The sequence below is a fragment of the Pseudomonas serboccidentalis genome, from assembly GCF_028830055.1.
GTDB lineage: Bacteria > Pseudomonadota > Gammaproteobacteria > Pseudomonadales > Pseudomonadaceae > Aquipseudomonas > Aquipseudomonas serboccidentalis.
Genome location: NZ_CP101655.1, coordinates 1,573,533 through 1,618,779 on the forward strand (window position 1 = coordinate 1,573,533; position 45,247 = coordinate 1,618,779).

Sequence of the window (45,247 nt, forward strand, 5' to 3'; positions counted from 1 at the left end):
CGATGGCCGGTGTGGTCGGCGCGGGTGGTCTGGGTGACCTGGCGATCCGTTTCGGCTACCAGCGCTTCCAGACTGACGTGATGATCGTCACCGTGGTGTTGTTGCTGATTCTGGTGCAAGTGCTGCAAATGGTGGGCGACCGACTGGTCGTGCATTTCTCGCGCAAATAACCGGTTTTGTATTCAAGAATGAGCCGGCCATTCGCTGGCAGGCGCCAGACGGGCGCCTCAAAAGGAGTTAGCTGAATGAAAAAACTGATCGCTGCTTTCGCTGCCGTAGCCGCTTTTTCGGCCCAGGCTGAAACCCTGACCGTTGCCGCCTCCCCGGTGCCGCACGCGGAAATCCTCGAATTCGTGAAGCCGGCACTGGCCAAGGAAGGCGTGGATCTGAAGGTCAAGGTGTTCACCGACTACGTTCAGCCAAACGTACAGGTTGCCGAAAAGCGTCTGGACGCCAACTTCTTCCAGCACCAGCCGTACCTTGATGAGTTCAACAAGGCCAAAAGCACCAATCTGGTGGCCGTGACCGGTGTGCACCTGGAGCCGCTGGGCGCCTACTCGAGCAAGCTCAAGGATCTGAAGGACCTGCCAAGCGGCGCCAACGTGGTGATTCCGAACGACGCCACCAACGGCGGCCGTGCGCTGTTGCTGCTGGACAAGGCGGGCGTGATCAAGCTGAAGGATTCGAAGAACATTCTGTCGACCGTCAAAGACATCGCCGAGAACCCGAAAGACCTGAAGATCCGTGAACTGGAAGCCGCGACCATCCCGCGCGTGCTGACCCAGGTCGATCTGGCGCTGATCAACACCAACTACGCGCTGGAAGCCAAGCTCGATCCGTCCAAGGATGCGCTGGTGATCGAAGGCAACGACTCGCCGTACGTGAACATCCTGGTGTCCCGTGCGGACAACAAGGACAGCGACGCGATGAAGAAACTGGCTGCTGCCCTGCACAGCCCGGAAGTGAAGCAGTTCATCACTGACAAGTACAAAGGCGCGGTACTGCCGGCGTTCTGATACCGGACGGGACAGGCGCAATAAAAAAGGCGATCCCTCGGGATCGCCTTTTTTTGTGCGGCAAATTCCCCTGTAGGAGCTGTCGAGTGAAACGAGGCTGCGATCTTTTGATCTTGCTTTTGAAGATCACGAGCAAAAGATCGCAGCCTTCGGCAGCTCCTACAGAGGAATGCATACCCCCCTGTAGGAGCTGACTTATTTGCGGTTAAGCATCACCGGCAGTTGTGCGACCAGTTTGGCATTGTTCAACGGCGCACGGATAAAGCCACGCTGCGTCCCGTCCGGCCCGATCACCGCCAGATTGCCGCTATGGTCGACGGTGTAATTCGGTTTGCTGGTGTCGGCCGGAATGAACGGGATGCTCACCGCATTAGCGACCTTCTGCAGCTCTTCGATCGACTTCGGCGTCAGGCCGATGAACTGCGGATCGAAGTAGCCCAGGTACTGCTTCAACTGCTGCGGGTTATCGCGGTTGGGGTCGACGCTGACCAGTACGATCTGCAACTTGTCCACAGCGTCTTTGGGCAACTCGCTCTTGATCTGGCGCAGTTGGGCGAGGGTGGTCGGGCAGATGTCCGGGCAGAAGGTGTAGCCGAAGAACAGCAGGCTCCACTTGCCTTTCAACTCGTCGATGGCCACCGGTTGACCATCCTGATTGGTCATCGTCACGCCCGGCAGGGTGCGGCTCTGCGGCAGCAGGATGATGCCGGCGTCGATCAGCGCGGTGGGGTCGCCCTGGCCCTTGCCACTCAGCACTTTATTGACGGTAAGTCCCAGGATCAGCGCGATCACGGCGACGAGGATGAAGACGGTTTTCTGGGTTCGAGTCATAGGTTCAACAGTAAGTAGTGGTCTACGAGCAGGGCGATGAACAACAGGAACAAGTAATAAATAGAGTACTTGAAGGTGTTGATCGCCGCGTGCGGCCGAGTGCCACGGTACAGCACCACGGCCCATTGCAGAAACCTTGCGCCCAGCGCGAGGGCGCAGAGCAGATACAGCACGCCGCTCATGTGGATCACGTACGGCAGCAGACTGACCGCCAGCAGGGCGAAGGTGTACAGCAGAATGTGCACCTTGGTGTAGTGCTCACCGTGGGTGACCGGCAGCATCGGGATGTCGGCCTTGGCGTATTCCTCCTTGCGATGGATCGCCAGCGCCCAGAAGTGCGGCGGGGTCCAGGCGAAGATGATCAGCACCAGCAGCAATGGCTCGGCGCTGACATGGCCGGTGGCGGCGGTCCAGCCGAGCAGTGGGGGTGCCGCGCCGGCGAGACCGCCGATGACGATGTTCTGTGGCGTCGCACGCTTGAGGAAACCGGTATAGATCACCGCGTAGCCGAGCAGGGAGGCGAGGGTCAGCCAGGCGGTCAGCGGATTGGTAAAAGTCAGCAGCAAGGCCTGGCCGAGCAGCGCCAATACCAGCGCAAAGGTCAGAGCCGCGGCAGGCGACACCCGACCTTCAGCCAATGGCCGTTTGTGAGTGCGCGCCATCACCGCATCGATGCGGCGGTCGACCACATGGTTGACCGCCGCCGCACCGCCGGCACACAGCGCAATACCCAAATTACCGAACACCAGCACTGTCCACGGCACCCCGGCGCGGGTCGCGAGGAACATGCCGACCAGCGAGGTGATGAGCATCAGCACCACCACTTTCGGCTTGGTCAGCTCCAGATAGTCACGCCACAGCGCTTGCGCGGGACGTTCGCCGATCAGAAGCGCCATGGCGTTTCTCCTTTTATTGTTATGGGCGCGGCCACGGGTTTACGCGGACTCAGGCGCCAGCGTGCGAGCACCGGCTGTTTGACCCGAACCAGACTGGTCCGCGCGTGGTAATTGACCAGCACCATGGTCAGCAGCAGCGCGGCGCCGCCGGCGTTGTGCGCTACCGCCACCGGCAACGGCAGATGCAACAGCACGTTGCTGATGCCGAGGGTGATTTGTGCGCCGAGGGCGACCAGCACCAGCCCGGCGAGCCGGGTCATGCCGACAGCCCTGAGTTGCCAGGCCAGCCCCAGCAGCACCAACGTCACCAGCAGCGCGCCGATGCGGTGAGTCAGGTGAATCGCTGTGCGCGCATCGCTGTCGAGCTGGCCGCCGAGGTAATTCGGGCCGATGTGCTGGGTCAGGTGAAAGCCGTTGGCAAAATCAGCGGGCGGCAGCCATTGGCCGTGGCAGGTCGGGAAGTCGATGCAGGCCACCGCCGCGTAGTTGGAACTGACCCAGCCACCCAGGGCGATCTGGCCGATCACCAGCAACAGTCCGGCAGTCGCCCAATACTGCAAGCGCTTGGGCACCATGAGCGCCGGTAGCACGCCGGACAATCTCAAGGTCAGCAGGAACAGCAGGCTCAATGTCGCAAAGCCGCCGAGCAAATGCCCGGTGACCACTTGCGGCCAGAGCTTGAGCGTCACCGTCCACATGCCGAACGCCGCTTGCGCAAACACCACCGCCAGGAGAAACAGTGGCAGCTTCAACGGTTGCCCCGGATGACGCCGGTTGACCCACGCACGCCCGGCCAGAATCGAAATCAGCAGGCCGAGGGTCCCGGCGAAGTAGCGGTGAATCATCTCGTTCCAGCCCTTGTGCGCCACCACCGGCGAGTCGGGGTAATGCAGTTCGGCATGGGCCAGTTGGGCTTCGCTGTTCGGCACGCTGATAAAGCCGTAGCAGCCCGGCCAGTCCGGACAGCCGAGGCCGGCGTGAGTCAGGCGGGTGTAGGCGCCGAGCAGCACGACGATCAGTGCCAGCAGGGTGGCAAACAGCGCGAGGCGAAATCCAGGTTTGGCCATGACGATGCCCTTATCCGATGTTCGACAGTTTCAGCAGATGGCGCAGGTCGTTGAGCAAGTCCTTGCCCTTCACGCTCGGGTCGTAGCGCAGCACGAGGTTGCCGTGCGGGTCGATGATCCACAGCTGCGGCGTGGCCTTGTCGCCCGTGGCCTTGCTGAAGGTTGCGGCGTCCAGCGGGTAGCGTTGCAGCTGCGGGTATTCGCGGTTCAGCTTGGCTTCGTAGTCGGCGCTCAGCGGTTGCGCGGCGGCGAGGGCGTGGCTGGCGCGTCCGGCATCGCGGCCCAGGCCGATCTGGATCTGCCGGGCGAGGTACACCAGTTGCTGGCAATCGACGGCGCAGTCCTTGGGCGCGGTCACCAGCATCTGCCAGCGCTGTTCGTCGGCCTGTACACCAAGGTCGACGCGGGACTGGCCGTTGCCGATCAGTTCGCCGTGGTAGCTGCGGCCTTCCGGCACCCAGAACTGCAATTTGTACATGCCGGTGGCGAGGATCATCGGGCCGACCACGCCGAGCAGAATCAGCAGCAGCTGGATCCGTCCGCGACGACGGCTGGCCGGGGTTTTTGCCTCAGACATGCTGGGTGGATTCATGGCCGTTCCCATGGTGGTTCTCCTTTGCGTTGTGCAATCCAAGGTAGAGGTAGAGGCCGAGCAGGGCGGTAGCCATGGCGAACCACTGCACGGCGTAACCAAGGTGTTTTTCCGGGCCCATGGCAACGACCGGCCAGTCGGCCTCATAGCTGGCGGGGCCGGGTTCGGCGCGCAGTTCGTAAGCGAAACCGTCGCGGTCGAGGGTTTTCCACAGCCTGGCCGGCTCAACGGCGGTGATGGTTTGCGGCCACATGCTGCTGGCCGGGTCGGCGTGCAGCTGGAAGGTGGCGCCGGGGGCGACGTAGACCCAGGCGTCGATACTCAGCGCATCGGTCGGGGTGGTGAATTGCGGTGTAACGCGGCGGTCCGGCCACGGCAGCCAGCCGCGATTGACCAGCAGCCACAGGCCGGTGGCTCGATCCTGAAACGGTTGTAGCAGCTCGATGCCGACCTTGCCGTTGCGCTGACGGTTATCGAGCAGCAGGCTGTGGGCGCCATCGAACCGGCCGTAGAGATGCACCCGGCGATAGGCCGGGTCGGTACTGTGCAGCAATTCGCTGCTGGCCATCGGTTCGGCGGCGCGACGTTCGGCGTAACTGGCGAGCAGGGCGGTTTTTTCCGCGCCCCGGCCCAGTTGCCAGAAGCCCAGCGACACCAGCAGCGGCAATAACAGCGCCACCACCACGGTCGGTATCACGCCCGGGCGAAAGCGCTTCATGGCCGCACCACAAAGTCAGTCGTCGCGATCGCTATACTCAACTGCATCGCCTGTCCCCCGGAGTCTTCCCATGCTCAAAGCAGCCATTGTCGTGCTGCTGATTGCCACGGTGATCAGCCTGTTCAGCGGCCTGTTTTTCCTGGTCAAGGACGACAGCAGCTCCAATCGCCTGGTCATCGCCTTGAGTGTTCGGGTGGCGCTGGCCGCTGCCACCGTCGGCTTGATCGCCTGGGGCTTCTACAGCGGCCAACTGGTGTCCCACGTGACGTGGTAGCTGCAAGCTTCTAGCTTTGAGCTGCAAGCTTGGAGCTCGCGGCTTGCCGCGGTTGTTAAAGCACATAAACGAAGATGAACAAGCCGATCCACACCACATCGACGAAGTGCCAATACCAGCTCGCCGCCTCGAAACCGAACTGATGCTCGGCATCGAAGTGGCCCTTCATGATCCGCATCAGCATCACGAACAGAATGATCGTGCCGATGGTCACGTGGGCGCCGTGGAAACCGGTGAGCATGAAGAACGTCGCGCCGTAGATACCCGAACCGAGGGTCAGGCCCAGTTCGTGGTAGGCGTGCATGTATTCCTCAGCCTGGAAGCCGAGGAACGCGCAGCCCAGCAGCACGGTGATCGCCAGCCAGATTTTCAGCGCGCCGCGATGGCCCTTCTTCAAGGCATGGTGGGCGATGGTGATGGTCACACTGGAGCTGACCAGCAGGATCGTGTTGATCAGCGGCAGGCCCCACGGGCTGATGACTTCCTTGGGCGGCGGGAACAGTGTCGGGTCAGGCGTGTGCAGCAGCGGCCAGGTGAACTGGAAGTTCGGCCAGAGCATGTGCGCGATGCCTTTCGGGCCTTCGCCACCCAGCGCCGGGCCGGAGATGTGCCGCACGTAGAACAGCGCGCCGAAGAAGGCGATGAAGAACATCACCTCGGAGAAGATGAACCAACTCATGCCCCAGCGAAACGAGCGATCCAGCTGCGGGCTGTACAGCCCCGCGCGACTTTCCTTGATCACTGCGCCGAACCAGCCGAACAGCATGTACGCCAGCAACAATCCACCGACGAAAAAGATGTACGGGCCGTGGGATTCCGGGCGCGCGGCCTTCAGATCGTTGAACCAGGTCGCCAGGCCGTACACGGTGATGACCATGCCGAACGTGGCGATGATCGGCCATTTGCTCTGGGCCGGGACGTAATAGTGCTCATGAGTTGCCATTTATTGTTCTCCTTATCGGGCACGCTTAACCGCCAGTGTTTGCAGCCACCGGAGGATGTCGGGCGGTGATATCGAACAGCGTGTAGGACAGCGTCAGGTGCTTCACGTCCTTGGGCATGTCGCGGTCAACGATGAAACGCACCGGCATCTCGATCTGCTGACCGGGCTGCAGCACCTGCTGGGTAAAGCAAAAGCATTCGGTCTTGTGGAAATACGCCGCCGCGTTGCTGGGCGCGATACTCGGCACGGCTTGGGCGCTCATCGGTTTGTCGGTGGGGTTGCGCGCGATGAAAATCATCTCGTTGACCGCGCCGGGGTTGGCGGTCAACTCGTCGTGCTTGGGATAGAACTCCCACGGCATGTCGATGTTGTTGGTCGACAGAAACTGCACGCGCACCTGGCGCGAGCTGTCCACCACCTGCTCGCCCTCGTATTGCCCGGCGGTCTTGCCGTTGATGCCGAAGGCCTTGCACATCACGTCGTAGATCGGCACCAGGGCAAAGCCGAAGACAAACATTGCCACGACGACTCCGAGCAGGCGGGTGACCAGTTTCTTCAGCGAGATCGAGTCAGCCATGGTGCATGCCCTCTACACGACGAGCCCCTGTAGGAATGAGTACCTGTGGCGAGGGAGCTTGCTCCCGCTCGGCTGCGTAGCAGACGCGAAGCTCTTGGGGCCGCTTCGCGCCCCAGCGGGAGCAAGCTCCCTCGCCACAATGGCTCGCACCCACAGGGAGATCGGTGTTCATTTCACTTCCGGCGGCGTAGTAAAGGTGTGATACGGCGCCGGTGACGGCACGCTCCACTCCAGGCCTTCGGCGCCATCCCACGGTTTGGCCGGGGCCGGGGCGCCACCGCGAATGGTCTTGATCACGATGAACAGGAAGAAGATCTGCGTGGCACCGAACATGAATGCGCCGATTGACGAGACCATGTTGAAGTCGGCGAACTGCAGGTTGTAGTCCGGGATCCGCCGTGGCATCCCCGCCAGCCCCACGAAGTGCATCGGGAAGAAGGTCAGGTTCATGCCGACGAACGACAGCCAGAAGTGCAGCTTGCCGAGGGTTTCGTCGTACATGTGCCCGGTCCACTTCGGCAGCCAGTAATAGGCTGAGGCGAAGATCCCGAAGATCGCCCCCGGCACCAGCACGTAGTGGAAGTGCGCGACCACGAAGTAGGTGTCCTGGTACTGGAAGTCCGCCGGCGCGATGGCCAGCATCAGCCCGGAGAAACCGCCGATCGAGAACAGGATCACGAAGGCCACGGCAAACAGCATCGGTGTCTCGAAGGTGATCGAGCCTTGCCACATGGTGCTGGCCCAGTTGAACACCTTCACCCCGGTCGGCACGGCGATGAGCATCGTTGCGTACATGAAGAACAGCTCGCCCACCAGCGGGATGCCGACCACGAACATGTGGTGCGCCCAGACGATGAACGACAGGAACGCGATGCTCGCCGTCGCGTAAACCATCGAGGTGTAGCCGAACAGCGGCTTGCGCGAGAAGGTCGGGATGATCTGGCTGACGGCACCGAAGGCCGGCAGGATCATGATGTACACCTCGGGGTGGCCGAAGAACCAGAACACATGCTGGAACAGCACCGGATCACCACCACCGGCGGCACTGAAGAAACTGGTGCCGAAGTGGATGTCCATCAGCATCATCGTCACGCACCCGGCCAGCACCGGCATCACCGCGATGAGCAGAAACGCGGTGATCAGCCAGGTCCAGACGAACAGCGGCATTTTCATCAATGTCATGCCGGGGGCGCGCAGGTTGAGGATGGTCGCGATCACGTTGATCGCGCCCATGATCGAACTGATCCCCATCAAGTGGATGGCGAAGATGAAGAACGTCACGCTCTCCGGTGCATAGGTGGTGGACAGTGGCGCGTAGAACGTCCAGCCGAAGTTCGGTCCGCCACCGGCGGTGAACAGGGTCGAGACCAGCAGCAGGAACGCCGCCGGCAGCAGCCAGAAGCTGAAGTTGTTCATTCGTGGCAGGGCCATGTCCGGCGCGCCGATCATCAACGGGATCATCCAGTTGGCGAGGCCGACAAACGCCGGCATCACTGCACCGAACACCATCACCAGACCATGCATGGTGGTCATCTGGTTGAAGAACGCCGGCTCGACGATCTGCAGGCCGGGCTGGAACAGCTCGGCGCGGATCACCATGGCGAACGAGCCGCCGAGCAGGAACATGCAGAACGCAAACCACAGGTACAGCGTGCCGATGTCCTTGTGGTTGGTGGTCAGCACCCAGCGCATCAGGCCTTTGGCGGGGCCGTGAGCGTGGTCGGCATGACCGTGGTCATCGATTACAGCGCTCATGGCCGCTCTCCTTTACGTGAGTGGACGGGGCTGACCGGGGCGTGCTGCCCCGGCCGGTTCACGAGGTACGCGATGGACCGGCTCATTTGCTTTCCGCCTGTTTGAGCTCAAGCACTTCTTTTGGCGTGACCATGTCGCCCTTGTTGTTGCCCCAGGCGTTACGTTCGTAGGTCACGACCGCTGCGATATCGACTTCCGACAACTGCTTGCCGAACGCCGCCATGGCGGTGCCGGGCTTGCCGAAGTACACGCGGTGCAGGTGGTCGGCTTTGGGCCCGGTGGCAATCGGCGAGCCTTTGAGCGCCGGGAACATCGGTGGCAGGCCCTGACCTTCGGCCTGGTGACAGGCTACGCAGGTGGTGTGATACACCTTGTCGCCCCGTTCCTTGAGTTCGTCGAGGGTCCATTCCTTGCTGGTCAGCTCTTTAAGCTGCGCCGCTTCGGCTTTGCGGTCGGCCAGCCACTTGTCGTAGTCGGCCTTCTCTTTGACGTCGACCACAATCGGCATGAAGCCGTGATCCTTGCCGCACAGCTCGGCGCACTGACCACGGTAGATGCCCGGCTTGTCGATCCGCGTCCAGGCTTCGTTGACGAACCCCGGGATCGCATCGCGCTTGACCGCGAAGGCCGGCACCCACCACGAGTGAATCACGTCGGCGGAGGTCACGAGAAAGCGCACCTTGGCGCCGATCGGCAGCACCAGCGGCTTGTCGACTTCGAGCAGGTAGTGCTCGCCCTTGGCTTCCTTGTTGTGGATCTGTTCGGCGGGGGTGGCCAGGTTGCTGAAGAACTCGACGTCCTGGCCCAGGTATTTGTAGTGCCATTTCCACTGGTAACCGGTGATCTGGATATCGATATCCGGCTCACTGGTGTCGTACATGCGGATCAGGGTGGCAGTCGCCGGAACGGCCATCGCCACCAGAATCAGCAGCGGCACGACGGTCCAGAGAATTTCGACGGTGGTGCTTTCGTGGAATTTTGCGGCGACCTGCCCGGTCGAGCGGCGATGCACGATCATCGACCAGAACATGGCGCCGAAGACGATGATCCCGATCACCACACAGATCCAGAAAATGGTCATGTGCAGGTCGAATACTGCGTGACTGATTTCAGTCGCTCCAGGCGCCATATTCACAGTCCAGGCCGCATTGGCCGGGCTGAAAATCGACCACAACAGGAGGCCCATCCAGACGTGTGGATGTCGCATCATTGCGGGTTCCCCTTATCGTTCTTGTTATCCCGCCGGCTTTCGCCTGCGGCAAGGGAGCGGCTGCATCAGACTACGAACTTGAATCGCCGGGCCTTGCTGCGGGTGCAGTCGGGCGTCATCAGCTAACTCCATTCAATGGCGAGTATAGACAGCGAGGGAGAATTGCAACGCGATCGCGTAAATCATCTGAAACAGCTTGTACTTGCGTTCCAGACCACGAATGGAGAAGGATGCAGACGAGTGGTGGCAAACCGATATAACGCCGCTGCATCAAGGATGAAATAATTATGACAAATGCGTCTTAGCATTTTTCGTAAGCCAGCTAAGTTATGTCTTCCCTATTTCATTGCCTTGTTCCCTGGAGTTTTCATGAACACCGCCGCATTGCGCGAGCAGATCCAAAAAGCCCAACAGCACGAGAAAGAAACCGGCCTGCTGACCCGTCAGCTGGAAAGCAAGCTGCCTCATTTACATCCGGCGATCCAGTTGCCGGAAGCCGACGCCAATGGCGTGCTGACGCGTTTTGTCGCCGCCTACATCGATGAAGTGCCAGACCTGCTGGATGCAGCCAATGAAGTTGCCAGGGAAGCGGGAATCGAATCGCAGATCAAACCGGTGCTGACAATCGCCGAGCAGTATTTCCTCCAGCCGCCGGCCATCATGGCCGGGCACGTTGGTCTGGACAGCCTGCTGGACGAAGCCTATCTGGCGCACCGCTTTGTCGAAGAGGTCAACGACCTGTACATCAAGCATTTCGGCCAGCCACTGATCCCCTTGGACATGACGGTCGCCAATCTGATTGCTCATCAATTGATCGGTGAGGAATTTGCCAACCAACTGGACGAAGCCGTGCATCACGCCATCGACGAGATGCTCAACGACGAGAGTTTTGCGCTGGAGTCGGTAGAGGCCTACCGCGACAAACTGAGCAGCCCGGACACCGGTGCGGCCTGGAAGCGCTGGCCGTGCATGGGCCGCCGCCTCGGCGTGGGCCTGGAGCTGGATCAGCCTGCTGCCTGAGTTACACACAATAGAATGTAGGAGTGAGCCTGCTCGCGATGGCGGTGGGTCAGTCAACAGAGATGTTGATTGATCGCCATCGCGAGCAGGCTCACTCCTACAGGGTTAAGTTCAACCCGGAGATTTAACCGGCCGCACCGATCCCGGTATTGGTCCGAACCCTGCCCTCAAGCCGTCGTTTCAACCCGCGCGACTCGATCACCAGCTTCGACCCCTTCGCCGCATTCGCCCGGCCCCACTCTTCCAGCAACTCCAGACACGAATGGTCGATGTAGCTCAGGTTGTTGAGCGGCACGTGCACCGTCGTACCCGCTGGAATGCTGCCCAGCACCTGGGTCAGCGCCGGCACTTTGAGGAAGGTCGCCGCACCCACCAGACGCAACTCCATCTCACCGTCTTGCGGCAGATCGATCAGGCTGATTTTCAGTCGCGAAGCCTTGAGCGCCAGTTTCACCAGGGTCAGACCGAAGCCAATCAGCACACCGGTCAGCAGGTCGGTGAAGATGATCGCCAGCGCTGTCGCCGCATAGGTGAACATCGGCATCCGCCCATAACGGCTCAGACCGCGAAACGCTTTGAGATCGACCAGTTTGAACCCGGTGTACACCAGCACCCCCGCCAGACTCGCCACTGGAATGCTTTGCAGCACGCTCGACAGCAACAGCACGAACGCCAGCAGCCACAGACCATGGAAGATTGTCGAATAACGGGTGGTTGCACCGGCCTGGACGTTGGCCGAACTGCGCACAATCACCCCGGTCATCGGCAGCGCGCCGACCAGACCGCAGAGCATATTGCCGACGCCTTGTGCCGACAGCTCACGGTCGAAGTCCGAACGCACACCGCTGTGCATGCGATCCACCGCCGCTGCAGACAGCAGGGTTTCGGCGCTGGCAATGAATGCCACGGCGAAGGCGGCGATCAGCAGGGTTGGGTCGGCCAGGCTCAACAAGTCCGCCGGTTTCAGCCAGTCGATGGCTTCGGCCAGATTCTCCGGTACCTCGACCCGTTTCACCTGCAACGCCAGCAGCAGGCTGGCGCCGGTGGCCAGACCAACGCCGAGCAGCGCACCGGGAATAAACCGCAGCGAGTGCGGACGAAATTTTTCCCACAGCCACATCACCGCAATGGTCGCCAGCCCGAGCAACCCGGCCTGCCAGCCGAACGACGGCAACGCTTGCGCCACCGCGCCGGGGAAAGCCGTGAGGTTATCCAGCCCGGAGGGCTGTGGTTTGGCATCGAGCATCACATGCACTTGCGAGAGTACGATCAGCACACCGATCCCCGCGAGCATGCCGTACACCACCGCGGGCGCCGTGACCCGAAACCAGCAACCGAGCTTCAAGCGCCCGGCCACCAGTTGCAGGAATCCGGCGAGCAACAGAATCGGCCCGAGCATCTCGATACCGTGCTGGCGCACCAGCTCGAATACCAACACCGCCAACCCTGCCGCCGGCCCGCTGACCTGCAACGGCGAACCCGCCAGCCACCCCACTACCAGACCGCCGATGATCCCGGTGATCAGGCCTTTGGCCGGCGGCAACCCTGAAGCAATCGCAATACCCATGCACAACGGCAGGGCGACCAGGAACACAACCACCGAAGCCAGCAGCTCCCGTGGCAGAACCGCTTTCAATTGAGCAGCACGCATGGTGACTCTCCCGAAGTTTTCTTCAGGCATGGCTTCGCCGAACCGCTGAAACAGCGGCCGGCGTCAAACCACACAGATGTTTAGGAAGATTTAGAAGCGCGCTTTGGGCGTCGCCACCGGAATCGGATGGCTGCCGTCGAGCGGCAGGAAGCGTCCCTGATCGGCGTCGTAAGCTTTGATTTCACTGGTTTCGATGTTGTAGACCCAGCCATGGATGAACAGATGACCGTTCGCCATGCGTGAGGCTACCGAAGGATGGGTACGCAAGTGCTGCAGTTGGGCGATGACGTTCTCCTCGGTGAGGATCGGCATGCGTTCTTTTTCGTCGGTGCAGTTGCAGTTGTCATGCACCATGGTCTTCGCCACTTCCGCATGACGCAGCCAGGCTTTGACTGTCGGCATTTTTTCCAGGCTGTCCGGATTGAGCACTGCGCGCATGGCGCCGCAATCGGAGTGGCCGCAGATGATGATGTGCTGCACGCCCAGCGCCAGTACCGCGTATTCGATGGCAGTGGAAACGCCACCGTTCATCTGGCCGTAAGGCGGCACGACGTTGCCGACGTTACGGGTCACGAACAGATCGCCCGGCGAACTCTGGGTGATCAGCTCGGGCACGATGCGCGAGTCGGCACAGGTAATGAACATCGCCCGTGGCGATTGCGCCGTGGCGAGTTTCTTGAAGAGCTCTTCCTGCTGGGGGAAGACCTCATGATGAAAATGCAAAAAGCCGTCAATGATCGTTCTCAGCGCTGCATCGGCGGATTCCGCCCCAGGGGCGGCTTGCGCCGACGCAGCCAACGGCTGTTTATCCTTGTCACTCATGATTCATCCTCTTTGGCGGATTCGGGGAGTCGTTCCCGTGTATTCCGGTATGAAGCCAGTGGCTGTTTAAAACATCCGGGTCATCCCGACCCGTCAGTCACTCGATGAACAAGGTAGCCGTCGAAACTTAACTCAAACTGAATCAAGCGCTCTAGAACGTGTGTTCCAGGTCACAAAAAACGTGACTGGTACATTTCGACGGTAGGATTCCAACCCATCAACCATAGCTAATTGTCGCTAAATCAACGACATCTGGCGACCCGGCGGACAGAAGGCGGTGCAGTCGAGGTTATAGCCCTCGCGGTGATTGAGTCCGAGCCGTTTGATCGCTTTGGCGAAACGTTGCGCCAGCAGGTCGGCGAACGGTCCCTCGCCGCGCATCCGGGCGCCGAAACGGCTGTCGTAGAGTTCGCCGCCGCGGCTCTGACGCACCAGGCTCAGCACATGGGCGGCCCGCTGCGGGTAATGCGCCTGCAGCCATTCTTCGAACAGCGGCGCCACCTCCAGCGGCAGACGCAGCATCATGTACGCGGCGCTTTGCGCACCGGCAGCATGCGCTTCGGTCAGCAGGCTTTCGATTTCGCTGTCGTTGATCATCGGAATCATCGGCGAACACAGCACCCCCACTGGAATGCCCGCTTCGCGCATCACCCGAATCGCCCGCAACCGGGCCTTGGGCGCCGCTGCGCGGGGTTCGAGGATGCGTTTGAGTTCGTCGTCCAGCGTGGTCAGGCTGATCATCACCGCCACCAGCCGTTGTTGCGCCAATTCGGTGAGCAGGTCGAGGTCACGCAAAATCAGCGAACCCTTGGTAACGATGGTCACCGGGTGCCGGTAACGCAGCAGCACTTCGAGGGTCTGGCGGGTGATTTTGTGTTCACGTTCGATGGGCTGATAGGGATCGGTATTGGAGCCGAGGTTGATCGGCGCGCACTGGTAGCCGCGTTTGCTCAACTGTTCTTCCAGCACCTGGGCGGCGTTGGTCTTGGCGATCAGCCGGGTTTCGAAATCCAGCCCCGGCGACATGTCCCAATAGGCGTGGCTGGGTCGCGCGTAGCAATAGATGCAGCCGTGCTCGCAGCCGCGATAGGGATTGATCGAGCGATCGAAGGGCAAGTCCGGCGAAGTGTTGCGGGTAATGATGGTTTTCGCGGTCTCGATCATCACCTCGGTGTTCTGCGTCTCGGGTACTTCCTGATACCAGCCGTCATCCTCGGCCACCGAACGATTCGGCGCGAAACGGTTGTGCGGGTTGGTCGCGGTGCCGCGGCCGCGTGGTGGCAATGGAGTAGACATGAAAACGCCCCGATACTGTATATGCACACAGTATCGGGGCGCGGTTCATCTGGCTAGTGCCGTCGGGCGACTGGTCAGTTGTGTTGCGTGACCTGACCGAGGTCGTCGCCGGAGGTGTGTTTCATATCCTCCTTGCGCAACTCGGCGACGTCGGCGGCTTTCACTGGCGCACCTTGGTTACCCCAACTGCCACGGATAAAGCTCACCACGTTCGCCACTTCCTGATCCGACAGGCGCCAGGCGAAGCCCGGCATGGTGAAGGTCGATGGCGCCGTGTGCGTGGCCGGCAGGGTGCCGCCCTTGAGCACGATGTGAATCAGCGACGTCGGGTCTTCCGATTGCAGCACCGGATTGCCTGCCAGGGCCGGGAACACTCGGGTATAGCCGTGGCCGTCGGTACGGTGGCAGGCCGCGCAGTTGTCGATGTACACCGCCGCGCCGCGTTGGCTGTCGTCGCCGTTCCACAAGGCCTTGGCGGCTTTTTCGTCGTACTGGTGCGGCTGATCGTTCGGATCAGTTGCGGGCAGGGACTTGAGGTAACGAGCAATCGCGGTCAGGTCGGCGTCGGTCATGTATTGCATGCTGTGGGTGACCACATCGCTCATGCCGCCGAACACCGCGCTACGGTCGCTGCGCCCGGTTTTGAGGAACTGCACCAGTTGCGCTTCGCTCCAGCCGCCGAGACCGTCCTTGTGATCACCGCGCAGGCTCTTGGCGATCCAGCCTTCCAGCGGCGCACTGCCGGCGAGGAAGTTTTTGCCATCAGTGGCGCTCAGGGATTTTTCCTGCATGGTCAGGGCACGCGGCGTATGGCAGGCGCCGCAATGGCCGAGGCCTTCGACCAGATAGGCGCCGCGATCGATCACTGGATCGTCCGAGGTTGCCTGGTAGTCCTCGACCTTCGGCGCAAACATCCAGCGCCAGCCCATCAGCGGCCAGCGCATGCTCAGCGGCCATGGAATGTCGCTGGCCTTGTTCTCTTGCGCGACCGGTTCGACGCCGTGCATGAAGTAGGCGTAAAGCGCCTGCATGTCGCCTGAGCTGACCCGGGCGTAGGACGGATACGGCATTGCCGGGTACAACGTACTGCCGTTTTTCGCGACGCCGTGGCGCACCGCTTTGTCGAAGTCCTCGAAGCTGTATTCACCGACGCCGGTTTTGTCCGGGGTGATGTTGGTCGAGTAGATCGTGCCGATCGGGGTTTCCATCGGCAGGCCGCCGGCGAACGGCTTGCCGCCCTTGGCGGTGTGGCAGGCCACACAGTCGCCAGCGCGGGCGAGGTATTCGCCTTGTTTGATCAACGCTTGGTCGACGTCAGCGGCGTGCACAGCAGCGCTGCCGAGCAGGGCCAGGGTGGCGATAACGAGATTGTTCATGGTCACCGCTCCTTATGCCTGAACCAGTGGGCCGGGGTTTTTCAGGTATTGCTCGCGGATCGCCTTGGCCGACCAGTAGGTCAGCGCCGCGACCAGCCCGGTCGGGTTGTAACCCAGGCCTTGCGGGAATGCCGACGCGCCCGGAACAAATACGTTGTGCACATCCCAGCTTTGCAAGTAGCGGTTCAGGGCGCTCTTCTTCGGATCGGTGCCCATGATTGCGCCGCCGTTGAGGTGGGTGGTCTGGTAGGCCGCCGTATTGAAGTGATCGCCGACCTGCTTGCCGATCACCGCAATGGCTTTCGGGCCCATGGCTTGGGCGACCTTGCCCATTTTCTCGACCATGAAGCGGTTCATCTTGATGTCGTTTTCCTGCCAGTCGAAGGTCATCCGCAGCAGCGGCAAACCGTAGGCATCGCGGTACACCGGGTCCAGATCGAGGTAGTTGCCTCGGTAGGACTGATGCGCGCCGTGGGCGTCCATCGACACCTGGTGGGTGTAGTAATCGGCGGTCGCGCGTTTCCATGCGCTGCCCCAGGCTGGAGTGCCCGGCGGGTTCGATGTCCCGGCAATAGGCCGACTGCCGGCCTGGTTGACCCACATCGGTGAGCCGCCGACGAAGCCGTGCGGGCCGTGGTCGAAGTTGTCGGCGTTGAAGTCATCCAGCGCGACGCCGTTGCCGCCGGCACCGATGAAGTTGTTGGTGTGGGTGTCCTTGTCGAAGAACGCCTTGATGGTCGCCATGTTTTGGTAGGCGAAGTTACGCCCGACCACGCCTTCACCGCTGATCGGGTCGTACGGCTTGCCGATGCCCGAGAGAAGCATCAGGCGCACGTTGTGCAGCTGGAAGGCGCCGAGGATCACCAGATCCGCCGGTTGCTCGATCTCGCGACCCTGGCCGTCGATGTAAGTCACGCCGGTGGCTTTGGATTTGCTGCTGTCGAGGTTGACCCGCAGCACATGCGAATTGGGCCGCAGCTCGAAATTCGGCAGCGGCTTGAGCGCCGGCAGAATGTTCACGTTCGGCGATGCCTTGGAATACATGTAGCAAACGTAGCCGCTGCAGAATCCGCAGAAGTTGCACGGGCCCATCTGCGCGCCGTAGGGATTGGTGTACGGCCCTGAAGTATTCGCCGATGGCAGGTTGTAGGGTTTGTAACCGACTTCTGTCGCCGCTTTGCCAAACAGCTGTGCGGAAACGGTGTTCTTCTGCGCCTCCAGCGGGAACGGATTCGAGCGATCCGGCGCGTAAGGGTTGCCGCCCTTGCCCTGACCGACCAGTTGGCCCTTCACGGTCCAGGCCTGGCCGGAGGTGCCGAAGACTTTTTCGGCGAAATCGAAGAACGGCTCCAGCTCTTCGTAGCTGACGCCGAAGTCCTGGATGGTCATGTCCTTGGGGATAAAGCTTTTGCCGTAGCGCTCTTCGTAGTGGCTGCGCATGCGCAACTCGATCGGATCGACGCGAAAGTGCACACCCGACCAGTGCAAACCGGCGCCGCCCACGCCATTACCCGGCAGGAACGCACCCAACTGGCGGTTCGGCAGGGCGATGTCGTTGACGCTGTGGCGGATGGTGACGGTTTCTTTCGAAATGTCCTGAAAGAGTTTTTTCCGCACGCTGTAGGTGAGTTCGTCGATCACCTGCGGATAGTTGCCGTCGGGGTAGGTGTCCTGCATCGGCCCGCGCTCCAGCGCCAGCACGTTGAGCCCGGCTTCGGTCAGCTCTTTGGCCATGATCGCGCCGGTCCAGCCAAAACCGACGATCACTGCGTCGACCTTCTTCATTACGGTTGCCATGCTCAAGCCCTCTCGCCGCGAATCGAAACTGCCGGGAAGGGGTATTGCTCGTTGCGTTCCACCCAATCCATGAAATCGGCGCGGGCGCCGGGGAAGCCGATCATGGTCCAGCCGACCATGCCTTTATTGCCGCCGTGGATCGGGTCGCAGAAGAACCCTTCCTTGGTGTTTTGCAGCAGCAGGTTGAAGAAAATCTTCGCCGGAACGGCATCGAACTGCGGTTTTCCAGCCTCGAGTTGCTTGAGCAAATCGTCTCGGGTAGCGCTGTCTTGCTCGGCAAATGTTTTACCGTTGAGTGATTTTGCCCACTGATCCGCGGCGGCGATGCCCAGGCGATAGATCTCTTTGGGCACCAGTTTGCTCTGCCAGCCCATCTCCGGCGCTGCATCGGCGTTGAACGGACCCTGCATGTACCACAGGGCACCGGCGGCATACGGAGTGTTCATCTGGCGGTCGATGTATTCCGGCACGCCGGCTTCCAGAGCGCCCGGACCCTGGTCGTCGTTGGGGATCAACTGCGCCACGGCGGCATTGATGAAGGCCCATTCCTCGGCGGTGAAATAGCTCGGCTGGTAAGCGCCGGCCTCGGTCTTCGACGCAGTTGCGGCGGGCGCCGCCGGGGTGGCTTCAGGCGCCGCTTGCAAGACGCTGCTGCCCAGACCGGTACCGGCGAGGGTGACCACGGGAATCAGGGTCAGGGATTTGCGCAAGAACTCACGCCGCGGGTTGTCTCGATCTGCATCAGACATGGGGTGCACCTCATCAGGCATTGATGGTTGTCCGTTTCTGCGAACGGCTTGAGCATTTTTTCGTCGCGGCGCGTGGCCCGTTTGACCGGGAAAAGGGGGACGCCTGCAACATCGTGTGACAAATGGTAGCAGGCTAATCATCTAGTTGAACCGATTCAGCGGAAAAAGCCGCGGTTTTTTTACGCGGCGCTCAATGAAATCGCGCGGATTCACGATTCTTTGACAAGTGCCTCACAGGGCTTTGACCGCCAGACGTAGAAGCTGCGGGACCTTTCATTGATGAATCCCGATACGGTCAACCCAGCATGTCCCGAGTGCGCCTTTTCCCTGCTTTGTGTTTGTCGCTTGTCGCCCTGCTGCACTTGATACCGGCCCAGGCTGACGCCGCTGCAACATCGCGTCCCCCGGAATGGGCGCAACCGGTTGAAGTGCAGTACAACCTGTTTCAGATGTCGCCAACGTTGTACCGCAGTGCCTTGCCGGACGGCGGCGCGGTGCCGTTGCTGAAGAACCTCAAAGTGGCGACGGTGATCAACTTCCTGCCGGAAGCCGACAGCAGCTGGCTGTCCGAGCCGAGCATCAATCAAGTGCAACTGCCTTATCGCACCAACCATGTCGATGACGCTGATGTGCTCAAGACCCTGCGCGCGATTCAGGCCGCCGAAGCCAATGGCCCGGTGTTGATGCATTGCAAGCATGGTTCCGACCGCACCGGCCTGATGGCGGCGATGTACCGGATCGTGGTGCAGGGCTGGAGCAAGGAAGACGCGCTGAATGAAATGACTCAGGGCGGTTTTGGTGAAAGCGGCCATTTCAAGGATGGCGTGCGCTATGTGATGCAGGCCGATGTCGACAAACTGCGCACTGCTCTGGCCAATGGCGATTGCAGCACCAGCGCATTTGCCACCTGCTCGATGAAGAGCTGGTTCCAGTCGGTCAACCTCAAATAAGCGGAACCCTCCACGGTGTTGCACCGTGGAGGGTTATTCGCCGGCTCAGTCTTCGGACTTTTTCTTCAGTTTCGGATTCGGGAAAAACTGCACGGCCTGGACGTTCTTGTCCGGCGCCGGCTTGAGCGCGCTGGTATTGACCCGCGTGCCCAGCTCCTTGGGAACCGACAACCCCTGCTCGTTCAGCGTATCCGAGTAACCGCAAGCCACGCATTCGCGGTGCGGCACGCTGTCCTCGTTCCACATCATCAGCTTGTCCGGCTCGCTGCATGCCGGGCAGACCGCCCCGGCGATAAAGCGTTTCTTGGTAATCACAGGTGCCTCACTCATGCTGCTGCGTCCTCACTCAGGCCGCTGTGGCGCAAGAGTGCGTCAATCGATGGCTCGCGGCCACGGAAGTCGACGAACAGCACCATCGGCGCCTGCGAACCGCCACGCGCCAGAATCGCTTCGCGGAAGGCGCGACCGGTGTCGGCATTGAGCACGCCGTCTTCTTCGAACTTGGAGAAGGCATCCGCCGACAGTACTTCCGCCCACTTGTAGCTGTAGTAACCCGCCGCGTAACCGCCGGCGAAGATGTGCGCGAAGCTGTTGGGGAAGCGGTTGTACGCCGGTGGACGCATCACCGAAACCTCGTCACGCACGCCTTCCAGCACCTGGGCAACGCTGCGACCGTCACCGTGGGTGGCGTGCAGTTCGAAGTCAAACAGCGAGAACTCCAGCTGACGGACCATCATCAGGCCGGACTGGAAGTTCTTCGCCGCAAGCATTTTTTCCAGCAGGTCCTGTGGCAGCGGCTCGCCGGTTTCGTAGTGACCGGAAATCAGCGCCAGGCCTTCCGGCTCCCAGCACCAGTTTTCCATGAACTGGCTCGGCAGCTCGACCGCATCCCACGCCACGCCGTTGATTCCGGAGACCCCGGCGTGATCAACACGGGTCAGCAGGTGATGCAGGCCATGACCGAATTCATGGAACAGGGTGGTCACTTCATCGTGGGTCAGCAGCGCGGGCTTGCCGCTGTCGGCCGGGGTGAAGTTGCACACCAGGTTGGCCACCGGGCTTTGCAGCACGCCGTCGACGGTGCGTCGACGGTCGCGGGCGCCGTCCATCCAGGCGCCGCCACGCTTGTTGGCGCGGGCGTAGAGGTCGAAGAAGAAGCGGCCGACGTGCTGGCCGTTTTCCTTGATCTCGAACAGGCGCACGTCCGGGTGCCAGGTGTCGAAGCCTTTCAGCTCGGCGATTTCGATGCCGTACAGACGCTGGACGATAGCGAACAGACCGCCGAGGACTTTATCGATCGGGAAGTAGGCACGCAGGGTTTCCTGAGCGACGCTGTAGCGTTGCTCGCGGAGTTTTTCCCCGTAGAAACCGCTGTCCCAGCTTTGCAGATCGGCGCAGCCCTGTTCGGCGGCGTAAGCGCGCAGCTGTTGCAGGTCCTGCGCGGCGAACGGCTTGCTGCGCTTGGCCAGGTCGCGCAGGAAACTCAGCACCTGGTCGCTGGACTCGGCCATTTTGGTCGCCAGGCTCAGCTCGGAGAAGCTGGCGAAGCCCAACAATTTGGCCAGTTCCTGACGCAGATCGAGGATCTCTTCCATCACCGGGCCGTTGTCGTTCTGCCCGGCATTCGGGCCTTGGTCCGACGCACGGGTGCAGTAGGCGGCGTAAACTTCTTCGCGCAAGGCACGGTCCTGGGCGTAGGTCATCACCGCGTAGTAGCTCGGGAATTCCAGGGTGATCAGCCAGCCATCGAGGTCTTTGGCTTGCGCAGCGGCAGCCATTTGCGCCTTGGCCGAGTCGGTCAGGCCGGCGAGGGCGGCTTCGTCGGTGATGTGCTTGGTCCACGCCTGAGTGGCGTCGAGCAGTTGATTGGAGAAGCGGCTGCCCAGCTCGGACAATTTGCTCTGCACTTCGGCGTAGCGCTTTTGTTCGGCTTCCGGCAGGTCGATACCCGACAGACGGAAATCGCGCAAGGCGTGTTCCAGGATGGTTTTTTGCGCCACATCGAACCCGGCGGCTTCCGGGCTGTTGGCCAGCGCTTCATAAGCCTGGAACAGTTCGCGGTTCTGGCCCATCTCGGTGGAATAGGCGCTCAGGGCCGGCAGGCACGACTCGTAGGCTTCGCGCAGCTCGGCGCTGTTGCACACGGCGTTGAGGTGGCTGACCGGGCTCCACGCGGCACCGAGGCGATCGTTGAGCTCGTCCATCGCCAATACCAGGCCGGCCCAGGTCGGGTTCTCGACTTGAGTCTTGAGGATCTCGGCGATGGCGGCGCGGTTGTCGGCCAGGATGGTTTCAATGGCGGGCAGCACGTGTTCGGCACGGATCGTGGAGAACGGCGGCAGGTCGTAGGACTGCAGAAGAGGGTTGTTCACGCTCACGGTTGGCACCTTGGCTGGAAGAAACATGCATTTAGGAACATAGCCACATCTTAATTACAATCGGCACCCACCGCAGCTATCGGCGACAGAGAGAGAAATTATCGTGTCCGTTCGCAAGTACCAGAATCACACCCCGCAGCTCCGCAAAGGCGCGTTTGTCGACGGCTCGGCGGTGGTGATCGGCGACGTCGAAATCGGTGAAGACAGCTCGGTCTGGCCGCTGACCGTGATCCGTGGCGACATGCATCGCATCCGTATCGGCGCGCGCACCAGCGTGCAGGACGGCTGCGTGCTGCACATCACCCACGCCGGGCCGTTCAACCCGGAGGGCTTCCCGCTGCTGATCGGTGATGACGTGACCATCGCCCACAAGGTCATGCTGCATGGCTGCAGCGTCGGCAGCCGCGTGTTGATCGGCATGGGCAGCATCGTCATGGACGGCGCGGTGGTCGAGGATGACGTGATCATCGGCGCCGGCAGCCTGGTGCCACCGGGCAAGCGCCTGGAGAGCGGCTTCCTGTACGTGGGCAGCCCGGTGAAACAGATCCGCCCGCTGACCGACAAGGAACGCGCCTTCTTCACCTACAGCGCAGCGAACTACGTGAAGCTCAAGGATCTGCATCTGGCCGAAGGCTACGATCAGCTCTGAATCGCCTTACACCTGCTCAGGATTTCTCATGCGTTACCAGACCGTACTGTTCGACCTCGATGGCACCCTGACCGACCCGCGTGAGGGCATCACCCGTTCCATCCAGTTCGCCCTCGCCAAGCTCGGCATCGATGAGCCGGACCTGACCAAACTGGAACACTTCATCGGCCCGCCGTTGTTGCAGGCGTTCATGCAGTTCTATGACTTCGACGAGGCCAAAGCCTGGGAAGCGGTGAATTTCTATCGCGAGCGCTTCAAGGTCACTGGCCTCTACGAAAACCGCGTGTTCGACGGCGTCACGTCATTGCTCGAAACCCTGAGCGGCCAAGGCCGACAGCTGTATATCGCGACGTCCAAGCCATGGGTGTTCGCCCGCGAGATTGCCCGGCACTTTGACTTCGCCAAACACTTCAAGGTGATCTACGGCAGTGAACTGGATGGCACGCGGACCAACAAGGTCGAGCTGATTGCGCATCTGCTGGCCGAAGAAGGGCTGGATCCGGCCAACACGCTGATGATCGGCGACCGCAAACATGACCTGATCGGCGCGCGCAGCAACGGGCTGGACGCGGCAGCGGTGGGCTATGGGTTTGGCAGCTTTGAAGAGTTGAGTGCCGAGGCGCCGGCGTATCATTTTGAAACGCTGGCCGAGTTGCATCAGGCGTTTTTACAGCGCTGATCAGATGGCTATCGCGAGCAGGCTCACTCCTGCATTTGGAGCGCCTTCCCCTTTAGGAGTGAGCCTGCTCGCGATGACGTCCACCCAATCAACTCAACTGTTTGTATCTGCCAATATTCTCAAAGCCACCTTACGCTCAGCCAGCGGCAGCTCACCCAACCTCTCGACCTCGGCATAAAACCTCACCCAATCCCCCCCAACCTGCCTGAACAGCGCCGCAAATGCCGGCACCCACTGGTCATACAGGCCGAACGGTAAAAGCCGCGCATTGTTCAGCGGCATATTCACCCACGCGTCATAGCGTTTGTCCCCGGCCCACTGGCTGTCGCGCATCAATCGATATGCGCGACGGAACTGCTCGAACGCCGCCGCTTTACGCTCGCGCATCTGCTCGGCCGGCAGCGACCGGGCGTAGAGTTTTTCCAGCCGTGACCGCGTTTCCAGCACCAACTCGATGAACTGATCGCGCTGCTTGAGCCGCACATCGGTGTCCGGCGGCAGACCACGAAACGCCCGCCACTGTCGGGTGCCTTGCTGTTCGACAAACGTGGCGAAGGACTCGTTGAACTCGGTGTCGTCCTTCACGTAGAAGCGCTGATGCGCCAGCTCATGAAAGATCAGCGTGGCCAGACGTTCGTCGCCCCAGCCCATCATCGAATTGAGAATCGGGTCATTGAACCAGCCGAGGGTCGAATAGGCTTCGACGCCGCCAATCGCCACGTCCATGCCTTGCAGGCGCTGGATCGCCGCTGCGCCACGGGCAGCGCTCTGGCTGTAGTAGCCGCGATAGGCCACGCAACCGGCGATCGGGAAGCAATGGTTCTGCGGGGTCAGGGAAAACTCCGGGGTGGCGAACACGTTCCACACCACGTACGGCCGGCCAATGTCGGCGTACAGGCGATAGCTTTGGTTGTCCGGCAGGTGCAGCTGTTCGCTGGCGAAGGCCCGGGCTTTTTGCGACTGAGTCAGATGAGCGCGCAGCGAAGCGTCGTGGCTGGGGTCGGCGATCACCTTGGTCACTGGCTCGCGCGCCCGCAACAACTGCAACTGGCCGCTGGCCAACTGACTGTAATAGCTGACGCTGGCGCAACCGTTGAGCAACAAAAACATCACCCCCGGAAACAAAATCCGAAAAACGCGATCAAGTAACCCATGGCTTGGAAGCGGCCTGCTCAAAATAAAAATCCTTTGGAAAGTCTGCCCGCAAGACTATCCCGCCATTTGGAGCTTCGCTATGCGCATGTTGTTGCTGACAGGAGGCCTGCTGACACTGGCCGGTTGTGCCGGATTCGGAATGCCCGACCCTGACCCCTCGCAAGCCTGGATCGATCTCGATGCCCGGCAACAGGACACGGCGCTGCAAGCGCTGCAAGTGGATAGCCGAACCACGGTCGACAAACGTTATTTCGAGGTGCAGCCCGGCAGTCATGAGCTGAAGGTGCGTTATCAGTTTCCGGTCGAAGCCACCAACATTGGCCCCGACGCCGAGCCACTGTGGCGCGACTGCCAGTTGAATGTGAAATTCAAGGACTTCAACGCCGGTCAGCGCTATCAGCTGCAGGCCGGCAGCATCGGTTTCCGGCCATGGGCGAAGCTCTACGACGAGCAGCGCAAGGTTGTCGGCCAAGGCACACCGGCAGGCTGCCAGCGCACTTGATCGGCGCTATGCTGGAGATCTGAATCCTTGGACGTCCATCATGCGCAAGTTGATGCTGTTGCTCGCGGTCGGCGTAATCGCCGGCTGCCAGACCCCGCTGCCCCCGGTCGATCCGAACATGGCCTGGGTCGATTTCTCGACCCCGACCCCGGGTGGCGAACTGCTCATGGCCGAGCGCCTGGATAACGTTCGCCTGACTGATGGCAGGTTTTTCCAGGTCACACCCGGCAGCCATGAGCTGCGGGTGCGTTTTGACTTTGAAGTATTTGGCGGCGGCGGCAGCCTGATGACCGGCCCGGTCGAACGTCTGTGCTATCTGTACATCCGCTACGACCATTTCGAAGCCGGCCAGCGTTACCTGCTGGAAGGGCGTTCGCTGGGCTTCACGCCGAGTGCCCGGTTGTACAACGCCAAACGCGAGATCGTCGCCGAGGATCGTGACATGGTCTGCCTTACCTGAGGTGAATCAGTTGCTGTTCTTCTGATAAATGATCGCTTTGGTGCCGTTGTCGCAAGTGCCGACGACCATGGCCACGTCGTGTTTCTCGGCCTCTTCCTTGCTGACGATTTCCAGCGTGTAGGAGGGCACGGCGTTAGCCTGGATCTTGACCTCGATCTCGTTTTTCAATTCTTCACAGTCTTTCGGTGCGGCAAGAACCGTTGTGGCCAGTGCACTGCAGAGAATCGCCAAGCCAATACGTTTCATATTTGAAGCTCCCTGGTGCAGCGCGCACGGGTGTGCGCTGAAGCTGCTGTCACTTATTCGACCATATTTTTGCAGAGTGGGTTCTGACTTCGCTCACATCTTCAGGCACTGCGGTGATTTCAGGATCGCTTTCGCCAGCAGGCTCGCTCTCACATTGGACGTGTTCACAACACAATCCCCTGAGGGAGCGAGCCTGCTCGCGAATGGGTCAGTCAGCGCCGACTTAGCTGACCAGCGAAGCCTCAAGGGTAATCTTCGCATTCAACACCTTGGACACCGGGCACCCTTCCTTGGCCTTGGTGCTCAGTTCTTCAAACTGCGCCTGCGTCGCCCCCGGGATCTTCGCCTTGAGAATCAGTTTGACCGCAGTGATGGCAAAACCGCCGTCCACCTGGTCCAGCGTGACCTCTGCCTGAGTGTCGATGCTGTCAGCCTTAAGGCCTGCATCGCCGAGAATCATCGAAAACGCCATGGAAAAACAGCCGGCATGGGCGGCGCCGATCAGTTCTTCCGGGTTGGTGCCCTTGCCGCCTTCGAAGCGGGCCTTGAAGCCGTAAGGCGCTTCTCTGAGGACGCCGGTTTCGGTAGAGATCGAGCCAATGCCGGTTTTCAGATCGCCTGCCCAATGCGCGGATGCTTTCTTCACGATAGCCATGTTTGCCTCCTCAAGATCTGGCGCGGAACGCCGCGCCGTCGTGGTTTTGCTTGCAAGGCTTCTGAGGATAGACGCCGGAACAAAGTTCAGCCCAGGTGAATCGTTGACTTTTTTAGTAGGATTTTTCCCTCAGCTATTGAAACTCGGGTATATGCCCTCATTGCACAGAACACGCTTATGAATTCGGCAGGTTTTCGTTCGCAAGAAAAACCTGCCTCCTCACTCGGAGACGCAGGTTTATGAAGCAACTGTCCGACGTAAAGTTTTCCACCCTCGATCTGGTGCCCGTGCGCGAGAACGGCAGCCCGGCGCAATCGCTGCGCAACTCGCTGGACCTGGCGCAGCATGTCGAGAAGTTCGGCTACACCCGATTCTGGGTCGCCGAGCACCACAACATGGACGGCATCGCCAGTTCCGCCACCTCGGTGTTGCTGGGGTATCTGGCCGGCGGCACCTCGACGATTCGTGTCGGCTCCGGCGGGGTGATGCTGCCCAACCATGCGCCGCTGGTGATCGCCGAGCAGTTCGGCACCCTTGAGAGCCTGTATCCGGGGCGCATCGACCTCGGGCTGGGCCGTGCGCCGGGTTCCGACCAGATGACCGCCCGCGCCCTGCGCCGCGAGCGCTCCGGCAGTGCCGATGATTTCCCGGAAGATGTTGCCGAACTGGCGCGTTTCCTCGGCCCGCGCACCCCGGATCAACGGGTGATCGCCATGCCCGGCACCGGCACCAATGTGCCGATCTGGTTGCTCGGCTCCAGCCTGTTCAGTGCGCAACTGGCCGGTGAGCGCGGTTTGCCCTACGCCTTCGCCTCGCACTTCGCCCCGCGCTTCATGCACGAGGCGATCCGCGTCTATCGCAACCACTTCAAGCCCTCGGCGGTGCTCGACAAGCCGTACGTGATGCTCGGTGTGCCACTGGTGGCGGCGGATACCGATGAGCAGGCCGACTACCTGGCGACCTCGGTGTATCAGCGCATTCTCGCGTTGATGCGTGGGCAGAGTCTGGTGCAGCGTCCGCCGGTGAAAAGCATGGACGGCCTGTGGCTGCCTCATGAACGTGAGGCGGTGGGGGATTTCCTCGGTCTGGCGATGGTCGGCAGCCCGCAGAAGATCCGCGCGAAGCTGGAGGTGCTGGTCGAGCAGACCCAGGCCGATGAGCTGATCTTCACCTGCGACCTGTATGAGCATGCTGATCGCCTGCATTCCTATGAGTTGCTGGCGCAGGTCATGAAGGGCTGACTACAACCCCTGTACGAGTGAGCCCGCTCGCGATGACGGCGTGTCAGCCACCCCATCCGTTGACTTAAACACCGCTATCGCGAGCAGGCTCACTCCTGCAATGGAAAATCGTTGCCCACAAAAAAGCCGACGCATTGGCGTCGGCTTTTGCATTTCAGAGGCGATCAACCGCGTTTGTAGACGATTTCCTTGGCGCCACCTTCGCAGGTGCCAACGACTGTGCCGTCACTGGCTGCACCCTTGTCGACAATCTCCAGCGAATACCCGGAAACGCCCTTGGCGTCCAGTTTCGCGGCAATCTCGCTTTTCAACTCTTCACAAGGCTTGCCAGCAGCAAACGCGCCACCCGCAAGGCTCAACAAACCTACTGCCAATATGAACTTCTTCATCGGTCGCACTCCCTGGTCGGATTAAAAGAGGCGGGCATCGGGCATCCCGATGCGCTCACCTTGTAGCGCTTTGCCATTCCTATGGCACTCGGCCAGCGCGCAAGTTCAGAAGCGTAGCCCAAACTCAGCTGCTGGCAATCCGGAAGCCGACCTTGAGCGTGACCTGGAAATGCGCAGCCTTGCCGTCCTTGATGTGGCCACGGGTGTCGACCACTTCAAACCACTCCAGATGCTTGATGCTCTTGTTCGCTTCGGCCAGTGCGTTGTTGATGGCGTCTTCGATGCTGCTGGTGGACGAGCCGACCAGCTCGACTTTCTTGTACGTGTGATGGTCACTCATGGCGATCTCCTTGGCGTGTGGAATTGACGTGTGGAATTGAGACTAGCAGTGAATCTGCACTGTTGATTTCGGTGGCCCTGCGCAAGCGAAGTTCAGATTTTCTGCACTTTCTCAAACCGCTGAAGTCCCAACCAACACACGCCACTCATCACCAATGCAGGAGAGCCACCATGGCCAACACCTCTTTACGTAAAGCCTCGTTGCAAAGCATGGAAGCCGAGATCGAGAGTCTGCTCAAATCGTTGGAAAGCCTGAAGGATGACGCTTCGGACGAGTCGCGCAAGACACTCAAGGCGCTCAAGGGCAACGCCGAAAGCGCGCTGAAACATTCGCGCAGCCTGCTCAGCGATGCCTACGAAGAAGTCAAAGTGAAAACCCGTGAGACCGGGATCGCCACCCGCGATTACGCTCAGGAACACCCTTGGACCACCGCCGGTGTAGCCGTGGGTGCGTTGGGTCTGCTGGCTGCTTACTTGTTGTTCAAGCGCGGCGAGTGATCCGTCTGGCGCAGCTCGTTCTTGAGCCATTGCGCCAGTTGCCGGGCGCGTCCGTCTGCGGCGCGCTTGGGTAGCCACAACGCCAGTTGCGCCGGGGTTTCGCAGAAGCCCCACGGCGCAACCAGGCGACCGGCTTTCAAATCTTCGGCCACCAGCGGCTCTGGCGCGATCGCCACGCCAAGTCCGGCCACCGCTGCTTCCAGCAAATAATACAAATGCTCAAAACCTTGCCCGAGCTTCAACGCTTTGGCGTCGAGGTGGTTTTGCTGTGCCCAGCTCGGCCAGGCTTGCGGGCGGGAGGTGGTGTGCAGCAGCGGTTCGCTGAGCAAGGCAGACGCGGGGGCTGCTTGCAGGCGCTGATAACCGCTGAACAGCGGGCTCATCACCGGCCCGATGCGTTCTGCCGCCAGCTCATACACCTGCATGTCTGCCGGCCATGGCGGCTCGGCGAACAGCAGCAAGGCGTCGAGTCCGGGGCGTCGTGGATCGAGATCGCCTTCACCGGCCGACAGGTGCAGACGCAAGTCGGGCAGGTCGGCATTGAGCCGGCCCAGGCGTGGAATGAACCAGCGCGCCAACAGGCTACCGGAGCAACCGAGCACGAACGGCGCGTCGGCGGTGCTTTGCGTCAGCTCGGCACACACGCTGCGCAACCGATCGAACGCCTCGCCGCTGGCGTCTCGCAGACGAACCCCGGCATCTGTGAGTTTCAAGCCGCGCCCATCCTTGACGAACAGGCTGACGCCAAGATGCTCTTCGAGCACTTTGAGCTGGCGGCTGACCGCGCCGTGGGTGACGTGCAGCTGTTCGGCTGCCTGACTGACGCTGTTCAGCCGGGCCGTGGCTTCAAAGGCGCGCAAGGCGTTCAGCGGCGGAAGATCATGGCTCATGGTATCTGTGAGATTTCCTGACAGGTTGTGGCGATCTTATCGGTTTTCAGTCTGGAAGGTCAGGGGTAGAGTGGCGTCATTGTCTTTCGACCCGAATTCACCTGGAGCACACCATGACCCAGACTTCGAACACTTCCAATCTGCGCAGCGGCCCTGACGATAACGGCCTGTTCGGCGCGTTCGGTGGCCGCTATGTGGCCGAAACCCTGATGCCGTTGATCCTTGATCTGGCCCGTGAATACGAAGCGGCCAAGGAAGATCCGGCATTCAAGGAAGAACTGGCCTACTTCCAGCGTGACTACGTTGGACGTCCAAGTCCGCTGTATTTCGCCGAGCGTCTGACTGAGTTCTGCGGTGGCGCCAAGATCTACCTCAAGCGCGAAGAGCTCAACCACACCGGCGCGCACAAGATCAACAATTGCATCGGCCAGATCCTGTTGGCGCGGCGCATGGGCAAAAAACGCATCATCGCCGAGACCGGCGCCGGCATGCACGGTGTGGCGACCGCCACAGTGGCCGCCCGCTTCGGTCTGGACTGCGTGATCTACATGGGCACCACTGACATCGAGCGTCAGCAGGCCAACGTGTTCCGCATGAAGCTGCTGGGCGCTGAAGTGATCCCGGTGGTGGCCGGCACCGGCACCCTGAAGGACGCGATGAACGAAGCGCTGCGTGACTGGGTGACCAACGTCGACAGCACCTTCTACCTGATCGGCACTGTGGCCGGCCCGCACCCTTATCCAGCGATGGTTCGTGATTTCCAGGCCGTGATCGGCAAGGAAACCCGCGAGCAGCTGCAAGCTCAGGAAGGTCGTCTGCCGGACAGCCTGGTGGCGTGCATCGGCGGCGGTTCCAACGCCATGGGCCTGTTCCACCCGTTCCTCGACGACAAGAGCGTCGAGATCATCGGTGTCGAAGCGGCCGGTTACGGCATCGAAACCGGCAAGCACGCGGCGAGCCTCAATGGCGGCGTACCGGGCGTGTTGCACGGCAACCGCACCTTCCTGCTGCAGGACGACGATGGTCAGATCATCGACGCCCACTCGATTTCCGCTGGCCTGGACTATCCGGGCATCGGCCCGGAACACGCCTGGTTGCATGACATCGGCCGCGTCCAGTACACCTCGGTGACCGACGACGAAGCCCTTGAAGCGTTCCACAAATGCTGCCGTCTGGAAGGGATCATCCCGGCACTGGAAAGCGCTCATGCGTTGGCTGAAGTGTTCAAGCGCGCACCGAAACTGCCGAAGGATCACCTGATGGTGGTCAACCTGTCGGGCCGTGGCGACAAAGACATGCAGACCGTCATGCATCACATGGAACAGTCTAAGCAGGAGAAACACTGATGAGCCGCCTGCAAACCCGCTTTGCCGAACTCAAGCAACAGAACCGCGCTGCACTGGTGACCTTCGTCACCGCCGGTGACCCGGACTACGCCACTTCGCTGGCGATCCTCAAAGGCTTGCCGGGTGCTGGCGCCGACGTGATCGAACTGGGCATGCCGTTCACTGACCCGATGGCCGACGGCCCGGCGATTCAACTGGCGAACATCCGTGCGTTGGGCGCCAAACAGAATCTGGCGAAAACCCTGCAGATGGTCCGCGAGTTCCGCGAAGGCAACAGCGATACGCCGCTGGTGCTGATGGGCTACTTCAACCCGATCCACATGTATGGCGTGCCGCGCTTCATTGCCGATGCCAAGGAAGCGGGCGTCGACGGCCTGATCGTGGTCGACATGCCGCCGGAGCACAACACCGAGCTGTGCGACCCGGCCCAGGCTGCCGGTCTGGACTTCATCCGCCTGACCACGCCGACCACTGACGATGCGCGTCTGCCGAAGGTGCTCAACGGCAGCTCCGGCTTCGTTTACTACGTGTCGGTGGCCGGTGTGACCGGTGCCGGCGCTGCGACTCTGGAGCACGTCGAAGAAGCGGTGACGCGTCTGCGTCGGCATACCGACCTGCCGATCAGCATCGGTTTCGGTATCCGCACACCGGAGCAGGCTGCGTCCATCGCACGCTTGGCGGACGGTGTGGTGGTGGGCTCGGCCCTGATCGACCACATCGCCAACGCGACCACGCCGGACCAGGCCATCGACGGTGTGCTGAGCCTGTGCTCGGCACTGTCCGAAGGCGTGCGTCAGGCCCGCGTCAGCTGAAGGTAAAGTTCCTGATACAGAGGAATTAGCGCCTCACGACGCAGCCTAATTGAGCAAGACCGAGGGATTCAGAACCGCGTTCTGAATCCCTTTTTGCTGTGGTGCAGTGAGGAAAGACCCGATGAAAATGCCGAAACGTCTGATTGCCGGACTGGGTGTGCTGATGTTCAGCGCGACACCGCTGCTGGCCAGCGCCGATCCACGCGATGATCATGACCACGGCGGCCCGCAACCGGGCCATTACGAGAACCACGGCGACGATCACCGTGGCCCGCAAAACGACCACCGTGGCGGCCCGCCGCGGGACTTCGGTCCGGTGCGGCAGACCATTCGCGATAATCACGGCTACTTCGTACGCGGTGCGCCGCCACCGCCGGGTATTCGTCTGGAGCGCGGTCGGCCGTTGCCGCGCGGTTATTACGGCGAGCGGCTGGACGGTCGGGCGCTGAGTCGTCTGCCGGTGTATCCGGGCTATGAGTGGCGCCGGGCCGGGGGCGATATCGTGCTGATCGCGGTGGGCACCGGGATCGTCTACGAAATTCTGGACGGTGTTTTGAATTAATCGCCAGGCAATAAAAAGATCGCAGCCTGCGGCAGCTCCTACATGGATTGTGTAGGAGCTGCCGCAGGCTGCGATCTTTCGTTTTTTTAAGGCAATTCCAGCCCGCCGGCTGCCTTGTGCAGTTTGCGCAGGTGTTCGCCGATCTGCTTCACGTTGGCTTCGCTGGCAGCAATCTCGGCCGCTCGCTTGGGTTCCAGCAACTTGCGCACTTCCTTGTCCAGATCGCCGCTCAGCGCCAGCAGTTGTTTCTGGCGTTGGCTGCTTTCGTCTTGCAGACGCTTGAACTCACTCGGTTGCGGCAGACCGTAGCCGCGGCTGTCGAGCAGTTCCGCCGGACGACTGAGGAAGCCGCTGTTGGCGAGAATTTCCTGCAGGGTGGCGTTGGCTTTGTCCATGCCACCGTTTTCCAGTTCACGGGCGCCGAGGTAGCGCTGCTTGACCTCATCCTGGGCCAGCAGCAACTGCCGGCGATAGCTCGCCTGTTCCAGCAGTAGTAACGCGGCACTGGTGCGCAGGTCCGCCCGTTCGAACCATTGCCGGCGTTCTTCGGCCGACAACGATAGCCAGTCCTCAACCGTGGTCTGCTGGATCGGCAACTGCTTCTTCAATACATCGAACATCGCCTGATAGCGATCGCGGAACGAGTCGAAGCGATAGCCCAGGCGCAGTGCTTCCTTGGGGTTGTCCAGCACACTGGTGTCGGCCAGCCCGCGACCCTTCATCACTTCCAGCAAACCGTTGGGCATGATGCTGTCGAGGCCGACGAGTTGCTTGTTATTGCTGCCGCTGCGCAACAGCTTGAGGCTTTCCACGGCGCAGTTGTTGGACAGGAAGAAGTAGTTGCCGTCGTAGCTCCAGTGCATCTCGGCGGCGTGTTCGACCACCTCTTCAATCTCGGTACGCGAGAGGTTCAGTGGCACCGAAGCGAGGCTGCGCAGTTCGGTCTTGGTGTACTCGTCGATCACCTGCGCCAGCGGCAGCACGAACAGCCGCGACGGGTACTTGCCGACCAGCCCGTCCCAGCTCGACAGCTGCACGTCACCGACGAAGGCGCGGTAGGACAGCACCAGATGCTGATCCAGGTCGAGTCGGCAATCCGGGCCACGTGGTCGGCCCGGCGCACAGATCACCAGGCGCAACATGCTGTGGCCCCAGCGGCTGACCCAGTTCTGGTTGGCTTCGGCCAGCAGGTAGTCGACGGCATACACCCGTTCCGGATCGACCTGCCCCAAGGGCTGTTTGGCGAAGTCGTTGCCGGCGTTGAGAAAGGCGAAGGTGTTGCTGCAGGTGTCCTTGGCCGGCGGTGCCCAGCCGAAGCGTTCCTTGTAGTAGCGATAGAGTGCCGGACGCCGACAGGCATAGCTCGGGTCGAGGAGGAAATACTCCATGTTGACCGCGACAAACTCTTTCGGACTGGAGATCTCGTACAGATCCGGGCTGCGGGCCACCTGACGGTTGTGCTGTTCACGCTCGCCGCGGCGCCCGACGTATTGTTGCCAACCGGCAAGGTCAAGCAGGCGCGGGTCATCGCTGAGGGTGAAGCGCCGCTCAGTCTGGCCACGGCAATCATCGGGAATGCCGATCAGCCCGGCACTGTTGTTGCGGCGGGTGCAGCGCTGGATCAGCGTGCGCTCGGCGGCGGGCCACAGGCGCGCGCGGTCATAAATGTGGGTGAGTTCGTGCAGCACTGTCGCCAGCAGTTCCTGACGCACCGTGCCGTGGGGGCGGTTGGTTTTCTCGTTGGCCGCGCTGCCGTCGGTGAGGCCGGCAAGCAGTTTGCGGTTCAGGTCGAGTTCGGCAACCAGGGTCGCCTGGCCGTAGGCGTTGCCCGGCATGTCGTCGGTCCAGCCGACGTCGATGCGGCGGTCCAGCTGTTCGACGAAGCTGGGCGGCAGTTTTTGCATCGCTTCATCGAGCAGCGCCTGGCTGGCCTGCTGCTGAGCGGGGTTCAGGCCGTCGGTCTTGAGCCGCAATTGCAGGCTGGCGTGGGCGCTGTTGCCAACCAGCAACAACGCCCCGGCCAGCAGCCAGGCACCGAATGACTTCACAGTGCGAGGATGGCTTCGGCGAGCACCTGATCACTGGCGTCGCGGGCTTCCGGCACGCGCGTGCGCAAGGTATTGAGGGCGGCTTCCAGGTGCGCACCGCGGATATCGCCGTTGGTGGCAACGAAGCTGGCCGCATCGTCGTGAGCTTCGCGGATGATTTTCGAATCGCGAATCGACGTGGTGGTATCGGAGGTGAAATCGATAGTGCGCTGGGAGGCACGAACGATGATGTTACTGGTGGCTACCAGGGTGTGCGCCTGGGCCACGTCGGCCAACAAAAACAGGCCAAGGGCGGCAGCAATCAGCGGGCTACGCATGGAACGACTCCGGAGGGGCAATGATAACGAAGGTCTGGGATAACTATTGGACGAGAATTGCCTGTGCCAGTTCAAGGTCGCTGACATGAAGTTTTGCTCGGGATTTGCGCAGGTAATGCAGCGCGGATTCGAGCTGCGCTCCTCGCAATTCACCATCACTGGCAACAAACGCTGCCGCGTCATCGTGAGCGGCGATCAACAGTTTACGGTCGAATGGCGCGGAAGACACCATTCCGGTGGCCCACACCGTCACCACGGTGTTCTGCGTGGAGACATCAAAGGCATCGACCGAAGTCGCCCAGCAGGCGCTGATCAAGGCAGAAGGGATAAGCAGGTTGGTCAGAAAACGCATGGGACTCGATAACGGTTAGCGAGTCTCAAGGCTAGCGTAATGCCCGGGCCAGAGCCAGCGGTGAAACATCGGGACACGACTGGCGTGTCCCTTGCTGCAATGACGGATCAGATCGCCAGAATGGCTTGCGCCAGCTGTGCGTCGGTCGCGTTCAATTGCGGTGCCTGATGGCGGATAAGGTCCAGGGCACTTTCCAGTTTCACACCGCGGATCTGGCCTTGGCTGGCAACGAAGCTGGCAGCGTCGTCACGGGCAGCGATTACGACTTTGTTGTCACGCAGCGAGGAGCTGACGTCGGAAGTGGCATCCGAAGAAGACTTCAGCGCGCCAACCACGGCGTCGGTGGTCACGATGAAGCTGGAGGCGCTGGCGTTGGCTGCCACGGCCAGCAAGGCGGCAGCGCTGAGCAGGCGAAGTCGGGACATGGTGTATCTCCTGAAAGTAAACCGTATTGAGAGGTGGCTTGTGTCTGATGAGTCAGACGCGGGTTACAGAAGATTCGCCACGTTCTGTCATGGATATTAGGCCTGCGCGCGAGGTTCGGACAGTGGGCAGAGTGCTAGCGCCAGAAAGGTTTCTCCAATTCGTTGAGCCGATCGGCGTGACTGAGCCCCATGTCCGCGAGGTCGCGCTGATCAAGCTGAGCCAGCAGGCGCCGCGTTCTGGCGCGCTCAAGCCCTTGCCACAAGCCACGCAGCAGGCGTCGCAGCGGGTGCACGCGAACGAGCGGTTGAATCGAAATTGTTGAAACATTCTGTAAGTCTTTCATGGCGTATTCCTTAAGCCGAGAGGGGCTAAGGACATGCTGCGCCGGATGCAGGGTGGGGGAGCAGATACACCGATGTAAAATTGTACTGGTTCAGATTTTTGTTTTTATAAACTGTACCTGTTCCTTCTGTGGGTGGCTGTGTGGGCGTTTTTCAAACCCTGAAACGACAAAACCCGTCGCGGTTTCCCGCGACGGGTTTTGTTTGTTCAATTCGGGTTGCTGGCGGTGGGTCTAACGACCAGAGCCAGCGACGCTACTTAGCGCCAGAACGGCTTGCTCAGCTCTTCGTAGCGTTGTGCTTCGCTGATACCGGCGTCAGCCAGCAGACGCGAATCCAGGCGAGCCAGTTGGTGGCGGCTGGAGATGCGGCGCTGCCACAACATCAGGTTGGCGATAACGCGCAGAGGCAGGGAAGCCTGGTTTTTTGCAGCTTTGTCTTCGAAGAACAGTTCGGAACTGAGTGTACGTTCCATGGTTGACATCCTTCCGCTTGTGGCGGGATCAGGTAGTGGTTTAACTGGTGCCCATGATCCTCTCGTTTGCCTAGTCTCTCTAGATACAGTTCAACTGTATTGTGAGTGACCAGTTAACTGTTTATAGGGGGTGTACGGGTCAAAATTGAGCAAACTGTACCTGTCCGCACTTATGTGGTGCATTTTTGCTCATTTCGAGGGGAGGGGTGGGTAAAAGCTGCAGGAAAACACCGGTACAGTAGTACAGTTTTTTGTCGTATGAGATGGAGAGACAAATCCGCTGACACAAACTGTGTTTGCATCAGCGGTTTGCTTGTGTGGTTACACCGCGAGCATGCGTCCGGTTTCTTCCAGGTTGATGTGCCAGCTCAGGGCTTCACGCAGGATATGCGGGGTATGACCACCGATGGCGCAGGCGGCGGTGAAGTAATCATTCAGCGCTTGGCGGTAATCGGGGTGCACGCAGTTGTCGATGATCACCCGGGCGCGCTCGCGCGGGGCCAGGCCGCGCAGGTCGGCCAGACCGACTTCGGTCACCAGGATGTCGACGTCATGCTCGGTGTGGTCGACGTGGCTGACCATCGGCACCACGCTGGAAATAGCCCCGCCCTTGGCGATCGACTTGGTCACGAACACCGCCAGGTGCGCGTTGCGCGCGAAGTCACCCGAACCACCAATACCATTCATCATCCGCGTGCCACAGACGTGGGTGGAGTTGACGTTGCCGTAGATGTCGAACTCCAGCGCCGTGTTGATGCCGATGATGCCGAGACGGCGCACTACTTCCGGATGGTTGGAGATCTCCTGCGGACGCAGTACCAGTTTGTCCTTGTACTTCTCCAGATTGCCGAACACGTCGCTATTGCGCCGCTCCGACAGGGTGATCGAGCTGCCCGAGGCAAAGCTCAGCTTGCCCGCATCGATCAGGTCGAAGGTCGAGTCCTGCAGCACTTCGGAGTACATGGTCAGGTCTTCGAACGGTGAGTCGATCAGACCGCACATCACCGCGTTGGCGATGTTGCCGATCCCGGCCTGCAACGGGCCGAGCTTATTGGTCATGCGGCCGGCGTCGACTTCCTGCTTGAAGAAAGTGATCAGGTGCTCGGCGATGGCGTTGGTGTCGACATCCGGTGTCGATACCGTGGACGGTGAATCCGCCTGCTGCGTGATGACGATGGCGACAATCTTCTCCGGTGGAATCGGGATCGCAGTGCTGCCGATGCGGTCGTCGACCTTTACCAGCGGGATCGGCGTGCGGGTCGGGCGGTAGGTCGGGATATAGATGTCATGCAGGCCTTCGAGGTTGGCGTTGTGCGCCAGGTTGATCTCGACGATCACCTGCTTGGCGAAAATCGCGAAGCTCGCCGAGTTGCCCACCGAGGTGGTCGGCACGATGTGGCCTTGTTCGGTGATGGCCACGGCTTCGATCACCGCGATGTCCGGCAGCTTCAATTGTTGGTTGCGCAGTTGTTCGACGGTTTCCGACAGGTGCTGGTCGATGAACATGACTTGGCCGGCGTTGATCGCCTTGCGCAAGGTGCTGTCGACCTGAAACGGCATGCGCCGCGACAGCACGCCGGCCTCGGTCAATTGCTTGTCGAGGTCGTTGCCCAGGCTGGCGCCGGTCATCAGGCTGATCTTCAGCGGCGTGACCTTGGCTCGCTCGGCCAGTGCGTGAGGGACGGCCTTGGCTTCGCCGGCGCGGGTGAAACCGCTCATGCCGACGGTCATACCGTCTTCAATCAGAGCGGCTGCGTCGGCGGCGCTCATCACTTTATCCAACAACGAAGGCTGGCGAATACGGTCACGGTACATGGATTATTTTCTCGGGAAGCGAGTAGCAGGATGCGCAGTCTATTGAATTTCGCGGGCGCCTGTCCCGCTACCAAGGTCGCAAACGAGGCGTCTATTTAGCGGATTTCAAGTAAAACACCGTTACCGGATCTGCAACAACGCGGCAAATTGTCCGACGCTTTGCGCAAACGAAAACGCCCCGACAAGTCGGGGCGTTCGCAGCAGCAGGGGTGGATTATTCGACCGCTTTGACCATGTCTTCGATGACTTTTTTCGCGTCGCCGAACACCATCATGGTCTTGTCCAGGTAGAACAGTTCGTTATCCAGGCCGGCATAGCCGCTGGCCATCGAGCGCTTGTTGACGATGATGGTCTTGGCCTTGAACGCTTCGAGAATCGGCATGCCGGCAATCGGCGATTTCGGATCGTTCTTGGCAGCCGGGTTGACTACGTCGTTGGCGCCGAGCACCAGCACCACGTCGGCCTGGCCGAACTCGGAGTTGATGTCTTCCATCTCGAACACCTGGTCGTAAGGCACTTCGGCCTCGGCGAGCAGTACGTTCATGTGCCCGGGCATGCGACCGGCCACCGGGTGAATCGCGTACTTCACGGTCACACCGCGATGGGTCAGCTTCTCGGTCAGTTCTTTCAGCGCGTGCTGCGCACGGGCCACCGCCAGGCCGTAACCCGGAACGATGATCACGGTGTCGGCGTTGGTCAGCAGGAAGGTCGCGTCGTCGGCCGAACCGGATTTCACCGGACGGGCTTCTTTCGCACCGGCCGGGCCAGCGTCGGCCGTGTTGCCGAAACCGCCGAGCAGCACATTAAAGAAGGAACGGTTCATCGCCTTGCACATGATGTACGAGAGGATCGCGCCGCTCGAACCCACCAAAGAACCGGCAATGATCAGCATCGAGTTGTTCAGCGAGAAGCCGATACCTGCCGCTGCCCAGCCCGAATAGCTGTTGAGCATCGACACCACGACCGGCATGTCGGCGCCACCAATCGGGATGATGATCAGCACGCCCATCACGAACGCCAGAGCCAGCATCAGCGCGAACGCTGCGAGGTTGCCGGTGAGCATGAAGGTCACACCGAGCACCAATGTCGCCAGGCCTAGTACGGCGTTCAGCTTGTGCTGACCGGCGAACTGTACCGGCGCACCCTGGAACAGGCGGAACTTGTACTTGCCCGACAGCTTGCCGAAGGCAATCACCGAACCGGAGAAGGTGATTGCACCAATCGCCGCGCCGAGGAACAGCTCCAGACGGTTACCCGCCGGGATCGAGTCGCCCAGTTGCTTGACGATACCCAGCGATTGCGGCTCGACCACCGCGGCAATCGCGATGAATACCGCTGCCAGACCGATCATGCTGTGCATGAAGGCGACCAGTTCCGGCATCTTGGTCATTTCAACGCGCTTGGCCATGATCGAACCGGCGGTGCCGCCGATCAGCAGGCCGACGATCACGTAACCGATGCCGGCCGTGGCGAGCTCAGCACCCAGCTTATAGATGAGGCCAATGGTGGTGAGGATGGCCAGCGCCATGCCGAGCATGCCGAACAGGTTGCCGCGCCGCGATGTGGTCGGGTGCGACAGGCCTTTGAGGGCCTGGATGAAGCAGATCGACGCGATCAGGTAGAGCGTCGTGACGAGATTCATGCTCATTACTTCGGCGCCTCTTCTTTTGCTTTCGGGGCTTTCTTTTTGAACATCTCAAGCATGCGGCGGGTGACCAGGAAGCCACCGAACACGTTGACCGCCGCCAGTGCCACGGCGAGGGTGCCCATGGTCTTGCCCAGCGGGGTGACGGTGAGGGCAGCAGCCAGCATGGCACCGACGATCACGATTGCCGAGATGGCGTTGGTCACTGCCATCAGCGGCGTGTGCAGCGCAGGCGTAACGTTCCAGACCACGTGATAACCGACATAAATCGCCAGCACGAAGATGATCAGGTTGTAGATACCGGGGGAGATAAGCTCTTCCATCGTCTGAATCCCTGCTTAGGCGTTTTTGCGGATGACTTGGCCGTCGCGGCACATCAGGCACGCGGCGACGATATCGTCTTCGAGGTTGACGTCGAACTGGCCTTCTTTGGTGAACACCAGCTTGAGGAAGTCCAGCAGGTTGCGTGCGTACAGTGCCGAGGCGTCTGCGGCGACTTCACCGGCCAGGTTGGTCGGGCCGACGATGGTCACGCCGTTCTCGACGACGACCTGATCGGCCACGGTCAGCGGGCAGTTGCCACCTTGGGCTGCTGCGAGGTCGATGACCACCGAGCCTGGCTTCATCTGCGCCACGGTGTCCGCGCTCAATAACGTTGGAGCCTTGCGGCCGGGGATCAGCGCGGTGGTGATCACGATGTCGGCCTGCTTCGCGCGTTCGTGCACGGCCTGGGCCTGACGCTGCATCCAGCTCGCCGGCATTGGCCGCGCGTAACCGCCGACACCGACCGCGCATTCGCGCTCTTCATCGGTCTCGTACGGCACATCGACGAACTTGGCGCCGAGGGATTCGATTTGTTCCTTAACGGCCGGACGCACGTCAGACGCTTCGATCACCGCTCCCAGACGTTTCGCCGTGGCAATCGCCTGCAACCCGGCCACGCCTGCGCCAAGAATCAGCACGCGCGCCGCTTTCACGGTGCCCGCAGCGGTCATCAACATTGGCATGAAGCGCGGATAGTAGTGAGCGGCGAGCAACACTGCCTTGTAGCCAGCAATGTTCGCCTGCGACGACAGCACGTCCAGGCTCTGTGCGCGGGAGGTGCGCGGCGCCGCTTCGAGGGCGAACGCGGTAATCCCGCACTCGGCCATTTTGGCGATGGTTTCGTTATTGAACGGATTGAGCATCCCCGCCAGCACCGTGCCGCGCTTGATCAGCGCCAGTTCGGCGTCGCTGGGAGCGACCACTTTGAGAATCAGCTCGGCACCGAACGCATCGTTGGCACTGCCAATGGTTGCGCCCGCTGCTTCATAGGCACTGTCGACAACACTGGCTTTAACGCCGGCGCCGGTTTGCACAGTGACCTTATGACCTTGGCTGATCAGCTTTTTAATGGTTTCCGGGGTTGCAGCAACCCGTGTTTCACCGGTCTGGGTTTCGAGAGGAACACCAATGTGCACGTCAAATCTCCTGCGTGATCTTATTGAGTAAACCCAGGCACTGCGGATGGTGCGACTGGGGCGGCCGATCAGCACGATCCCGCCAAATTAGGGCGGGGCGCGGCATTTTGCAGGCGAACTTTATGCCCTTCAAGGGATTATGACGGGTGACGGAAAATTAACTACAAGTCATCCCGTGACCGAATGTCGCAGATGGCCAGTTGAATCCCTTGCGGGCCGTGCCTTGTAAGGATTCTGGCTGAATTTGAAAAAATTTCTCATCGGCGACGTGAATAGGCCGTAATGAGTCGCGGATGGAGGCTCAAAGCCACGTCCGCAGGCGCTTGTGGGACGTCTGTACGACTTTCGGATACAGTCTGCGATTTTGCGACAAATACTTATATCTGTAGGGCTTTGATTTTCCTGACTACGGGGTTAGTAATTGCTGGGGGCCTTTATCCTTCTAGGTTGTAGCTGTTTGCCTGATGGACCAGCCAATCGCGAAATGCCTTAAGCGATGCCGATTCGACCTTGCGCTCAGGAATCATCAGGTAATACGCCTTGATGCTGGAGAGCGCATTCGGGTTGGCGATCACCAGACGTTTCTCGGCCAGTTCGCGCTGAATCAGGAACGGCGGAATCAGCGCAATCCCCATGTCGTGCATGGCCGCCTGGGCCAGCATGGAGAATAGCTCGTAGCGTGGACCTGTCATGTCGCGGGGGATGTTCAGGTGCTGTGAGTTGAACCATTGGCGCCAGGCGTAGGGGCGAGTGGTCTGTTGCAGTAGCGGTAGCTCGGCGATTTCTTCGGGTGTCAGATGTGTTCTATTGCCGAGTAGGGCGGGACTGCACACCGGCATCGGATTTTCGCCCATCAACCTGTGGGATTCGGTACCCGACCAATCGGCGTCGCCAAAGTAGATCGCCGCGTCGAAATCGGTGTCGGCAAACAGGAACGGGCGGGTGCGGTTGGTCAGATTGACCGTGACCTCGGGGTGCTTGAGCTGAAAATCCTTGAGCCTTGGCAGCAGCCATTGCGTGCCGAAGGTTGGCACCACTGCCAGCTCGATCACATTGGCGCCCTGCTGGCCCATGACCGAAAGTGTGTCGCGCTCGACGGCGTCCAGTTGCGTGGCAATCCGACGGCTGTAGGAAAGGCCGGCTTCCGTCAGCTTCACCCCGCGTCGCGAGCGTCGGAACAGTTCCACACTGAGGAAGTCCTCAAGGCTGGCGATCTGTCGGCAAATCGCGCCCTGCGTGAGGGAAAGCTCTTCGGCGGCCTTGGTAAAACTCTCGTGGCGAGCGGCAGCCTCAAAGCTGATCAGGGCGGTGGTGCTGGGGATCTTTCTGCGCATGTACGTCAATCTCACTAATGCGCCGCATAAAAGGCATTCAGCGACGTTTCGGAGTGAGAAATTAGCACAACAGGATGCGAAATCCTCGTTTGCCGCGATGACGAACCGGGCCTAGGATCAATGCCACGTTAATTCACCGATTTGCGAGGACACACTCATGGGCGGTAAAGCTAGCTTCAACTGGATCGATCCCCTGCTGCTGGATCAACAGCTCACCGAAGAGGAGCGCATGATCCGCGACACCGCCGCCCAGTTCGCTCAACAGAGCCTGGCGCCCCGTGTCCTCGAAGCTTTCCGTCATGAGAAAACCGATCCGGCGATCTTCCGTGAAATGGGCGAAGTCGGCCTGCTGGGTGCGACCATCCCTGAGCAATACGGCGGCAGCGGCCTGAACTACGTCAGCTACGGTCTGATCGCCCGCGAAGTGGAGCGTGTCGATTCCGGCTACCGTTCGATGATGAGCGTGCAGTCCTCGTTGGTGATGGTGCCGATCAATGAATTTGGCACTGAAGCGCAGAAACAGAAATACCTGCCAAAACTGGCGTCCGGCGAGTGGATCGGCTGCTTCGGTCTGACCGAGCCGAACCACGGTTCCGATCCGGGCGCGATGATCACTCGTGCGCGCAAAGTCGACGGCGGCTACAGCTTGACCGGTGCCAAGATGTGGATCACCAATAGCCCGATCGCCGATGTGTTCGTGGTCTGGGCCAAGGACGACGCCGGCGACATCCGTGGCTTCGTACTGGAGAAGGGCTGGAAGGGCCTGAGCGCTCCGGCGATTCACGGCAAGGTCGGTCTGCGGGCGTCGATCACGGGTGAAATCGTCATGGACAACGTATTCGTGCCGGAAGAGAACATCTTCCCCGACGTGCGTGGCCTGAAAGGCCCGTTCACCTGTCTCAACTCCGCTCGCTACGGCATCTCCTGGGGCGCATTGGGCGCCGCCGAGTTCTGCTGGCACACCGCTCGCCAGTACACCCTCGATCGTCACCAGTTCGGTCGCCCATTGGCTGCCACTCAGCTGATCCAGAAGAAGCTGGCCGACATGCAGACCGAGATCACGCTGGCCCTGCAAGGCTGCCTGCGCCTGGGTCGCATGAAGGACGAAGGCACTGCGGCGGTCGAGATCACTTCGATCATGAAGCGCAACTCCTGTGGCAAGTCGCTGGACATCGCCCGTATGGCCCGTGACATGTTGGGCGGCAACGGTATCTCTGATGAGTTCGGCGTGGCCCGTCACCTGGTCAACCTGGAAGTGGTGAATACCTATGAAGGTACACATGACGTCCATGCGCTGATCCTGGGTCGCGCACAAACCGGTCTGCAGGCGTTCTATTAACAGGAGAGCGACCATGGGCGCGCTGTCGCATCTGCGGGTACTGGATTTATCGCGAGTTCTGGCCGGGCCGTGGGCCGGCCAGATCCTCGCCGACCTTGGCGCCGAGGTGATCAAGGTCGAGCGCCCGGGCAATGGCGACGATACTCGCGCCTGGGGTCCTCCTTTCCTTAAAGACGCTTATGGGGAGAACACCAGCGAGGCGGCTTACTATTTGTCGGCCAACCGCAACAAGCAGTCAGTGACCATCGACTTCACGCGTCCCGAAGGGCAGCAGCTTGTGCGGGAGCTGGCGGCGAAGTCGGACATCCTCATCGAGAACTTCAAGGTCGGTGGCTTGGCGGCTTATGGGCTGGACTACGAGTCGCTGAAGGCGATCAATCCGGACCTGATCTACTGCTCGATCACCGGATTCGGCCAGACCGGGCCGTATGCCAAGCGCGCCGGCTATGACTTCATGATCCAGGGGTTGGGTGGGCTGATGAGCCTGACTGGGCGTCCCGAGGGTGATGAGGGGGCCGGGCCGGTGAAGGTGGGGGTGGCGCTGACGGATATCCTGACCGGCCTGTATGCGACAGTGGCGATCCTCGCGGCTCTGGCACATCGTGATCACGACGGTGGCGGCCAGCACATCGACATGGCGTTGCTGGATGTGCAGGTCGCGTGCCTGGCCAACCAGGCGATGAACTACCTGACTACGGGCAACGCCCCCAAGCGTCTGGGTAATGCTCATCCGAACATCGTGCCTTATCAGGATTTTCCTACGGCCGACGGCGATTTCATCCTCACCGTGGGTAATGACGGGCAGTTCCGCAAGTTTGCCGAGGTGGCCGGCCAGCCGCAGTGGGCAGATGATCCGCGGTTTGCCACGAACAAGCTGCGGGTGGCAAACCGCGCGGTGCTGATTCCGCTGATTCGCCAGGCGACGGTGTTCAAGACCACCGCCGAATGGGTCGCGCAGTTGGAGCAGGCGGGCGTGCCGTGCGGGCCGATCAATGATCTGTCGCAGGTGTTTGAGGATCCGCAGGTAAAAGCTCGCGGGTTGGCGATCGAACTGCCCCACGCGTTGGCGGGTATGGTGCCGCAGGTCGCCAGTCCGATTCGCCTCTCACAAACCCCGGTCGAATATCGTCGTGCACCGCCATTGCTGGGCGAGCACACGCTGGAAGTTTTGCAGCGGGTGCTGGGTCTGGGCGCTGGGGTGGTGGCTGCGCTGAAAGCCGATGGCGTGCTCTGAGCTCCCTTCTATATAGAAGGGAGCTGATTCCCTCTTCTATATAGAAGGAATCGAGTGCTTTTTAGCCTGTCTGCAAGTTATTGAAAGAAAAGTGAAATTAACGGTTGACGGCAGATTCTG

At 60.8% G+C, this 45,247-nt stretch carries 50 protein-coding genes (1 of these 50 running past the window's edge); 16 read left to right on the plus strand and 34 right to left on the minus strand.

Going from position 1 to position 45,247, the window contains the following annotated elements; all coding sequences use genetic code 11:
- Together NN484_RS07205 and NN484_RS07210 are read left to right on the plus strand one after the other, a co-directional pair.
- A protein-coding gene (locus NN484_RS07205) for a methionine ABC transporter permease (protein WP_425518800.1) crosses the window boundary here: on the plus strand, positions 1-170 show its final stretch. 505 nt of this gene lie to the left of the window's left edge; only the last 170 of its 675 coding nucleotides appear in the window; its start codon lies off the left edge, out of view; it ends in the stop codon at positions 168-170.
- A gap of 75 nt (positions 171-245) precedes the next feature.
- The gene (locus NN484_RS07210; RefSeq protein WP_215500423.1) at positions 246-1,016 is read left to right on the plus strand and encodes a MetQ/NlpA family ABC transporter substrate-binding protein; all 771 of its coding nucleotides are present in this window, start codon (positions 246-248) and stop codon (positions 1,014-1,016) included.
- A 195-nt stretch (positions 1,017-1,211) separates the two neighbouring features.
- Here the strand turns inward: NN484_RS07210 and NN484_RS07215 are convergent, their stop codons facing one another.
- The 5 genes from NN484_RS07215 to NN484_RS07235 are packed head-to-tail and all read right to left on the minus strand — an operon-like array spanning position 1,212 to position 5,120.
- Positions 1,212-1,847 (minus strand): SCO family protein, encoded by a 636-nt coding sequence (locus tag NN484_RS07215; protein WP_102355457.1) that lies wholly within the window; start codon positions 1,845-1,847, stop codon positions 1,212-1,214.
- On the minus strand, positions 1,844-2,743 hold the full coding sequence (gene cyoE, locus NN484_RS07220; RefSeq protein ID WP_123470215.1) for a heme o synthase: 900 nt from the start codon (positions 2,741-2,743) through the stop codon (positions 1,844-1,846). The genes NN484_RS07215 and cyoE overlap by 4 nt, the downstream gene beginning before the upstream one ends.
- The gene (locus NN484_RS07225; RefSeq protein ID WP_215500422.1) at positions 2,731-3,810 is read right to left on the minus strand and encodes a COX15/CtaA family protein; all 1,080 of its coding nucleotides are present in this window, start codon (positions 3,808-3,810) and stop codon (positions 2,731-2,733) included. The genes cyoE and NN484_RS07225 overlap by 13 nt, the downstream gene beginning before the upstream one ends.
- A gap of 10 nt (positions 3,811-3,820) precedes the next feature.
- A complete protein-coding gene (locus tag NN484_RS07230) occupies positions 3,821-4,414 on the minus strand; it encodes a hypothetical protein (RefSeq protein ID WP_215500421.1) in 594 nt (197 codons plus the stop codon).
- Positions 4,380-5,120, minus strand: a complete 741-nt coding sequence (locus NN484_RS07235) for an SURF1 family protein (RefSeq protein WP_215500420.1) — start codon at positions 5,118-5,120, stop codon at positions 4,380-4,382. Before NN484_RS07235 ends, NN484_RS07230 begins: the two co-directional genes overlap by 35 nt.
- A 70-nt stretch (positions 5,121-5,190) precedes the next feature.
- Between NN484_RS07235 and NN484_RS07240 the strand changes: the two genes are divergently transcribed.
- A complete protein-coding gene (locus tag NN484_RS07240; protein ID WP_127649383.1) occupies positions 5,191-5,394 on the plus strand; it encodes a twin transmembrane helix small protein in 204 nt (67 codons plus the stop codon).
- Positions 5,395-5,449: 55 nt separating this feature from the next.
- Here NN484_RS07240 and NN484_RS07245 read toward each other — a convergent pair whose 3' ends face one another.
- From NN484_RS07245 to coxB, 4 genes are all read right to left on the minus strand, one after another.
- The gene (locus tag NN484_RS07245) at positions 5,450-6,337 is read right to left on the minus strand and encodes a cytochrome c oxidase subunit 3 (RefSeq protein ID WP_127649382.1); all 888 of its coding nucleotides are present in this window, start codon (positions 6,335-6,337) and stop codon (positions 5,450-5,452) included.
- 25 nt (positions 6,338-6,362) lie between these two features.
- The gene (locus tag NN484_RS07250; RefSeq protein WP_096797313.1) at positions 6,363-6,914 is read right to left on the minus strand and encodes a cytochrome c oxidase assembly protein; all 552 of its coding nucleotides are present in this window, start codon (positions 6,912-6,914) and stop codon (positions 6,363-6,365) included.
- A 168-nt stretch (positions 6,915-7,082) separates the two neighbouring features.
- Entirely contained in the window at positions 7,083-8,669 is a 1,587-nt protein-coding gene (ctaD, locus tag NN484_RS07255) for a cytochrome c oxidase subunit I (RefSeq protein WP_127649380.1), read from the minus strand.
- An 82-nt stretch (positions 8,670-8,751) separates the two neighbouring features.
- Positions 8,752-9,879: a cytochrome c oxidase subunit II gene (gene coxB / locus NN484_RS07260; RefSeq protein WP_215500418.1), complete on the minus strand. Its 1,128-nt coding sequence runs from the start codon at positions 9,877-9,879 to the stop codon at positions 8,752-8,754.
- A gap of 369 nt (positions 9,880-10,248) precedes the next feature.
- On the opposite strand from coxB, the gene NN484_RS07265 reads away from it, so the two are divergent.
- Positions 10,249-10,899: a hypothetical protein gene (locus tag NN484_RS07265; RefSeq protein ID WP_127649376.1), complete on the plus strand. Its 651-nt coding sequence runs from the start codon at positions 10,249-10,251 to the stop codon at positions 10,897-10,899.
- 124 nt (positions 10,900-11,023) lie between these two features.
- Here NN484_RS07265 and NN484_RS07270 read toward each other — a convergent pair whose 3' ends face one another.
- From NN484_RS07270 to NN484_RS07295, 6 genes are all read right to left on the minus strand, one after another.
- Positions 11,024-12,550 (minus strand): SulP family inorganic anion transporter, encoded by a 1,527-nt coding sequence (locus NN484_RS07270; RefSeq protein WP_215500417.1) that lies wholly within the window; start codon positions 12,548-12,550, stop codon positions 11,024-11,026.
- Positions 12,551-12,640: 90 nt separating this feature from the next.
- Entirely contained in the window at positions 12,641-13,372 is a 732-nt protein-coding gene (locus NN484_RS07275) for a carbonic anhydrase (RefSeq protein ID WP_127649372.1), read from the minus strand.
- Between the two features lie 237 nt (positions 13,373-13,609).
- On the minus strand, positions 13,610-14,668 hold the full coding sequence (locus NN484_RS07280) for a PA0069 family radical SAM protein (RefSeq protein WP_215500416.1): 1,059 nt from the start codon (positions 14,666-14,668) through the stop codon (positions 13,610-13,612).
- Positions 14,669-14,742: 74 nt separating this feature from the next.
- Positions 14,743-16,044: a c-type cytochrome gene (locus tag NN484_RS07285; protein ID WP_215500415.1), complete on the minus strand. Its 1,302-nt coding sequence runs from the start codon at positions 16,042-16,044 to the stop codon at positions 14,743-14,745.
- Between the two features lie 12 nt (positions 16,045-16,056).
- Positions 16,057-17,841, minus strand: a complete 1,785-nt coding sequence (locus tag NN484_RS07290; protein WP_127649366.1) for a GMC family oxidoreductase — start codon at positions 17,839-17,841, stop codon at positions 16,057-16,059.
- A 2-nt stretch (positions 17,842-17,843) separates the two neighbouring features.
- Positions 17,844-18,590 carry a gluconate 2-dehydrogenase subunit 3 family protein gene (locus tag NN484_RS07295; RefSeq protein WP_215500414.1) on the minus strand — a complete coding sequence of 249 codons (747 nt, stop codon included), beginning with the start codon at positions 18,588-18,590 and terminating at the stop codon, positions 17,844-17,846.
- A 305-nt stretch (positions 18,591-18,895) separates the two neighbouring features.
- Here NN484_RS07295 and NN484_RS07300 point away from each other — a divergent pair, with 305 nt between their 5' ends.
- Positions 18,896-19,540 (plus strand): dual specificity protein phosphatase family protein, encoded by a 645-nt coding sequence (locus tag NN484_RS07300; protein ID WP_127649363.1) that lies wholly within the window; start codon positions 18,896-18,898, stop codon positions 19,538-19,540.
- Positions 19,541-19,585: 45 nt separating this feature from the next.
- Here NN484_RS07300 and NN484_RS07305 read toward each other — a convergent pair whose 3' ends face one another.
- Positions 19,586-19,870, minus strand: a complete 285-nt coding sequence (locus tag NN484_RS07305) for a YheV family putative zinc ribbon protein (RefSeq protein ID WP_127649361.1) — start codon at positions 19,868-19,870, stop codon at positions 19,586-19,588.
- Positions 19,867-21,918 carry an oligopeptidase A gene (gene prlC / locus NN484_RS07310; RefSeq protein ID WP_274658790.1) on the minus strand — a complete coding sequence of 684 codons (2,052 nt, stop codon included), beginning with the start codon at positions 21,916-21,918 and terminating at the stop codon, positions 19,867-19,869. The genes NN484_RS07305 and prlC overlap by 4 nt, the downstream gene beginning before the upstream one ends.
- A gap of 103 nt (positions 21,919-22,021) precedes the next feature.
- Here prlC and NN484_RS07315 point away from each other — a divergent pair, with 103 nt between their 5' ends.
- Together NN484_RS07315 and NN484_RS07320 are read left to right on the plus strand one after the other, a co-directional pair.
- A complete protein-coding gene (locus tag NN484_RS07315; RefSeq protein ID WP_274658791.1) occupies positions 22,022-22,567 on the plus strand; it encodes a gamma carbonic anhydrase family protein in 546 nt (181 codons plus the stop codon).
- A gap of 28 nt (positions 22,568-22,595) precedes the next feature.
- Positions 22,596-23,246: an HAD family hydrolase gene (locus NN484_RS07320; protein WP_215500411.1), complete on the plus strand. Its 651-nt coding sequence runs from the start codon at positions 22,596-22,598 to the stop codon at positions 23,244-23,246.
- A 93-nt stretch (positions 23,247-23,339) separates the two neighbouring features.
- On the opposite strand, the gene NN484_RS07325 is transcribed toward NN484_RS07320, so the two are convergent.
- Complete coding sequence (locus NN484_RS07325; RefSeq protein WP_274658792.1) at positions 23,340-24,422, minus strand: aminopeptidase; 1,083 nt, start codon at positions 24,420-24,422, stop codon at positions 23,340-23,342.
- A gap of 58 nt (positions 24,423-24,480) precedes the next feature.
- Here NN484_RS07325 and NN484_RS07330 point away from each other — a divergent pair, with 58 nt between their 5' ends.
- Together NN484_RS07330 and NN484_RS07335 are read left to right on the plus strand one after the other, a co-directional pair.
- Entirely contained in the window at positions 24,481-24,903 is a 423-nt protein-coding gene (locus NN484_RS07330; protein WP_127649351.1) for a PA0061/PA0062 family lipoprotein, read from the plus strand.
- Between the two features lie 40 nt (positions 24,904-24,943).
- Positions 24,944-25,363: a PA0061/PA0062 family lipoprotein gene (locus tag NN484_RS07335; RefSeq protein WP_274658793.1), complete on the plus strand. Its 420-nt coding sequence runs from the start codon at positions 24,944-24,946 to the stop codon at positions 25,361-25,363.
- A 6-nt stretch (positions 25,364-25,369) separates the two neighbouring features.
- Here the strand turns inward: NN484_RS07335 and NN484_RS07340 are convergent, their stop codons facing one another.
- Positions 25,370-25,609: a DUF1161 domain-containing protein gene (locus tag NN484_RS07340; protein ID WP_215500407.1), complete on the minus strand. Its 240-nt coding sequence runs from the start codon at positions 25,607-25,609 to the stop codon at positions 25,370-25,372.
- Between the two features lie 223 nt (positions 25,610-25,832).
- Positions 25,833-26,264, minus strand: coding sequence for an OsmC family protein (locus tag NN484_RS07345; protein ID WP_274658794.1), 432 nt, complete (start codon positions 26,262-26,264; stop codon positions 25,833-25,835).
- Positions 26,265-26,503: 239 nt separating this feature from the next.
- On the opposite strand from NN484_RS07345, the gene NN484_RS07350 reads away from it, so the two are divergent.
- Positions 26,504-27,505, plus strand: coding sequence for an LLM class flavin-dependent oxidoreductase (locus NN484_RS07350; protein WP_103483943.1), 1,002 nt, complete (start codon positions 26,504-26,506; stop codon positions 27,503-27,505).
- A gap of 164 nt (positions 27,506-27,669) precedes the next feature.
- On the opposite strand, the gene NN484_RS07355 is transcribed toward NN484_RS07350, so the two are convergent.
- Together NN484_RS07355 and NN484_RS07360 are read right to left on the minus strand one after the other, a co-directional pair.
- Entirely contained in the window at positions 27,670-27,894 is a 225-nt protein-coding gene (locus tag NN484_RS07355) for a DUF1161 domain-containing protein (RefSeq protein ID WP_215500405.1), read from the minus strand.
- A 124-nt stretch (positions 27,895-28,018) separates the two neighbouring features.
- Positions 28,019-28,234, minus strand: a complete 216-nt coding sequence (locus NN484_RS07360) for a dodecin (RefSeq protein ID WP_003220389.1) — start codon at positions 28,232-28,234, stop codon at positions 28,019-28,021.
- Positions 28,235-28,404: 170 nt separating this feature from the next.
- Between NN484_RS07360 and NN484_RS07365 the strand changes: the two genes are divergently transcribed.
- Positions 28,405-28,731 (plus strand): ElaB/YgaM/YqjD family protein, encoded by a 327-nt coding sequence (locus NN484_RS07365; RefSeq protein ID WP_007953918.1) that lies wholly within the window; start codon positions 28,405-28,407, stop codon positions 28,729-28,731.
- On the opposite strand, the gene NN484_RS07370 is transcribed toward NN484_RS07365, so the two are convergent.
- Positions 28,704-29,621 carry a LysR family transcriptional regulator gene (locus tag NN484_RS07370; protein ID WP_274658795.1) on the minus strand — a complete coding sequence of 306 codons (918 nt, stop codon included), beginning with the start codon at positions 29,619-29,621 and terminating at the stop codon, positions 28,704-28,706. The genes NN484_RS07365 and NN484_RS07370 overlap by 28 nt on opposite strands.
- Positions 29,622-29,734: 113 nt before the next feature.
- Between NN484_RS07370 and trpB the strand changes: the two genes are divergently transcribed.
- The 3 genes from trpB to NN484_RS07385 all read left to right on the plus strand — a co-directional run bounded on the left by trpB (position 29,735) and on the right by NN484_RS07385 (position 32,341).
- Complete coding sequence (trpB, locus tag NN484_RS07375; RefSeq protein ID WP_064585323.1) at positions 29,735-30,967, plus strand: tryptophan synthase subunit beta; 1,233 nt, start codon at positions 29,735-29,737, stop codon at positions 30,965-30,967.
- Positions 30,967-31,779 (plus strand): tryptophan synthase subunit alpha, encoded by an 813-nt coding sequence (gene trpA / locus NN484_RS07380; protein ID WP_127649339.1) that lies wholly within the window; start codon positions 30,967-30,969, stop codon positions 31,777-31,779. Before trpB ends, trpA begins: the two co-directional genes overlap by 1 nt.
- A 121-nt stretch (positions 31,780-31,900) precedes the next feature.
- Positions 31,901-32,341, plus strand: a complete 441-nt coding sequence (locus NN484_RS07385) for an anti-virulence regulator CigR family protein (protein ID WP_127649337.1) — start codon at positions 31,901-31,903, stop codon at positions 32,339-32,341.
- Between the two features lie 86 nt (positions 32,342-32,427).
- Here the strand turns inward: NN484_RS07385 and NN484_RS07390 are convergent, their stop codons facing one another.
- The 11 genes from NN484_RS07390 to NN484_RS07440 all read right to left on the minus strand — a co-directional run bounded on the left by NN484_RS07390 (position 32,428) and on the right by NN484_RS07440 (position 42,554).
- Positions 32,428-34,389: a DUF7844 domain-containing protein gene (locus NN484_RS07390; protein ID WP_274658796.1), complete on the minus strand. Its 1,962-nt coding sequence runs from the start codon at positions 34,387-34,389 to the stop codon at positions 32,428-32,430.
- Positions 34,386-34,706 (minus strand): DUF2388 domain-containing protein, encoded by a 321-nt coding sequence (locus NN484_RS07395; RefSeq protein WP_007911662.1) that lies wholly within the window; start codon positions 34,704-34,706, stop codon positions 34,386-34,388. The genes NN484_RS07390 and NN484_RS07395 overlap by 4 nt, the downstream gene beginning before the upstream one ends.
- 43 nt (positions 34,707-34,749) lie before the next feature.
- Positions 34,750-35,058: a DUF2388 domain-containing protein gene (locus NN484_RS07400; RefSeq protein ID WP_127649333.1), complete on the minus strand. Its 309-nt coding sequence runs from the start codon at positions 35,056-35,058 to the stop codon at positions 34,750-34,752.
- Positions 35,059-35,165: 107 nt separating this feature from the next.
- Positions 35,166-35,483 carry a DUF2388 domain-containing protein gene (locus NN484_RS07405; protein ID WP_083367407.1) on the minus strand — a complete coding sequence of 106 codons (318 nt, stop codon included), beginning with the start codon at positions 35,481-35,483 and terminating at the stop codon, positions 35,166-35,168.
- Positions 35,484-35,617: 134 nt separating this feature from the next.
- On the minus strand, positions 35,618-35,827 hold the full coding sequence (locus NN484_RS07410; protein ID WP_274658797.1) for a DUF1127 domain-containing protein: 210 nt from the start codon (positions 35,825-35,827) through the stop codon (positions 35,618-35,620).
- A 257-nt stretch (positions 35,828-36,084) separates the two neighbouring features.
- Complete coding sequence (locus NN484_RS07415) at positions 36,085-36,300, minus strand: DUF1127 domain-containing protein (protein WP_007962833.1); 216 nt, start codon at positions 36,298-36,300, stop codon at positions 36,085-36,087.
- A 321-nt stretch (positions 36,301-36,621) separates the two neighbouring features.
- Positions 36,622-38,115 (minus strand): succinyl-CoA:acetate CoA-transferase ScpC, encoded by a 1,494-nt coding sequence (gene scpC / locus NN484_RS07420; protein ID WP_274658798.1) that lies wholly within the window; start codon positions 38,113-38,115, stop codon positions 36,622-36,624.
- Between the two features lie 214 nt (positions 38,116-38,329).
- Positions 38,330-39,763: an NAD(P)(+) transhydrogenase (Re/Si-specific) subunit beta gene (locus NN484_RS07425; protein WP_007962843.1), complete on the minus strand. Its 1,434-nt coding sequence runs from the start codon at positions 39,761-39,763 to the stop codon at positions 38,330-38,332.
- Positions 39,763-40,083 carry an NAD(P) transhydrogenase subunit alpha part 2 gene (locus NN484_RS07430; RefSeq protein WP_003220416.1) on the minus strand — a complete coding sequence of 107 codons (321 nt, stop codon included), beginning with the start codon at positions 40,081-40,083 and terminating at the stop codon, positions 39,763-39,765. The genes NN484_RS07425 and NN484_RS07430 overlap by 1 nt, the downstream gene beginning before the upstream one ends.
- 15 nt (positions 40,084-40,098) lie before the next feature.
- On the minus strand, positions 40,099-41,220 hold the full coding sequence (locus tag NN484_RS07435) for a Re/Si-specific NAD(P)(+) transhydrogenase subunit alpha (protein ID WP_274658799.1): 1,122 nt from the start codon (positions 41,218-41,220) through the stop codon (positions 40,099-40,101).
- Between the two features lie 434 nt (positions 41,221-41,654).
- Positions 41,655-42,554, minus strand: coding sequence for a LysR family transcriptional regulator (locus NN484_RS07440; RefSeq protein ID WP_274658800.1), 900 nt, complete (start codon positions 42,552-42,554; stop codon positions 41,655-41,657).
- Positions 42,555-42,711: 157 nt separating this feature from the next.
- Here NN484_RS07440 and NN484_RS07445 point away from each other — a divergent pair, with 157 nt between their 5' ends.
- Together NN484_RS07445 and NN484_RS07450 are read left to right on the plus strand one after the other, a co-directional pair.
- On the plus strand, positions 42,712-43,893 hold the full coding sequence (locus NN484_RS07445; RefSeq protein ID WP_123470295.1) for an acyl-CoA dehydrogenase: 1,182 nt from the start codon (positions 42,712-42,714) through the stop codon (positions 43,891-43,893).
- 13 nt (positions 43,894-43,906) lie between these two features.
- Complete coding sequence (locus tag NN484_RS07450; protein WP_215500397.1) at positions 43,907-45,127, plus strand: CaiB/BaiF CoA transferase family protein; 1,221 nt, start codon at positions 43,907-43,909, stop codon at positions 45,125-45,127.
- Positions 45,128-45,247 lie beyond the last annotated feature (120 nt).

Coding starts and splice junctions, on each gene's coding strand:
- NN484_RS07210 (WP_215500423.1), top strand. CDS start 246: ATGAAAAAACTGATCGCTGCTTTCGCTGCCGTAGCCGCTTTTTCGGCC.
- NN484_RS07215 (WP_102355457.1), bottom strand. CDS start 1,847: ATGACTCGAACCCAGAAAACCGTCTTCATCCTCGTCGCCGTGATCGCG.
- cyoE (WP_123470215.1), bottom strand. CDS start 2,743: ATGGCGCTTCTGATCGGCGAACGTCCCGCGCAAGCGCTGTGGCGTGAC.
- NN484_RS07225 (WP_215500422.1), bottom strand. CDS start 3,810: ATGGCCAAACCTGGATTTCGCCTCGCGCTGTTTGCCACCCTGCTGGCA.
- NN484_RS07230 (WP_215500421.1), bottom strand. CDS start 4,414: ATGGGAACGGCCATGAATCCACCCAGCATGTCTGAGGCAAAAACCCCG.
- NN484_RS07235 (WP_215500420.1), bottom strand. CDS start 5,120: ATGAAGCGCTTTCGCCCGGGCGTGATACCGACCGTGGTGGTGGCGCTG.
- NN484_RS07240 (WP_127649383.1), top strand. CDS start 5,191: ATGCTCAAAGCAGCCATTGTCGTGCTGCTGATTGCCACGGTGATCAGC.
- NN484_RS07245 (WP_127649382.1), bottom strand. CDS start 6,337: ATGGCAACTCATGAGCACTATTACGTCCCGGCCCAGAGCAAATGGCCG.
- NN484_RS07250 (WP_096797313.1), bottom strand. CDS start 6,914: ATGGCTGACTCGATCTCGCTGAAGAAACTGGTCACCCGCCTGCTCGGA.
- ctaD (WP_127649380.1), bottom strand. CDS start 8,669: ATGAGCGCTGTAATCGATGACCACGGTCATGCCGACCACGCTCACGGC.
- coxB (WP_215500418.1), bottom strand. CDS start 9,879: ATGATGCGACATCCACACGTCTGGATGGGCCTCCTGTTGTGGTCGATT.
- NN484_RS07265 (WP_127649376.1), top strand. CDS start 10,249: ATGAACACCGCCGCATTGCGCGAGCAGATCCAAAAAGCCCAACAGCAC.
- NN484_RS07270 (WP_215500417.1), bottom strand. CDS start 12,550: ATGCGTGCTGCTCAATTGAAAGCGGTTCTGCCACGGGAGCTGCTGGCT.
- NN484_RS07275 (WP_127649372.1), bottom strand. CDS start 13,372: ATGAGTGACAAGGATAAACAGCCGTTGGCTGCGTCGGCGCAAGCCGCC.
- NN484_RS07280 (WP_215500416.1), bottom strand. CDS start 14,668: ATGTCTACTCCATTGCCACCACGCGGCCGCGGCACCGCGACCAACCCG.
- NN484_RS07285 (WP_215500415.1), bottom strand. CDS start 16,044: ATGAACAATCTCGTTATCGCCACCCTGGCCCTGCTCGGCAGCGCTGCT.
- NN484_RS07290 (WP_127649366.1), bottom strand. CDS start 17,841: ATGGCAACCGTAATGAAGAAGGTCGACGCAGTGATCGTCGGTTTTGGC.
- NN484_RS07295 (WP_215500414.1), bottom strand. CDS start 18,590: ATGTCTGATGCAGATCGAGACAACCCGCGGCGTGAGTTCTTGCGCAAA.
- NN484_RS07300 (WP_127649363.1), top strand. CDS start 18,896: ATGTCCCGAGTGCGCCTTTTCCCTGCTTTGTGTTTGTCGCTTGTCGCC.
- NN484_RS07305 (WP_127649361.1), bottom strand. CDS start 19,870: ATGAGTGAGGCACCTGTGATTACCAAGAAACGCTTTATCGCCGGGGCG.
- NN484_RS07320 (WP_215500411.1), top strand. CDS start 22,596: ATGCGTTACCAGACCGTACTGTTCGACCTCGATGGCACCCTGACCGAC.
- NN484_RS07330 (WP_127649351.1), top strand. CDS start 24,481: ATGCGCATGTTGTTGCTGACAGGAGGCCTGCTGACACTGGCCGGTTGT.
- NN484_RS07335 (WP_274658793.1), top strand. CDS start 24,944: ATGCGCAAGTTGATGCTGTTGCTCGCGGTCGGCGTAATCGCCGGCTGC.
- NN484_RS07340 (WP_215500407.1), bottom strand. CDS start 25,609: ATGAAACGTATTGGCTTGGCGATTCTCTGCAGTGCACTGGCCACAACG.
- NN484_RS07345 (WP_274658794.1), bottom strand. CDS start 26,264: ATGGCTATCGTGAAGAAAGCATCCGCGCATTGGGCAGGCGATCTGAAA.
- NN484_RS07350 (WP_103483943.1), top strand. CDS start 26,504: ATGAAGCAACTGTCCGACGTAAAGTTTTCCACCCTCGATCTGGTGCCC.
- NN484_RS07355 (WP_215500405.1), bottom strand. CDS start 27,894: ATGAAGAAGTTCATATTGGCAGTAGGTTTGTTGAGCCTTGCGGGTGGC.
- NN484_RS07360 (WP_003220389.1), bottom strand. CDS start 28,234: ATGAGTGACCATCACACGTACAAGAAAGTCGAGCTGGTCGGCTCGTCC.
- NN484_RS07365 (WP_007953918.1), top strand. CDS start 28,405: ATGGCCAACACCTCTTTACGTAAAGCCTCGTTGCAAAGCATGGAAGCC.
- NN484_RS07370 (WP_274658795.1), bottom strand. CDS start 29,621: ATGAGCCATGATCTTCCGCCGCTGAACGCCTTGCGCGCCTTTGAAGCC.
- trpB (WP_064585323.1), top strand. CDS start 29,735: ATGACCCAGACTTCGAACACTTCCAATCTGCGCAGCGGCCCTGACGAT.
- trpA (WP_127649339.1), top strand. CDS start 30,967: ATGAGCCGCCTGCAAACCCGCTTTGCCGAACTCAAGCAACAGAACCGC.
- NN484_RS07385 (WP_127649337.1), top strand. CDS start 31,901: ATGAAAATGCCGAAACGTCTGATTGCCGGACTGGGTGTGCTGATGTTC.
- NN484_RS07395 (WP_007911662.1), bottom strand. CDS start 34,706: ATGCGTAGCCCGCTGATTGCTGCCGCCCTTGGCCTGTTTTTGTTGGCC.
- NN484_RS07400 (WP_127649333.1), bottom strand. CDS start 35,058: ATGCGTTTTCTGACCAACCTGCTTATCCCTTCTGCCTTGATCAGCGCC.
- NN484_RS07405 (WP_083367407.1), bottom strand. CDS start 35,483: ATGTCCCGACTTCGCCTGCTCAGCGCTGCCGCCTTGCTGGCCGTGGCA.
- NN484_RS07410 (WP_274658797.1), bottom strand. CDS start 35,827: ATGAAAGACTTACAGAATGTTTCAACAATTTCGATTCAACCGCTCGTT.
- NN484_RS07415 (WP_007962833.1), bottom strand. CDS start 36,300: ATGGAACGTACACTCAGTTCCGAACTGTTCTTCGAAGACAAAGCTGCA.
- scpC (WP_274658798.1), bottom strand. CDS start 38,115: ATGTACCGTGACCGTATTCGCCAGCCTTCGTTGTTGGATAAAGTGATG.
- NN484_RS07425 (WP_007962843.1), bottom strand. CDS start 39,763: ATGAGCATGAATCTCGTCACGACGCTCTACCTGATCGCGTCGATCTGC.
- NN484_RS07430 (WP_003220416.1), bottom strand. CDS start 40,083: ATGGAAGAGCTTATCTCCCCCGGTATCTACAACCTGATCATCTTCGTG.
- NN484_RS07440 (WP_274658800.1), bottom strand. CDS start 42,554: ATGCGCAGAAAGATCCCCAGCACCACCGCCCTGATCAGCTTTGAGGCT.
- NN484_RS07445 (WP_123470295.1), top strand. CDS start 42,712: ATGGGCGGTAAAGCTAGCTTCAACTGGATCGATCCCCTGCTGCTGGAT.
- NN484_RS07450 (WP_215500397.1), top strand. CDS start 43,907: ATGGGCGCGCTGTCGCATCTGCGGGTACTGGATTTATCGCGAGTTCTG.